General features: G+C 74.1%; 53 protein-coding genes. 41 read left to right on the forward strand and 12 right to left on the reverse strand.

What is annotated here, in order from left to right; all coding sequences use genetic code 11:
* Positions 1 to 26: 26 nt before the first annotated feature.
* Positions 27 to 248, reverse strand: coding sequence for a hypothetical protein (locus tag H9624_RS00130; protein WP_251837903.1), 222 nt, complete (start codon positions 246 to 248; stop codon positions 27 to 29).
* 169 nt (positions 249 to 417) lie between these two features.
* Here H9624_RS00130 and H9624_RS00135 point away from each other — a divergent pair, with 169 nt between their 5' ends.
* Positions 418 to 1,221, forward strand: coding sequence for a helix-turn-helix transcriptional regulator (locus tag H9624_RS00135; protein WP_251837904.1), 804 nt, complete (start codon positions 418 to 420; stop codon positions 1,219 to 1,221).
* A 49-nt stretch (positions 1,222 to 1,270) separates the two neighbouring features.
* On the opposite strand, the gene proC is transcribed toward H9624_RS00135, so the two are convergent.
* Positions 1,271 to 2,086 (reverse strand): pyrroline-5-carboxylate reductase, encoded by an 816-nt coding sequence (gene proC, locus H9624_RS00140; RefSeq protein WP_251837905.1) that lies wholly within the window; start codon positions 2,084 to 2,086, stop codon positions 1,271 to 1,273.
* 77 nt (positions 2,087 to 2,163) lie between these two features.
* Here proC and H9624_RS00145 point away from each other — a divergent pair, with 77 nt between their 5' ends.
* Positions 2,164 to 2,928 carry an SDR family oxidoreductase gene (locus H9624_RS00145; RefSeq protein ID WP_251837906.1) on the forward strand — a complete coding sequence of 255 codons (765 nt, stop codon included), beginning with the start codon at positions 2,164 to 2,166 and terminating at the stop codon, positions 2,926 to 2,928.
* A 16-nt stretch (positions 2,929 to 2,944) separates the two neighbouring features.
* Here H9624_RS00145 and H9624_RS00150 read toward each other — a convergent pair whose 3' ends face one another.
* The 5 genes from H9624_RS00150 to H9624_RS00170 form a co-directional block, all read right to left on the reverse strand.
* Entirely contained in the window at positions 2,945 to 3,379 is a 435-nt protein-coding gene (locus H9624_RS00150; protein ID WP_251837907.1) for a DUF6653 family protein, read from the reverse strand.
* Positions 3,380 to 3,551: 172 nt separating this feature from the next.
* Positions 3,552 to 4,214 carry a hypothetical protein gene (locus tag H9624_RS00155; protein WP_251837908.1) on the reverse strand — a complete coding sequence of 221 codons (663 nt, stop codon included), beginning with the start codon at positions 4,212 to 4,214 and terminating at the stop codon, positions 3,552 to 3,554.
* A complete protein-coding gene (locus H9624_RS00160) occupies positions 4,211 to 4,912 on the reverse strand; it encodes a hypothetical protein (protein WP_251837909.1) in 702 nt (233 codons plus the stop codon). The genes H9624_RS00155 and H9624_RS00160 overlap by 4 nt, the downstream gene beginning before the upstream one ends.
* Complete coding sequence (locus H9624_RS00165; protein WP_251837910.1) at positions 4,912 to 6,075, reverse strand: hypothetical protein; 1,164 nt, start codon at positions 6,073 to 6,075, stop codon at positions 4,912 to 4,914. Before H9624_RS00165 ends, H9624_RS00160 begins: the two co-directional genes overlap by 1 nt.
* Positions 6,075 to 6,368, reverse strand: coding sequence for a hypothetical protein (locus tag H9624_RS00170; RefSeq protein WP_251837911.1), 294 nt, complete (start codon positions 6,366 to 6,368; stop codon positions 6,075 to 6,077). The genes H9624_RS00165 and H9624_RS00170 overlap by 1 nt, the downstream gene beginning before the upstream one ends.
* A 388-nt stretch (positions 6,369 to 6,756) precedes the next feature.
* Between H9624_RS00170 and ileS the strand changes: the two genes are divergently transcribed.
* The 10 genes from ileS (at position 6,757) to ndk (ending at position 17,794) form a co-directional block, all read left to right on the forward strand.
* Positions 6,757 to 9,990, forward strand: a complete 3,234-nt coding sequence (gene ileS, locus H9624_RS00175; protein WP_251837912.1) for an isoleucine--tRNA ligase — start codon at positions 6,757 to 6,759, stop codon at positions 9,988 to 9,990.
* 53 nt (positions 9,991 to 10,043) lie between these two features.
* Entirely contained in the window at positions 10,044 to 11,618 is a 1,575-nt protein-coding gene (locus H9624_RS00180) for a bifunctional folylpolyglutamate synthase/dihydrofolate synthase (protein WP_286010688.1), read from the forward strand.
* Between the two features lie 215 nt (positions 11,619 to 11,833).
* Positions 11,834 to 12,835 carry a dihydroxyacetone kinase subunit DhaK gene (gene dhaK / locus H9624_RS00185; protein ID WP_251837914.1) on the forward strand — a complete coding sequence of 334 codons (1,002 nt, stop codon included), beginning with the start codon at positions 11,834 to 11,836 and terminating at the stop codon, positions 12,833 to 12,835.
* Positions 12,836 to 12,842: 7 nt separating this feature from the next.
* A complete protein-coding gene (gene dhaL / locus H9624_RS00190; protein ID WP_251837915.1) occupies positions 12,843 to 13,490 on the forward strand; it encodes a dihydroxyacetone kinase subunit DhaL in 648 nt (215 codons plus the stop codon).
* Positions 13,487 to 14,170 carry a dihydroxyacetone kinase phosphoryl donor subunit DhaM gene (gene dhaM, locus H9624_RS00195; RefSeq protein WP_251837916.1) on the forward strand — a complete coding sequence of 228 codons (684 nt, stop codon included), beginning with the start codon at positions 13,487 to 13,489 and terminating at the stop codon, positions 14,168 to 14,170. Before dhaL ends, dhaM begins: the two co-directional genes overlap by 4 nt.
* Positions 14,171 to 14,248: 78 nt before the next feature.
* Positions 14,249 to 15,358, forward strand: a complete 1,110-nt coding sequence (locus H9624_RS00200; protein ID WP_251837917.1) for an S-(hydroxymethyl)mycothiol dehydrogenase — start codon at positions 14,249 to 14,251, stop codon at positions 15,356 to 15,358.
* A gap of 81 nt (positions 15,359 to 15,439) precedes the next feature.
* Entirely contained in the window at positions 15,440 to 16,108 is a 669-nt protein-coding gene (locus H9624_RS00205) for an MBL fold metallo-hydrolase (protein ID WP_251837918.1), read from the forward strand.
* Positions 16,109 to 16,144: 36 nt separating this feature from the next.
* Positions 16,145 to 16,951 (forward strand): HAD-IIA family hydrolase, encoded by an 807-nt coding sequence (locus H9624_RS00210; RefSeq protein WP_251837919.1) that lies wholly within the window; start codon positions 16,145 to 16,147, stop codon positions 16,949 to 16,951.
* The gene (locus H9624_RS00215) at positions 16,948 to 17,358 is read left to right on the forward strand and encodes a DUF4233 domain-containing protein (protein ID WP_251837920.1); all 411 of its coding nucleotides are present in this window, start codon (positions 16,948 to 16,950) and stop codon (positions 17,356 to 17,358) included. Before H9624_RS00210 ends, H9624_RS00215 begins: the two co-directional genes overlap by 4 nt.
* Positions 17,359 to 17,368: 10 nt before the next feature.
* Positions 17,369 to 17,794: a nucleoside-diphosphate kinase gene (gene ndk, locus H9624_RS00220; protein WP_251837921.1), complete on the forward strand. Its 426-nt coding sequence runs from the start codon at positions 17,369 to 17,371 to the stop codon at positions 17,792 to 17,794.
* Between the two features lie 71 nt (positions 17,795 to 17,865).
* Here ndk and H9624_RS16735 read toward each other — a convergent pair whose 3' ends face one another.
* From H9624_RS16735 to H9624_RS00240, 4 genes are all read right to left on the reverse strand, one after another.
* On the reverse strand, positions 17,866 to 18,921 hold the full coding sequence (locus H9624_RS16735) for a D-2-hydroxyacid dehydrogenase (RefSeq protein WP_251837922.1): 1,056 nt from the start codon (positions 18,919 to 18,921) through the stop codon (positions 17,866 to 17,868).
* Between the two features lie 45 nt (positions 18,922 to 18,966).
* A complete protein-coding gene (locus H9624_RS00230) occupies positions 18,967 to 19,728 on the reverse strand; it encodes a fumarylacetoacetate hydrolase family protein (protein ID WP_251837923.1) in 762 nt (253 codons plus the stop codon).
* Positions 19,728 to 21,125 carry an MFS transporter gene (locus H9624_RS00235; protein WP_251837924.1) on the reverse strand — a complete coding sequence of 466 codons (1,398 nt, stop codon included), beginning with the start codon at positions 21,123 to 21,125 and terminating at the stop codon, positions 19,728 to 19,730. Before H9624_RS00235 ends, H9624_RS00230 begins: the two co-directional genes overlap by 1 nt.
* 94 nt (positions 21,126 to 21,219) lie before the next feature.
* On the reverse strand, positions 21,220 to 22,014 hold the full coding sequence (locus H9624_RS00240) for an IclR family transcriptional regulator (protein ID WP_251837925.1): 795 nt from the start codon (positions 22,012 to 22,014) through the stop codon (positions 21,220 to 21,222).
* Positions 22,015 to 22,130: 116 nt separating this feature from the next.
* Between H9624_RS00240 and smc the strand changes: the two genes are divergently transcribed.
* From smc to H9624_RS00380, 27 genes are all read left to right on the forward strand, one after another.
* Positions 22,131 to 25,685, forward strand: a complete 3,555-nt coding sequence (smc, locus tag H9624_RS00245) for a chromosome segregation protein SMC (RefSeq protein ID WP_251837926.1) — start codon at positions 22,131 to 22,133, stop codon at positions 25,683 to 25,685.
* 57 nt (positions 25,686 to 25,742) lie between these two features.
* Positions 25,743 to 26,069: a hypothetical protein gene (locus H9624_RS00250; protein WP_251837927.1), complete on the forward strand. Its 327-nt coding sequence runs from the start codon at positions 25,743 to 25,745 to the stop codon at positions 26,067 to 26,069.
* Positions 26,070 to 26,151: 82 nt separating this feature from the next.
* A complete protein-coding gene (ftsY, locus tag H9624_RS00255) occupies positions 26,152 to 27,312 on the forward strand; it encodes a signal recognition particle-docking protein FtsY (protein WP_251837928.1) in 1,161 nt (386 codons plus the stop codon).
* A 219-nt stretch (positions 27,313 to 27,531) separates the two neighbouring features.
* A complete protein-coding gene (locus tag H9624_RS00260) occupies positions 27,532 to 28,851 on the forward strand; it encodes an ammonium transporter (protein ID WP_251837929.1) in 1,320 nt (439 codons plus the stop codon).
* Positions 28,848 to 29,186 (forward strand): P-II family nitrogen regulator, encoded by a 339-nt coding sequence (locus H9624_RS00265; protein WP_251837930.1) that lies wholly within the window; start codon positions 28,848 to 28,850, stop codon positions 29,184 to 29,186. The genes H9624_RS00260 and H9624_RS00265 overlap by 4 nt, the downstream gene beginning before the upstream one ends.
* Before the next feature lie 156 nt (positions 29,187 to 29,342).
* Positions 29,343 to 30,989 carry a [protein-PII] uridylyltransferase family protein gene (locus H9624_RS00270; protein ID WP_372435114.1) on the forward strand — a complete coding sequence of 549 codons (1,647 nt, stop codon included), beginning with the start codon at positions 29,343 to 29,345 and terminating at the stop codon, positions 30,987 to 30,989.
* A 28-nt stretch (positions 30,990 to 31,017) separates the two neighbouring features.
* Positions 31,018 to 32,592, forward strand: a complete 1,575-nt coding sequence (ffh, locus tag H9624_RS00275) for a signal recognition particle protein (RefSeq protein WP_251837931.1) — start codon at positions 31,018 to 31,020, stop codon at positions 32,590 to 32,592.
* A gap of 11 nt (positions 32,593 to 32,603) precedes the next feature.
* Entirely contained in the window at positions 32,604 to 33,692 is a 1,089-nt protein-coding gene (locus H9624_RS00280; protein WP_251837932.1) for an amidohydrolase family protein, read from the forward strand.
* Positions 33,693 to 33,805: 113 nt separating this feature from the next.
* Positions 33,806 to 35,203 (forward strand): FAD-binding oxidoreductase, encoded by a 1,398-nt coding sequence (locus H9624_RS00285; protein ID WP_251837933.1) that lies wholly within the window; start codon positions 33,806 to 33,808, stop codon positions 35,201 to 35,203.
* A gap of 109 nt (positions 35,204 to 35,312) precedes the next feature.
* Positions 35,313 to 35,675, forward strand: coding sequence for a GntR family transcriptional regulator (locus H9624_RS00290; protein ID WP_251837934.1), 363 nt, complete (start codon positions 35,313 to 35,315; stop codon positions 35,673 to 35,675).
* Positions 35,672 to 36,553: an ATP-binding cassette domain-containing protein gene (locus tag H9624_RS00295; RefSeq protein WP_251837935.1), complete on the forward strand. Its 882-nt coding sequence runs from the start codon at positions 35,672 to 35,674 to the stop codon at positions 36,551 to 36,553. Before H9624_RS00290 ends, H9624_RS00295 begins: the two co-directional genes overlap by 4 nt.
* The gene (locus tag H9624_RS00300) at positions 36,550 to 37,311 is read left to right on the forward strand and encodes a hypothetical protein (RefSeq protein WP_251837936.1); all 762 of its coding nucleotides are present in this window, start codon (positions 36,550 to 36,552) and stop codon (positions 37,309 to 37,311) included. Before H9624_RS00295 ends, H9624_RS00300 begins: the two co-directional genes overlap by 4 nt.
* Before the next feature lies 1 nt (position 37,312).
* The gene (locus H9624_RS00305; protein WP_251837937.1) at positions 37,313 to 38,236 is read left to right on the forward strand and encodes an ABC transporter ATP-binding protein; all 924 of its coding nucleotides are present in this window, start codon (positions 37,313 to 37,315) and stop codon (positions 38,234 to 38,236) included.
* The gene (locus H9624_RS00310; RefSeq protein ID WP_251837938.1) at positions 38,233 to 39,030 is read left to right on the forward strand and encodes an ABC transporter permease; all 798 of its coding nucleotides are present in this window, start codon (positions 38,233 to 38,235) and stop codon (positions 39,028 to 39,030) included. Before H9624_RS00305 ends, H9624_RS00310 begins: the two co-directional genes overlap by 4 nt.
* Before the next feature lie 285 nt (positions 39,031 to 39,315).
* Positions 39,316 to 39,777: a 30S ribosomal protein S16 gene (gene rpsP / locus H9624_RS00315; protein WP_251837939.1), complete on the forward strand. Its 462-nt coding sequence runs from the start codon at positions 39,316 to 39,318 to the stop codon at positions 39,775 to 39,777.
* The gene (locus H9624_RS00320) at positions 39,767 to 40,003 is read left to right on the forward strand and encodes an RNA-binding protein (RefSeq protein WP_110852349.1); all 237 of its coding nucleotides are present in this window, start codon (positions 39,767 to 39,769) and stop codon (positions 40,001 to 40,003) included. The genes rpsP and H9624_RS00320 overlap by 11 nt, the downstream gene beginning before the upstream one ends.
* Before the next feature lie 72 nt (positions 40,004 to 40,075).
* A complete protein-coding gene (rimM, locus tag H9624_RS00325) occupies positions 40,076 to 40,591 on the forward strand; it encodes a ribosome maturation factor RimM (protein WP_251837940.1) in 516 nt (171 codons plus the stop codon).
* Between the two features lies 1 nt (position 40,592).
* Complete coding sequence (gene trmD / locus H9624_RS17045; RefSeq protein WP_504740220.1) at positions 40,593 to 41,906, forward strand: tRNA (guanosine(37)-N1)-methyltransferase TrmD; 1,314 nt, start codon at positions 40,593 to 40,595, stop codon at positions 41,904 to 41,906.
* A gap of 156 nt (positions 41,907 to 42,062) precedes the next feature.
* Positions 42,063 to 42,404 carry a 50S ribosomal protein L19 gene (gene rplS, locus H9624_RS00340; RefSeq protein ID WP_251837941.1) on the forward strand — a complete coding sequence of 114 codons (342 nt, stop codon included), beginning with the start codon at positions 42,063 to 42,065 and terminating at the stop codon, positions 42,402 to 42,404.
* 87 nt (positions 42,405 to 42,491) lie between these two features.
* The gene (gene lepB, locus H9624_RS00345) at positions 42,492 to 43,253 is read left to right on the forward strand and encodes a signal peptidase I (protein WP_307784903.1); all 762 of its coding nucleotides are present in this window, start codon (positions 42,492 to 42,494) and stop codon (positions 43,251 to 43,253) included.
* Between the two features lie 25 nt (positions 43,254 to 43,278).
* A complete protein-coding gene (rnhB, locus tag H9624_RS00350) occupies positions 43,279 to 44,052 on the forward strand; it encodes a ribonuclease HII (protein ID WP_251837942.1) in 774 nt (257 codons plus the stop codon).
* Positions 44,053 to 44,059: 7 nt separating this feature from the next.
* Positions 44,060 to 44,365: a DUF2469 domain-containing protein gene (locus H9624_RS00355; protein ID WP_110852344.1), complete on the forward strand. Its 306-nt coding sequence runs from the start codon at positions 44,060 to 44,062 to the stop codon at positions 44,363 to 44,365.
* Between the two features lie 109 nt (positions 44,366 to 44,474).
* Positions 44,475 to 44,837 (forward strand): YraN family protein, encoded by a 363-nt coding sequence (locus tag H9624_RS00360; protein WP_251304983.1) that lies wholly within the window; start codon positions 44,475 to 44,477, stop codon positions 44,835 to 44,837.
* 1 nt (position 44,838) lies between these two features.
* A complete protein-coding gene (locus H9624_RS00365; RefSeq protein WP_251837943.1) occupies positions 44,839 to 46,374 on the forward strand; it encodes a YifB family Mg chelatase-like AAA ATPase in 1,536 nt (511 codons plus the stop codon).
* Positions 46,367 to 47,557, forward strand: coding sequence for a DNA-processing protein DprA (gene dprA, locus H9624_RS00370; RefSeq protein ID WP_251837944.1), 1,191 nt, complete (start codon positions 46,367 to 46,369; stop codon positions 47,555 to 47,557). The genes H9624_RS00365 and dprA overlap by 8 nt, the downstream gene beginning before the upstream one ends.
* A 103-nt stretch (positions 47,558 to 47,660) precedes the next feature.
* Positions 47,661 to 48,866 carry a formaldehyde dehydrogenase, glutathione-independent gene (gene fdhA / locus H9624_RS00375; protein WP_251837945.1) on the forward strand — a complete coding sequence of 402 codons (1,206 nt, stop codon included), beginning with the start codon at positions 47,661 to 47,663 and terminating at the stop codon, positions 48,864 to 48,866.
* Between the two features lie 17 nt (positions 48,867 to 48,883).
* Entirely contained in the window at positions 48,884 to 49,837 is a 954-nt protein-coding gene (locus tag H9624_RS00380; RefSeq protein ID WP_251837946.1) for a tyrosine recombinase XerC, read from the forward strand.
* A 185-nt stretch (positions 49,838 to 50,022) separates the two neighbouring features.
* On the opposite strand, the gene H9624_RS00385 is transcribed toward H9624_RS00380, so the two are convergent.
* Complete coding sequence (locus tag H9624_RS00385; protein ID WP_251837947.1) at positions 50,023 to 50,574, reverse strand: M23 family metallopeptidase; 552 nt, start codon at positions 50,572 to 50,574, stop codon at positions 50,023 to 50,025.
* Positions 50,575 to 51,038: 464 nt separating this feature from the next.
* Here H9624_RS00385 and rpsB point away from each other — a divergent pair, with 464 nt between their 5' ends.
* Entirely contained in the window at positions 51,039 to 52,046 is a 1,008-nt protein-coding gene (gene rpsB, locus H9624_RS00390) for a 30S ribosomal protein S2 (protein ID WP_251837948.1), read from the forward strand.
* A 27-nt stretch (positions 52,047 to 52,073) separates the two neighbouring features.
* Positions 52,074 to 52,913: a translation elongation factor Ts gene (gene tsf, locus H9624_RS00395; RefSeq protein ID WP_251837949.1), complete on the forward strand. Its 840-nt coding sequence runs from the start codon at positions 52,074 to 52,076 to the stop codon at positions 52,911 to 52,913.
* The last annotated feature ends 87 nt before the right edge of the window (positions 52,914 to 53,000 follow it).

The following is a 53,000-nucleotide window of genomic DNA, read 5'->3' on the forward strand; positions in this document are numbered from 1 at the left end:
GCCGCGGGCCCGAGGACGGACCCCTGTCACTCGGCCCGGTGGAGGCGTGGCCCGAGCGCGATGCTGCGCGGGTACCGGTCACCGGTCGACGCGTCGGCGCCGGTCTCGGTCACCACCCCGCACGTGGCCGGGGCCGCAGCCTCGGGAGGGCCGTTTGCCGGGCCGGGCGGGCCGGACACGACCCCGCCGCCCAGCAGCAGACCGACGGACACCGCTGTGACCATGTGGTGGCGCTTCATGCTGATCATGTCGACTCCTCAAGGTGAGCCGTGCGCCTGCGAAGGCAGTGCAGGCGTCGCGGTCGACGCCTCAACTGTCCGGCGGACGGGAACCTGGCGGAATACGACGTTGCGCGTATGTCGCAGCCCCTCCGCCCGGGAGTAGCGTGAAGGGAGATCTCGGCCCGAGGAGGCCACGATGGTCAACGGCTCCATCACCACCAGCGACATCGCCGCGCTGCGGGACATCCTCGACCTCGCCCGGCCGCGCCCGGACCTGTCACCCGTCGACGCGACGTTCCAGGTGCTCCGCCTGCTGGAGCCCCTCCTGGGCTGCGACGGCGTGTCGTTCCAGGCGATGGACTCCCTGACGCTGGCCCTGTGGCACCAGCAGGACGTGGTGGACGGCGAGGGGGCCCAGTACGGGCCCGAGGAGATCGAGGCGTCCGAGGACGATCCGACGGCGGAGCTCTGGGAGCGCTCCTGGTGGAGCGGCACCTGCAGCCTCATCGAGCGCACCGGCGCCGCGGTGGTCACCTCCGACCGCAGCTGGTACACCGAGCGGGAGCTGGCCGAGGACCCGCTGAACCGCGAGCTCCTGCACCTTGTGGACGAGCTGATCGTCGGCCACCCCGTCGGGCCGTTCCGGTCCTTGCGGATCATCGCCCCCAGGACCTCGGGCAGACCGTTCGCGGAGCGCGAGCTCGTCCTCATGCGGCTGCTGCACCCGCACCTGCAGCCGCTGCTCGTGGCCGCAGCGAGCGAACGAGCGGTCGCCGCCCCGGTCCTCACCCCGCGGCAGCTGGAGATCCTGCGGCTGGTGAGGTTCGGCATGCCGAACCGGCTCGTCGCACGCGCGCTGGGGATCTCCGAGGGGACGGTGCGCAAGCACCTGGAGAACGCCTACGAGCGTCTGGGGGTGCACAACCGAGCGGAGGCGGTGGCGATCGCCCTCGACCAGGACGACGTCATCGCCCGGAACGTCGGGTTGGCGACCACCTGAGTCCGCCCACCCGGCGGACGGCAGGGGCCCGCCCGACGGCGCGGCGCCGTCAGTCGGCGAGCTCGCGGTCCCGGTCGACGACGGCACGCACCCCGCGCACGACGGCGGGGGTGAAGCCGGCCTCCTCCATCGCGACGATCCCGGCAATCGTCGTCCCGCCGGGGGAGCACACCATGTCGACGAGGTCGGCCGGGCTCACGCCGTCGTCGGCCCGCTCGAGGACCATCCGGGCGCTGCCGAGCACGGCCTGCGCGGCGATCCGGGTGGCGAGGGCCTTGGGCATCCCGTCGCGGACGGCGCCGCGGGCGAGGGCGTCGATGAAGGTGAAGACGAAGGCGGGGGAGGAGCCGGCGATCGCCGTGTACGTGGCGAAGTCCTTCTCCGCGAGGACGACCGTCCCGCCGACGGCCGCGAAGATCTCCTCGACGCGCGCGACGTCGTCCTCGCCGGCGGCCGCGTTGCCGCACAGGGCCGCCATCCCGGCGCCGATCATCGCGTTGACGTTGGGCATGACGCGCACGACGGGCACGTCGCCCCCGGGCAGCAGCGCGTCGAGGGCGGCGAGCGTGATCCCCGCGGCGATCGACACGAGGACCGGGCGACGCTCGACGACGGCGGACGCGAGGTCGCCCAGGACGGCGGGCAGCACCTGCGGCTTGACGGCGAGGACGACGACGTCGCTGTCGCGGACGACCGCCTCCGCGGAGTCCGCCACGGTGGCCCCGACGTCGTCGGCGAGGCGCTGGGCCGCGGGTCCGTTGACGTCGTAGAGGAGCACGTCCCCGCCCGGGACGACGCCCGCCGCGGTCATGCCGCGCACGATGGCGCCGGCCATGGTGCCTGCCCCGATGAACCCGATCGTCATGCTGCCTCCCGCTGCCGTCTGCGAACGCGCCCCAGTATCCACGGCGTGCTGCCCGCGCGGCCAGGCACCATGGGGGCATGGACTCCACGTCGCCCACCCCTGTCCGCCGCGCCCTCGTCACCGGCGCCTCGAGCGGGATCGGCGCCGCGACCGTGCGGCGCCTGCGCGCCGAGGGCTGGGACGTCGTCGCGACGGCCCGCCGCGCCGACCGGCTGGCCGCGCTCGCCGAGGAGACCGGTGCCGTCGCCGTCGCCGCCGACCTCACGAACGAGGACGACGTCGCCGCCCTCGTCGCGTCGGTGCGGTCAGGTGGGCCGCTCCACGCCCTCGTCAACAACGCCGGTGGCGCTCGCGGCGCGGACCAGGTCGAGACGGGCAGCGTGGAGGACTGGCGGGCGATGTACGAGATGAACGTCCTGTCGACGCTGCGGCTCACGCAGGCGCTGCTGCCTGACCTGCGCGAGTCGGGCGCCGGCGACGTGCTCGTCGTGTCCTCGACGGCGGCGCTCGACACCTACCCCGGCGGTGGCGGCTACGTGGCCGCCAAGCACGCGGAGCGGGTCATCGCGACGACGCTGCGCCTCGAGCTCGTCGGTCAGCCGGTGCGCGTCATCGAGATCGCCCCGGGCATGGTGCGCACCGAGGAGTTCTCGCTCAACCGGCTGGGTGACGAGGCGGCGGCGGCACGGGTCTACGAGGGCGTCGCCGAGCCCCTCGTCGCCGAGGACGTCGCCGACGCGATCGCGTGGACGCTCAGCCGCCCCCACCACGTCAACGTCGACCTCATGGTCCTGCGGCCCCGGGCCCAGGCGTCGAACACCGTGGTGGCTCGCGACCGGTAGCGGCCGGTCCGCCGGGTCAGGCCGCCGTCGGACCCGCCTCGCGTGCGAAGCGGTCGGCCCACAGCTTCCACTGCCACAGCGTGAGCGCCATGAACATCCCGGTGCCGGCGATCGCGCCGGTCCCGCTGCGCCGGTAGCTGGCCACCATCGCGCCGCCGAGCGAGCCGCTGGCCATGCCTGTCAGGGCCAGGAGCAACGGCTCCGACCGGGGGTCCCGAGTCCAGGACTTCTCACCGAGGATGGGCCGTGTCGCGAACGAGTACGTGGTGTGAGCCGGCGGCGTCATCACCGGGTTGACCGCCATCCACGCGCCGACGGGGAGGTACAACCACCAGCGCCGCGTCCACAGCGGGACCAGCAGGAGCGGGGTGCTCAGGAGCCTCGACCAGGCGCTGACCGGATGAGCGTGCCGCTGGAACACCTGGGCGTAGACGCCATCCTCGGGAGACATGGGTCCAGCCTGTCACCTGCGTCACGACGGTGGTCACCCAGCGCACGACTCTCCCGCGCGCAGCTCGACCCTGCGGTGCATCCTCGGGCTCGAGCCGTCCGGTTGCGCCCGTCCGGCGATGACGCCATCCCTCCGGGCTCCTCGCGGGCGGATGGTGACCGCCCACCGGCCCCTACGCCGTCGCCGCGGGATCGTGGACGAGGCCGCGCTGGATCCGCCGGGAGCCGCGCCACAGGGCGACGGCCGGGACCGCGCACACGACGGCGAGCACGGCGCAGGCGACACCCAGTGTGGCGTCGAGGGCGACGTCTGCCGCGTCTCCGCCCGTACGCGAGAGGCTGAAGCCCACGGCGCTCGCGGCCAGCACGGCGGCCAGGCCGCTGAGGCTGCACAGGACCACGCGCGGGAAGAGCTCGGGCCGCAGCGCGGAGAGCAGGCCGTGAGCGCGGTGCGCGAGGCCCGGCTGCCGGGCCGGGGCACTCGTCATCCACGCCTCCGCGGCGCGGGACAGGCGGGCGCCCGCGCGGAGCAGGTCCCGGGCGCGGGCAGCGGCGAGGGCTCCTCCGGCGAGGGCGGCGAGCACGGCGACACCACCGGCGGCAGCGACCGCCGCGGTGCCGGTGCCGACGACGAGGTCGAGCACGGCGACGCAGCCGACGACGGCGAGCACGAGTGCCGCGACGACGCCGAGCCACAGGCCCAGGCCGGTGAGGACGCGAGGGGCACCCGTGTACTCGCGGACGAGGGCGTGGACGGCCGGCCGGCGCCCGCCCGTGGTCTCGCCACGCTCGGCGGCGACGACGTAGGGCTCGACGGCCGCCGGCAGGTACCTCACGACCCCGTCGGTCCGTCGACCGGCAGCACCCCGCTGGCCTTGGCGACCCCCTCCGGCGCCTCGGTGCCGACGTGCACCCCGGCCGCGATCGCGCTGACGACGTGCGCGAGCAGCGGACGGTGCCCGGTGTCGGGGGAGCTGCCGGTGACGAGGACGAGGTCGTGCGGACGCCCCGGCAGGGCGACGGCGACGACGCAGCTGCCGAGCCGCTCGACCGGCGGCTTCCCAGGAGTCCGGGCCGGTGCCGCCGTGGATCCGTGCGTCCGGCCCAGCCGGGTGTCCGGGGTGAGCGTGAGGAACGCCTGGACCGCGGTACGCCCGTCGACCAGCGTGATGTCCTCGACGCGCTCGACGGTGCCCGCCGTCCCGACGGCGCGCTCGACGAGCGCGACGGGGTTGACCTCCCCGCTCGGCACGTGCTCGACCGTCGTCGAGAAGGTCCACACGGCGGGCGTGTCGTCGACCTCGGTGACGACGACGCCCGCGGAGGTGACGCCGGAGCCGGCGACCGCCGCCCGGGCCTCGCGCAGACCGACGTAGAGGTGGTCGGTCGGACCGTCGCCGAGGTGCTCACGGGCCGGCTCGATCATGTCGCGCCAGTGCGCCTCGGCGCGGGCGTCGGTGTCGAAGGCGGCGACCTCCACCCAGCCGGGCGGGGTGGGGACCCAGAACTGCTGCTGGGCAGCGGTCGCGGTCATCAGTCGTTCCGATCGGCGATGTCGCGCTGCTGCTCGGAGGTGACGAAGCCGTGGCCGCCGAAGAGGTTGCCGAAGCGCTCGACGGTCCGGCCCACCGGGTTGCCGACGTCGTTGAGGTTCTCCTGCGTGTCGAAGACGTTCTTGCTCTCCTCGTACGTGCGGCCCGTGACGTAGCCCCACGTCGCCATCGGTCCCACGGGGTTGAAGGAGAGAGCCGCCGTCGCCGTGGCACCGGCGCCGCCCGTTCCCCGGGAGATGCCGGCGACCGCCGGGACGAGCCCGGACATCCCGCCCGAGCTCGCCGCCAGCGACCCGAGGCCCTGGACGATCTTGCCGAGGCCCGCGCCCGCGAGCAGCCCGAGCGCGCCGGTGAGCATCTCGGTCGCGTCCTCACGGCCGCCGGCGAACTGGAGGAAGTCGACGGCCACGGCGGCGCCGCCGAGGATGAGGCCGGCCATGCCGAGCCAGCCGACGGGTCCGGAGACGATGAGGGCGACGATCGCGGCGACGGCGACGACGACGGCGAGGATGTCGATGATGTCCTCGAGCACCGGCAGGACGTAGTCCTGGAACCAGTCCTCGATGTCGCCGAGCGTGCTCGTGATCTTGTCCCACAGGCTCGAGTCGGGCGCGTCGTCGGCGGCGCACGACAGGCAGGACGCGACGTACTCCGCCTCGCCCGCGTACGTCTCCGCGAGCCCCTGGGCCTCGAGACGGATCTGCTCGAGCTCGCCGGTAGCCGCGGTGAGCTGGTTGGCCGGCCCGTCGGTGTCGACGTCCGGGTCCTCGCTCTGTTGGGCGGCGGTGAGGTCGTCGGCGGCGTTGGAGACGTTGGTGATCGCGGTCGCCGCACGGGTCTCGAGGTCCTCGGCCTGCTGCTGGAAGGTGACCAGCGAGGACGCCCACGTCTCCAGGGCGGCGGCCGCCGCCTCGAAGCTGTCGGCGGCCGTGACGACCCGGGGCGTCAGCTCGCCGGACATCGTCTCGTGGAAGGCGGTGGCGGTCTCGCCCTGCCAGTTCTGCTGGCCGGTGCCGCCGAGGACGTCCGCGGCCTCGCGGATGTTGGCGGCGGTCGTGCGCACCTGCTCGGCGACCGACTCGGCGGAGAGGACGCTGCCCGGCGTGGGGTCGAAACCGAGCGCGGGGAAGGACCGGGCGACCATCAGGCCTCACCGCTCTCGAGGGCGGCCTTGAGGGCGGCGTCGAGCTCGGCGAAGCCCTGCGCGATGGCCCCGAGCCCCTCGGCGCCGCTGCCCGAGACCTCGGCCAGCTCGCCGATGCCGTGGTTCCACTCCTCGCCGAAGCTGCTGAGCTGCTGCCGCAGGGCGTCGTGCCCGGTCACGTCCCCGGGGACGGCGGACATCGCCCCGGCCGCGCCGGACAGGGTCTCGCGGATGTTCTCCAGCGTCGTCCTCGTGGCTGCCAGGGCGTCGCCGTCGATGAACAGGTCGACCACGTGTGCGCCTCTCTCTCGCCGCTGACGTGCCCGGTGCACGCCTGCCGGGGACCATCATGACGAGCGCCGCTCGCGATGGACAGCGGTGGGCATAGGGAGAACTCCCCATGTGCCCCCGGTCGCCGTGCGCCCTGCCGCGAGCGGCTACACTTCCGGGCACAGGCATCGACCCGGCCATCACCGGTGAGCCGCCGGAAGAACGGGGCGCGAGCCCCCAGTAGAACCGGCCGGCAGCGGACCGTCACATCCGCGCGAGAGTGGCTCCGGGCCACGGCTCCGGCCGCGGACCCGGCGGCAAGCGAGGTGGTACCGCGGCAGCGGACCCGCCCAGGGTGGGTTCGTCGTCGTCCTCGCAGCGACGCGAACGACGACGAGGAGCACCACCACCATGGCCACCACCCCCCGCTACCCGCGCCACCAGACCGGCGGTGAGGTCCCGGCCTCCCCGCGGTTCCCCGAGCTCGAGCAGCAGGTGCTCGCGCACTGGGCCGCCGACGGCACGTTCCAGGCCTCCGTCGACAACCGGCCCGCGGGCGAGGACGGCAGCAACGAGTTCGTCTTCTACGACGGCCCGCCCTTCGCCAACGGACTGCCGCACTACGGCCACCTCCTCACCGGGTACGTCAAGGACGTCGTCGGGCGCTTCCAGACCCAGCTCGGGCGCCGGGTGGAGCGCCGCTTCGGCTGGGACACCCATGGCCTGCCGGCCGAGCTCGAGGCCGAGCGAACCCTCGGGATCACGGACAAGTCCGAGATCGAGGAGATGGGCATCGAGGCCTTCAACAAGGCCTGCGAGGACTCGGTGCTGCGCTACACGGGGGAGTGGCGCGACTACGTCACCCGCCAGGCGCGCTGGGTGGACTTCGACAACGACTACAAGACCCTGGACCCCTCCTACATGGAGTCGGTCATCTGGGCCTTCAAGCAGCTCTACGACAAGGGCCTCGCCTACGAGGGCTACCGCGTCCTGCCCTACTGCTGGAACGACCAGACCCCGCTGTCCAACCACGAGCTGCGCATGGACGACGACGTCTACCAGATGCGTCAGGACCCGGCGGTCACGGTGGGGCTGCGCCTGGAGAGCGGCGAGCTGGCCCTCATCTGGACGACGACGCCGTGGACCCTGCCCTCCAACCTGTCCCTCGCCGTCGGGCCCGACGTCGAGTACGTCACCGTCGTCCCCACCGAGGGGGCGCTCGCGGGGGAGAAGGTCCTCCTCGCCGCGGCGCGCGTCGGCGCCTACGCCCGCGAGCTCGGTGAGGAGCCGCAGGTCGTCGCGACGACGACGGGACGCGAGCTCGCCGGGCGCCGCTACGCCCCCGTCTTCGACTACTTCGTCGGCCGCGAGGGCCTGGGCGAGAACGTGTGGACGGTCCTCACCGCCGACTACGTCTCCACCGAGGACGGCACCGGCATCGTCCACCAGGCCCCGGCCTTCGGTGAGGACGACATGGCCGTGTCCGCCGCCGCCGGCATCGGCACCGTCGTCCCCGTCGACGACGGCGGCCGCTTCACCTCCGAGGTCACCGACTACGCCGGCACGCAGGTCCTCGAGGCCAACCGCGCGATCATCGCCGACCTCAAGAACGCCACCGGCCCGGTCGGCCGCCGGCCCGAGGCCGAGCGGCCCGTGCTCGTGCGCCAGGAGACCTACGACCACTCCTACCCGCACTGCTGGCGCTGCCGCCAGCCGCTCATCTACAAGGCCGTGACGAGCTGGTTCGTGCGCGTCACCGAGTTCCGCGACCGGATGGTCGAGCTCAACCAGCAGATCACCTGGGTCCCGGACCACATCAAGGACGGCCAGTTCGGCAACTGGCTGGCCGGTGCCCGCGACTGGTCGATCTCGCGCAACCGCTACTGGGGCACCCCGATCCCGGTGTGGGTGTCGGACGACCCGGAGCACCCCCGCATCGACGTCTACGGCTCCTTCGCCGAGCTCGAGGCGGACTTCGGGCGCCTGCCGGTGGGCCGCGACGGCGAGCCCAACCTCCACCGCCCCTTCATCGACGAGCTCACCCGGCCCAACCCGGACGACCCCACCGGGAGGTCGACGATGCGCCGCATCCCCGACGTCCTGGACGTGTGGTTCGACTCCGGCTCGATGCCCTACGCCCAGGTGCACTACCCCTTCGAGAACGCCGAGTGGTTCGAGCACCACTACCCGGGCGACTTCATCGTCGAGTACATCGGGCAGACGCGCGGCTGGTTCTACACCCTCCACGTGCTCGCCACCGCCCTGTTCGACCGGCCGGCCTTCACCACCTCGGTGTCCCACGGCATCGTCCTGGGCTCCGACGGCCGCAAGATGAGCAAGTCGCTGCGCAACTACCCCGACGTCAACGAGGTCTTCGACCGCGACGGCTCGGACGCGATGCGCTGGTTCCTCATGGCCTCCCCGATCCTGCGCGGCGGCAACCTCGTCGTCACCGAGGAGGGCATCCGGGAGAACGTGCGCCAGGTGCTCCTGCCGGTGTGGAACACGTGGTACTTCCTCTCCCTGTACGCGGGCGCCGCGAACGGCGGGCAGGGCCGCGTGGGCCGCGAGGTCACGCCGGAGGAGGCGGCCGGCCTGCCGGTCATGGACCGCTACCTCCTGGCCCGCACCCGCACGCTCGCCGCGGACGTGCGGACCATGCTCGAGGCCTACGACGTGCCCGGCGCCTGCCAGGCGGTGCGTGAGCACCTCGACGTCCTCACCAACTGGTACGTCCGTACCTCCCGCGACCGGTTCTGGGAGGAGGACGAGGACGCCTTCAACACCCTCCACACGGCGCTGGAGGTCCTCATGCGGGTCATGGCGCCGCTCGCCCCGCTCATCACCGAGGAGGTGTGGCGCGGGCTCACCGGCGGGCGCAGCGTCCACCTCACCGACTGGCCGGTGCTCGACGACGCCTTCGCCGCCGACGAGCTCGTCGCGACGATGGACCGCGTGCGCGACGTCGTGTCCACCACCCTGGGCCTGCGCAAGGCCGGCGGGCTGCGCGTGCGCCAGCCGCTGCGCGCCCTGCAGGTCGTCACGGACGAGCCCGCCGCGCTCGAGCCCTTCACCCGGCTCATCGCCGACGAGGTCAACGTCAAGGCCGTCGAGCTGCGCTCGCTCGCCGACGACGCCGCCCAGGAGTACGGGGTCTACACCAGGCTCACCGTCAACGCCCGCGCCGCCGGACCGCGGCTCGGCAAGGACGTCCAGCGCGTCATCAGGGCCGCCCGCTCGGGGGCCTGGGAGCAGACCGACGGCGGCGTCGTCGTCGACGGCATCGCCCTGGAGGAGCAGGAGTACACACTCACCACGGAGGTCGAGGACCGTCCCGGTGACGAGCGCGCCGCCGGCGTGCTCGGCGGCGGCGGCTTCGTCGTCCTCGACACCGCCCTGGACGACGAGCTCCTCGCCGAGGGCGTGGCCCGCGACGTCGTGCGCCGGGTCCAGGACGAGCGCAAGGCCGCCGGCCTGCACGTCACCGACCGGATCACCCTCGCCGTCGACGTCCCCGGACGCTACGCCCGCTGGATCGAGAACCACGCCGACCTCGTCACCGAGGAGACCCTCGCGGTCTCCCTCACCGTCGACGTCAGCCCCACCGATGAGATCGCCGTCCGCCTGGAGGTGGCACAGCCGTGACCGACCGTGACGACCAGCGTCCCGAGGACCGCGACGACCGCGCCCGCCGGGAGATGCTCTCCCGACGGGCCGGCGACCACGCCGCCCCTCCGGCGGCGAGCGGACCCACGCCCGCGAGCGCGGCGACGCCCGACAGCGCCGAGCTCGCCGCCCGCGAGGTCCAGGCCGAGCACGACCGCGCCGCCCAGGAGCTCGTCTCCTCCGGGCTGTTCAGCGGGCCCGACCCCACGGTCGTCGACGACGTCCTCGCCTCGCCGGACGTCACCGTCGTCGTCGACCCGGTCGCCCGTGCCCAGGCCGAGACGGAGGTCCACCGGGTCTACACCGAGATCCTCACCCGGGCCCCCGAGCACGACGTCCAGCCCAGCCTCGACCGGGTCCGGGAGGTCCTCGACCTCCTCGGCGAGCCGCAGCGCGCCTACCCGGTCATCCACATCGCCGGCACCAACGGCAAGACGTCGACGGCGCGGGTCGTCGAGCGGCTGCTGCGCGAGCGCGGCCTGCGGACCGGACGGTTCACCTCCCCGCACCTGTCGACGGTGCGCGAGCGCATCGCCCTCGACGGCGAGCCGATCAGCCCCGAGGCCTTCCTCCGCACCTGGGAGGACGTCGCGCCGTACATCGAGATGGTCGACGAGCGCTCCCGTGCCGGGGGCGGGCCGCGGCTGAGCTTCTTCGAGGTCTTCGTCGTCATGGGCTACGCGGCCTTCGCCGACGCGCCGGTGGACGTCGCCGTCGTCGAGACGGGCATGGGCGGGCGCTGGGACGCGACGAACGTCGCCGACGGCGTCGTGGAGATCCTCACGCCCATCTCCCGCGACCACGAGCAGTGGCTCGGGCACACGCTGCCGGAGATCGCCGGTGAGAAGGTCGGCATCCTCACGCCCGGCTCCACGGTCGTGAGCGCCGAGCAGCACGAGGAGGTCGTCCCCGTCGTCCGGGAGGCCGTCCAGGCGCTGGGCGCCCGGCTCGTCGTCGACGGGCAGGACATGGAGGTCGTCGACCGCCAGCTCGCCGTCGGCGGGCAGATGCTGGTCCTGCGCACCCCGGCCGCCACCTACACCGACGTCTTCCTCCCGCTCCACGGCGCCCACCAGGCGCACAACGCGCTGCTCGCCGTCGCCGCCGTCGAGGCGTTCTTCGGCGGTGGCTCGCTGAGCGGGGAGGTCGTCGAGCACGCCCTCGCCTCCGTCGACTCGCCCGGCCGCCTCGAGCTCGTCCGCACGAGCCCGACCGTCCTCGTCGACGCCGCCCACAACCCCGCCGGGGTCGAGGTGCTGCGCGCCGCCCTCGAGGAGTCCTTCGACCTGCGCCGCGTGGTCGGCGTCGTCGGTCTCATGGCGGACAAGGACGCCGAGGGCATCCTCTCGGGCCTCGAGCCGATGCTCACCGAGATCGTCATCACCCGGGCGGCGACGGACCGTGCGCACGACGTCGAGGACCTCGCCGAGCTCGCCCGCGACATCTTCGACCCCGAGCGGGTCCACGTCACCGACAGGATCGACGAGGCCATCGACCTCGCGGCGGCCAGGGCGGAGTACGGCGGGGAGCCGGGCGGCGCCGTCCTCGTCACGGGTTCGGTCGTCCTCGTCGGGGAGGCGCGGTTCCTCCTGCGGCGCGGCAGCTGACCCCTACGCGCCCGCGAGGTCGGCGAGGGAGGGAACCTGGCTCTCGGTGGCGGGGTGCGCGTGCGGATTCAGGCACTCCTGTCGCACCGGCCGAGTACGGTGTGGGGGAAGGCGGGGCTGGCGTCCTCACCGGCCCGCGTCAGCCCGCCGGGAGGTGCGGCCACTGCCTGCGGCGCGGCAGTGCGCGCCGTCCCACGACGACGAGGGAGACCGCAGTGAAGAAGCTCATCAACGACCCGGGTGACGTCGTCACCCAGTCCGTCGCGGGCCTCGTGGCCGCGCACGGCGACATCCTCACCGCCAGCACCGACCCCCTGTTCGTCTCCCGCGCCGGCGGTGCGGTCAGCGGCAAGGTGGGGCTCGTCTCCGGCGGCGGGAGCGGCCACGAGCCGCTGCACGCCGGATTCGTCGGGGTCGGCATGCTCGACGCCGCCGTCCCCGGCGCCGTCTTCACCTCCCCCAGCCCCGAGCCGATCCTCGCCGCCATGCAGGCCGCGGACGGCGGGGCGGGAGTCATCCAGATCGTCAAGAACTACACCGGCGACGTCCTCAACTTCGAGGTCGCGGCCGAGCTCGGTGAGGCCGAGGGGATGACGGTGCGCAGCGTCCTCGTCGCCGACGACGTCGCCGTGGAGGACTCGACGTGGACGGCTGGGCGCCGCGGCGTGGCCGGCACGCTCGTCGTGGAGAAGATCGCCGGGGCCGCCGCCGAGCGCGGCGACGACCTCGACGCCGTCGTCGCCGTCGCCGAGCGCACCGCCGCGGCCGTGCGGACGATGGGCATCGCCCTCCACGCGCCCACCGTGCCGGCCGCCGGCCGCCCGTCCTTCGACCTCGAGGACGACGAGGTCGAGCTCGGCATCGGCATCCACGGCGAGCCGGGCCGCCGGCGCGTCACGGCCGCCTCGGCCGACGAGACCGCCGCGCTGCTCCTCGAGGCCGTGCTCGCCGACCTCGGCGACGTGTCCGGGCGCGAGGTCCTCCTCCTCGTCAACGGCATGGGCGCCACGCCGGCCCTCGAGCTGTACGTCGTGTACGGCGCCGCCCGGCGCCTGCTCGAGGAGCGCGGCGCTACCGTGGTGCGCTCGCTCGTCGGCAGCTACGTCACGTCCCTCGACATGGCGGGCGCGAGCATCAGCGTCATGCCGCTGGACGAGGAGCTCATCACGCTGTGGGACGCTCCTTCCCACACCGTGGCACTGCGTCAGGGAATGTGAGGACCGCATGGACGACACGCTCGACACCTCCTGGGTGCTGCGCTGGGCCGAGCTCGCGCAGCACGCCGTCTCCGAGAACCGGATCGCGCTCATGGAGCTCGACCGCGCCATCGGCGACGGCGACCACGGCGACAACCTCGACCGCGGCTTCACCGCCGTGAGCGCCAAGCTCGCCGACGCCTCCCCGGACTCCCCGACGGCGGCCCTCAAGCTCATCGCCACCACCCTCATGTCCACCGTCGGTGGGGCGGCCGGCCCCCTGTACGGCACGGCGTTCCTCCGGGCCGCCACGGCCCTGGGCGACGGGCCGGTCGACGCGGCGGGGGTCGCGGCCCTGCTCACCGGCGCCGTCGAGGGCGTCACGGCACGCGGCCGGGCGGAGGCCGGGGACAAGACGATGGTCGACGCGCTGCGCCCGGCCGCCGAGGCCGCCCGCGCGGTCGCCGAGGAGGGCGGCAGCGCCCGGGCCGCCCTCGCGGCCGCCGCCGACGCCGCCGCCGCGGGCGCGGAGGCCACGGAGCCGATGGTGGCCCGCAAGGGCCGCGCCAGCTACCTCGGTGAGCGCTCGGCCGGCCACCGCGACCCCGGCGCCCAGTCCAGCGCCCTCATCCTGCGCGCCGCCGCCGACGCTGCCGCGGGGGGAGCGGGGCAGTGACGACGGCGATCGTCGTCGTCTCCCACTCCGCGCAGTTGGCCCAGGGGCTGTGCGAGGTGGCGGCGCAGATGGCGCCCGACGTCCTGCTCCGCCCGGCCGGCGGGACCGACGACGGCCGCATCGGCACGAGCTTCGACAAGCTCCTCACCGCGGTCGGTGAGCTGACGGCGGACGGTGGTGACGGCGTCGTCGTCCTCACCGACCTCGGCTCGGCGACGATGACCGCCGAGTCCGTCCTCGAGATGGTCGACGACGAGCGCGTGCTGCTCGCCGACGCCCCGCTCGTCGAGGGCACCGTCGCCGCGGCCGTCGCCGCGCAGGGCGGCGCCGGCCCGGAGGAGGTCCGGCGTGCCGCCGAGGAGGCCGCCCTGTCCTTCGCCGCCGCCCAGCGCAGCGGCCCCGCCGAACCGGCACGCGGCGGGGAGGTCCTCGAGCGGGTCCTCCAGCTGCGCAACCCGCTGGGCCTGCACGCCCGTCCCGCCGCGCAGCTCGCCCGCCTCGTCTCGGGCTTCGACGCCCACGTCGAGGTCGACGGCGTGGACGGCGCCAGCGTCCTCGCCCTCATCGGGCTCGGGCTCTCGGGTGGCGCGACGATGACGGTCCGGGCCAGCGGCCCGCAGGCCGAGCACGCCCTCGACGCCGTCGCCCAGGTCGTCGACGAGGGCTTCGGGGAGGCGTAGGGGCCGACTCGCCGGGACATGGTTATGGTGGCCGGAGCGCTCACCCGACCGCACCGTCGCCCGAAGGGAACCCACCCCATGCACGAGGTCAAGGCCGTCGTCGTCAAGGAGAAGAACGCCCCCGCCACGGTGGAGACGATCCTCGTCCCCGACCCGGGCCCGGGGGAGGCGCTCGTCGACGTCGTCACGTGCGGCGTGTGCCAGACCGACCTCCACTACAAGGTCGGCGGGGTCAGCGACGACTTCCCCTTCCTCCTCGGGCACGAGGCCTCCGGCGTCGTCTCCGCCGTCGGTGAGGGCGTCACCGAGATCGCCGTCGGGGACCGCGTCATCCTCAACTGGCGCGCCGTGTGCGGGCAGTGCCGCGCGTGCCGCAAGGGCCAGCCCTGGTACTGCTTCGCCACCCACAACGCGACGCAGAAGATGACCCTGCAGGACGGCACCGAGCTCAGCCCGGCGCTGGGCATCGGCGCCTTCGCCGAGAAGACCCTCGTCGCCGCCGGGCAGTGCACGCGGATCGAGGGCGACATCGCCCCCGAGCAGTACGCCGCCCTCGGCCTGCTCGGCTGCGGCGTCATGGCCGGCATCGGCGCGGTCCTCAACACCGGCGCGGTCCAGCGCGGGGAGTCGGTGGCCGTCATCGGGTGCGGCGGGGTCGGCACGGCCGCCATCGCCGGCGCCGTGCTCGCCGGGGCGACGACGATCATCGCCGTCGACCTCGACGACGAGAAGCTCGCCACCGCCCGCCGCTTCGGCGCCACCCACACCGTCAACTCGCGTGAGCAGGACCCGGTCGAGGCGATCCGCGAGCACACCGGCGGCTTCGGCGCCGACGTCGTCGTCGACGCCGTCGGCGTGGCCGCCACCTTCGCCCAGGCCTTCGAGGCGCGCGACCTCGCCGGCCGCGTCGTCCTCGTCGGCGTGCCGGACCCGGGCACGACGTGGGAGATCCCGCTGGACCAGGTCTTCGGCCGCGGCGGGGCGATCAAGTCCGCGTGGTACGGCGACACCCTGCCCTCGCGCGACTTCCCCATGCTCGTCGAGCAGTACCGCCTGGGCCGCCTCGACCTCGACGGCTTCGTCACCGAGCGCATCGGCATCGACGACGTCGAGCCCGCCTTCGACAAGATGGCCGCCGGCAAGGTGCTGCGCTCCGTCGTCGAGATCAACGACCCGCCCGCCTCCTGACCCGCCGCCCTCGCCCTTCACCCTTTATCGCCGACAGCTGAGTTGTTACCGGCTGTCACCCGACCCCGTGGGAGCCACCCGATGACCACCCCCGTGCGCACCGACAGCAGCGGACGCGTCCGCGTCGAGAACCTCGTCACGAGCGGCACCTTCTCGCTCGACGGCGGGACCTGGGACGTCGACAACAACGTGTGGGTCGTCGGTGACGACACCGAGTGCGTCGTCATCGACCCGGCGCACGACCCGGCCGCCGTCGTCGAGGCGGTGGGCGGCCGTCGCGTCGTCGCCGTCCTGCTCACCCACGGCCACGACGACCACATCCGCGCCGTGCGCGACGTCGCCGCCCGGGTGGGCGCGCCGGTCCACCTCAACCCGGCCGACACGATGCTGTGGGAGCAGGTCCACCCCGGCACGACGGCGGACGAGGAGATCGCCGACGGGCAGGAGATCACCGTCGCGGGGGTCACGCTCACCGCCCTGCACACCCCCGGCCACTCGCCCGGCTCGACGTGCTTCTACGCACCGGCCCTGGGGGAGGGCGGCGTCCTCTTCTCCGGGGACACCCTCTTCAACGGCGGGCCCGGCGCGACCGGCCGCTCCTACTCGGACTTCCCGACGATCATCGAGTCGATCCGCGAGCGGGTCCTCACCCTGCCCGAGTCGACCGAGGTGCTCACCGGCCACGGCGACGCGACCTCCGTCGGGGCCGAGAAGCCGCACCTGCAGGAGTGGGTCGACCGCGGCCACTGACAGGCCCGGCCCGGTGGGTAGGGCACGATAGGGGCCATGAGCGAGATCAAGCCCGTCGAGAGCTGGCTGACCGACATGGACGGCGTGCTCGTCCACGAGCAGCAGGCCATCCCCGGCGCCGCCGAGTTCATCTCGGCCCTCATCGACTCGGGGCGGCGGTTCCTCGTCCTGACGAACAACTCGATCTTCACGCCGCGCGACCTGCGCGCGCGGCTGCGCGCCGGGGGCATCGACATCCCCGAGGACGCGATCTGGACCTCGGCGATGGCCGCGGCCCAGTTCCTCGACGGCCAGCGCCGCGGGGGCAGCGCGTACGTCGTCGGCGAGGCCGGGCTCACCACCGCGCTGCACGACATCGGCTACACGATGACCGACGTCGACCCCGACTACGTCGTCCTCGGGGAGACCCGTACCTACTCCTTCGAGGCGATCACCCGCGCGATCCGGCTCATCGAGGCGGGGGCGCGCTTCATCGCGACCAACCCCGACCCCTCCGGCCCCTCCCAGGAGGGCACGCTCCCGGCCACGGGCGCGGTCGCCGCCCTCATCACCCGGGCCACCGGCGTGGAGCCCTACTTCGTCGGCAAGCCCAACCCGCTCATGATGCGCAGCGCCCTCAACCGCATCGACGCGCACTCGGAGTCCAGCGTGATGATCGGGGACCGGATGGACACCGACGTCGTGTCCGGCCTCGAGGCCGGTATGCGGACCATCCTCGTGCTCACCGGCTCCACCCGTCCCGAGCAGGTGGACCGCTTCCCGTACGTGCCCACCCGGGTCGTCGACTCCATCGCCGACGTCACCCCGCTCGTCGCCGAGTACGCCCCGCGGGCGGACCGGTGACGCGCCGTCCCCGGCGCAGCGCCCGGGCGCTGTTCACGGCCACCCTCCTCCTCAGCGAGGCGATGGTCGTCCTCTTCGCCGGGCTCGTCGCCTACGGCCTGCGCCTCGCTCCCGTGCGCGAGATCGTCGTCGGCGGCCTGGTGCTCGCGGTGTGGGCCGTGCTCGCCGGCGCGCTCGTGCGCCGCGGCACGGTCGGCTACGTCCTCGGCTCGGTGCTCCAGGTCGCGCTCATCGCGACCGGGCTCGTCGTGCCGATGATGTACGTCGTCGGCGGTCTCTTCGCGGTGCTGTGGCTCGTGTCCCTGCGCATCGGCGGGCAGATCGACGCGGAGCGGGTCGTGCGCGAGGACGCCGAGCGCGAGTACGAGGAGCAGCACGGGGCGGGGGAGGCCGCGACGGGCCGGTAGTGTCGGTCGCGTGACTTCCACCGAACGCACCCTCGTCCTCATCAAGCCCGACGGCGTCCAGCGCTCCCTCGTCGGGGAGGTCCTGCGCCGCATCGAGGCCAAGGGCTACCGCATCGTCGCCCTCGAGATGCGCAGCGCCGACGCCGAGCTCCTCGGCGAGCACTACGCCGAGCACCGCGGGCGCCCCCACTTCGAGCCGCTCCTCGAGTTCATGGGCTCCGGCCCGCTCGTCGCCGCCGTCGTCGAGGGCAACCGTGTCATCGAGGGCTTCCGCTCCCTCGCCGGCACCACCGAGCCGACGACGGCGGCCCCCGGCACCATCCGCGGCGACCTCGCCCGCGCGTGGGACACCCAGGTGATCCAGAACCTCGTCCACGGCTCCGACTCCCCGGAGTCGGCCGAGCGCGAGATCTCCCTCTGGTTCCCCACGCTCTGACCCACCCCGTCCGCGCCGAGAGCTGAGCCGTTCCTCGGGACGGCTCAGCTCTCGGCGTCGTGGGGCAGGGGTCAGTAGAACTCCCGCGTGTCCATGACGTTGCGCAGCGGCCGGCCGTCCAGCAGGCGCGTGGCGTTCTCGGCGAAGAGCGCGGCGATCCGGCGCGGCTCCTGCTCGGAGAGTGCCGCGGTGTGAGGGCTGAGGAGCACGCTCGGGTGGCCCCACAGCGGACTGTCGACGGGCAGCGGCTCCACGGCCGTGACGTCGAGCGCCGCGAACCCGACGCGGCCGGCGTCGAGGGCCTCGACCAGCGCGTCCTCGTCGACGACGGTCCCTCGGCCGACGTTGACGAAGAGGGTGCCGGGCCGCAGGCCACCGAAGACCTCGGCCCCGAGCAGCCCGGTCGTCCGGTCGGTGCCCGGCAGCGCCGACACGATCGCGTCCGCCTGCGCCGCCGCGGCGGCGAGGTCGTCGAGCGGGACGACGCGGTCGACGTGCTCGACGGCCTCGCGCCGGCGGCTCGTGCCCCAGACGGTGGCGCCCAGCGCCGCGAAGCGCTGCGCGACGACGCGACCGATGCCGCCGAGCCCGACGACGAGGACCGTCATCTCGCTCACGTGCCGCATGAGGCGCCGGCCGTCGCCCCACGTGCGTGACGCCTGGTCCGCCTCGAGCCGCCGCAGGTCCTTCGCGCCGGCGAGCACACCGAGGAGGGCCCACTCGGCCAGCGTCTCGGCGTGCATGCCCGCGCTCGTCGTCACGGTGACGCGCTCGAGCTCCTCGGCCGTGAGCCCTGCGGCCCTGACCTGGCCGCCGCCGCCCGCGGCGGTCGTGTGGACCCACCGCAGCCGCGGGTTGCTGCGCACGGTCCGGGCGAGCGCCTCGGGGGAGACGTCGGGGATCCCGAAGAGCGCGTCCGCGTCGTCGAGCAGGGCCTCGAAGGCACGCTGCTGCGCCGGGTCGCGGCGCCAGTCGGGGTCCCCCTCCCAGTCGCCGCTCCAGCGCCACGGCGGGGTGAGGCCGGGTCCGCGCAGCAGCTCGATGCGCGGCTCGCGACGGAGGACGAGCTCGACCGACGCGTCGTCGAGGGTGACGCCGAGCGCCACCTTGAGGGTGTGGTCCGGCACGGGAACTCCTTGCTGTGGGGGCGGCGGGGGCCGGGTGGGGCGCGGTCAGCGCAGCGGGGTCTCGAGGCGGGTGGCGCCGACGATCACCGTGACGACGCGACCGGGACGGGCCTCGTGGTTGGACAGCGGTGCGCCCGCCATGACGACGTCACCCGGGCCCAGGCGCACCCACCGGGCGACGTAGGCGAGGGACTCCCTCACGGGCACGGGCATCGCCTCCACCGTCGTGCCGCACACGCGGGTGCCGTCGAGCTCGAGGGCGAGCAGCCCGGTGTCGAGGGACGCCGCGGTGTCGATCCACGGGCCGAGCGGCGTGGAGCCGTCCCCGCCCTTGGACTCGAAGTTGCGCGGGTCGAGCGTGGAGCGGTCCGGGTAGGAGATGTCGTTGACGGCGGTGACGCCGAGGACGAGCTCGTGGGCGTTGCCCTCGGTGAGGTCCGGGTTCTCCGGGCTGCCGGTGTCACGGCCGATGACGACCGCGACCTCCGCCTCCATGACGGCGCGTCCCGCGTCGCGGCGCAGGCGCACCGGCTCGCCGTGCGCGACGACGGTGCGCGGGCTCTTGAGCCAGGCCTGCACGGGGGAGGGGTGGTCCGACGTGCCCCGGTTCTGGGCGATGCCGACGAGCACCGTGGGGACGGTCGGGGGGAGCAGCCGCAGGTCCGCAGCGGGGACGGCCTCGCCGTCGTCGTGCGGGCGGCGTCCCTCGCCGAGGGCGACGTACGGGTCCTCGACGGGCCGGACGACGTCGCCGTCGAGCCGGACGTGGCGGACCGTGCCGTCGAGGACCGCGCGCCCGATGCGCATCACCGCACCGCCGTGCTGATCGCCGCGTGCGTCTCGTCGGTGGAGACACGGATGGCGTCGTCGTGCCTGAGGAGGTCGCGGCCCTTGGTCTCGGGCACGAGGAAGGTCGACGCCGTCGTGATGAGCGCGAGCGTGGCCATGTACACGGCGGGAAGCAGCCAGTCGCCGTCGGAGACCGCGAGGAGGTAGGCGCCGAGCACGCCGGCCAGCCCGCCCGCGAGGACAGCGGAGATCTCCCGCGCCATCGCGACGCCGAGGTAGCGGTGACGGTTGCCGAAGAGCTCGGGCAGCATCGCGCACTGGGGGCCGAGCATGGTGTTGACCGCGACACCGATCCCGATCGCGATGACGGCGATGACGCCGACGGGGTGACCCTGGGAGAGCACCCACCAGGCCGGGAAGGAGTACAGCAGCAGGAACACGGCCCCCGCGCGGTAGACGATGCGGCGGCCGAACCGGTCCGACAGGTGACCGCTGAGCGGGAGCACGACCATCGCGATGAGCGCGCCGAGCGTGACGCCCCACGTCGCGACACCGCGGTCGACGGGGTTGGCGATGAAGTTGCCGGCGACGAACGCCAGACCCAGCGTCTGGAACATGTAGGAGCCGCCGTTCTCGGCCATCCGCAGCCCGATCCCGACGACGACGCTGGGGAAGCCCGTGGTGAAGATGTCGCGCACGGGTCGTTCGGCGACCTGCTCGTGCTTCTCCAGCTCCACGAACGTCGGGGTCTCACGCAGCCGCATGCGGATGAACAGCGCGAGCAGGATGAGGAGGAAGGAGGAGAGGAAGGGCAGGCGCCACGCCCAGCCGAAGAAGACCTCGTCGGGCAGCAGGGACATGAGCGAGAACACCAGGGCGGCGAGCAGGGTGCCGAGCTGGATGCCGATGAAGGGCAGCGCGGAGAAGAAGCCGCGGCGGCGGACCGGGGAGTACTCGGCCATGAGCACCGTCGCGCCCGCCTGCTCGGCGCCCGCCCCGAAGCCCTGGAGGAGGCGGAGCACCGTCAGCAGGACGGGAGCCCAGGCGCCGATCGAGTCGTAGGTGGGCAGCGCGCCGATGAGCGTCGTGGCCCCGCCCATGAGGGCGATCGTCACGACGAGCACCCACTTGCGGCCGAGCCGGTCGCCGAGCGTGCCGAAGAAGAGGCCGCCGAGCGGACGGGCGACGAACCCGACCCCGAAGGAGGCGAGCGAGGCGACGACGGCGAGCTCCGGCGGGAGGTTGGAGAAGAACAGATCGCCGAAGATCAGCGCCGAGAAGAGCCCGTACAGGGCGAAGTCGAAGTACTCGAGTGCGCTTCCCACGCTCGAGGCGAGCGTCGCGCGGCGCAGGTTGTCGGCGTAGTCCGGATCGTCGGTGTGGTCCAGGCGCCTGGTGGTGTCGTCGTTGGTCACGTGCCATCCCCTCGATAGGCGTGCTCCGTTGCGTGTGAACCGTAACACCATGCTGAACGCCGTACAACCTGCTGAACAGATCGGTGCTGGGTCGTCAGGTGGCCGGTCGGTGGAGGGGGTTCGTCAGGGCCTGTGCCGCCGTGAGGAGTGCGGCGCCGACCTCCGCGACCCGCGCCTCGTCGGCCTCCTCGGTGAGGAGCGCGGCCCCCATCGCCAGCGGCGGGTCGACCGGCGCCCACGGCTCGAGCGGGACGGCGACCCCGGTGATCCGCGCGAGCGAGGCGCCGCGGTCGATCGCGTAGCCGCGCTCGCGGGTCGCGGCGAGTGTGGGGAGGAGCTCGTCCACCGTCGTCGGGCTGTCCGGCGTCAGCTGCCGGAAGGGCTGCGAGCCCGCCAGGAGGGAGCGCACCCGGTCGTCGTCGACGGTGGACAGGAGGGCCAGCCCGGTGGCGGTCATGGCCGCCGGCAGCCGAGAGCCGAGAGGGGTGCCGAAGCGGTTGGGCCACCGACCCTCGTGCCGCGCGAGGTAGACCGCCTCGCTGCCGTCGAGCATGGCGATCTGCACCACCTCACCGTGGAGCACCGGCGACGCGGCGACGACCCGGTAGAACTCGCGGACCTGGTTGAACTGTTGCGCGTAGGCGCCCCCGAGCTCGGCCACCCGCCGCCCCAGCCGGTAGCCGCCGTTGTCCCGCTCGATCATCGCGCCGTCCTCAAGGGCCGCGCACAGGTTCGCCGTCGAGGACTTCGCGATGCCCAGGGCCCGGGCGATCTCGCTGAGCGTCAGGGGGACCCCCTGCGCGTCCGCCAGCAGGGTGAGGATCCGCAGCGAGCGCGACACCGCGGGGGCGGGGCCACGCTCGGGCGCACCGGTCGGTGCATCGGTCATGCGAGGTTCCTTCGGGTCGGGAGGCCGGGTACGCGACCAACCTAGCCAAGCGGACCGCGGCAGGGACCGGCCCGCGACTCCCCGGGGACCGCGGTTCCGCCCGTTAGGCTGCTTCCGTGCATCTCAAGACGCTGACGCTGCGGGGGTTCAAGTCCTTCGCCTCAGCGACGACCCTCCACCTGGAGCCGGGGATCACCTGCGTGGTGGGGCCCAACGGCTCGGGCAAGTCCAACGTCGTGGACGCCCTGTCGTGGGTGATGGGGGAGCAGGGCGCCAAGTCGCTGCGCGGCGGCTCGATGTCCGACGTCATCTTCGCGGGCACCTCCTCGCGCGCGCCGCTCGGCCGCGCCGAGGTCTCCCTCACCATCGACAACTCCGACGGGCTGCTGCCCATCGACTACTCCGAGGTGACGATCTCCCGCACCCTGTTCCGGGGCGGCGGCTCGGAGTACGCCATCAACGGCGAGGCGTGCCGGCTCCTCGACATCCAGGAGCTCCTCTCCGACACCGGCATGGGCCGGGAGATGCACGTCATCGTCGGGCAGGGTCAGCTCGACGCCGTCCTGTCCGCCGGGCCCGAGGAGCGCCGCGGCTTCATCGAGGAGGCCGCCGGCGTCCTCAAGCACCGCCGCCGCAAGGAGAAGGCGCTGCGCAAGCTCGAGGCGATGAAGGCCAACGTCGACAGGGTCAACGACCTGTCCACCGAGATCCGCCGCCAGCTCGGCCCGCTCGCCCGCCAGGCCGACGTCGCGCGCCGCGCGCAGGTCATCCAGGCGGACCTGCGCGACTCCCGCGCCCGCCTGCTGGCCGACGACCTCGTCCAGCTCACCGCGACCCTCCAGCGGGAGGTCGCCGACGAGACCGCCCTGCGGGAACGCCGCACCGCCGTCGAGGCCGCCGCAGACTCCGCCCGCAGCCGGCTCGCCGCCCTCGAGGCGCAGGCCGCGGCCGCCGCGCCGCTCCTGCGCGAGGCGACCGACACGTGGCACTCCCTCTCGGGGCTGCGCGAGCGCCTGCGCGGCCTGCACTCCCTGGCCGCCGAGCGCACCCGCCTCCTCGGCGCACCCACCCAGGAGCACCGCGGCACCGATCCGGAGGAGCTCGACGCCCGCGCCGCCCGCGCCCGCGAGGAGGAGCAGGCGCTCGCCGCGGAGGTCGAGGCCGCCCGCGCCGCACGGGACGCCGTCGTCGCCGAGCGCACCCGTCTGGAGGAGGCCGAGCGCGAGGCCGAGCGAGCGCTGGCCGCCGTCCACCGTGGCGTCGCCGACCGCCGCGAGGGGCTCGCCCGCCTCACCGGGCAGGTCGCCGCCCGCCGCAGCGCCGCGGAGGCCGCCCAGGCCGAGCTCGGACGCCTGCGCGCCAACCTCGCCGAGGCGGAGGAGCGCAGCCGCCACGCCCAGGCCGAGTTCACCGCCCTCGAGCAGCAGGTCGCCGGCGAGGAGGAGGGCGAGGAGGGCCTGGACGAGGCGCACGAGGAGGCCCTGGAGGAGCTCGACGCCGCCGAGGCCGCCCTCGCCGCGCTCCTCGAGGAGGAGCGCACCGCCGAGGGCGAGCGCCGCACCTGGCAGACCCGCCGCGACACCCTCGAGCTCTCCCTCGCCCGCAAGGACGGCACCGGGGCGCTCCTCGACGCCGCCGACCGGCTCGCCGGGCTGTGCGGCTCCCTGCCGGACGCGCTGAGCGTCGAGCACGGCTACGAGACCGCCGTCGCCGCCGTCCTCGGCGCCCACACCGACGCCGCCGTCGTCGAGTCCACCGACGTCGCCGTCGACGCCATCCGCCGCGCCCGCGACGAGGACCTCGGCCAGGTGCGTCTCGTCGTCGCCGGTGCCGCCGCCCCCGACGACGACGGCGCCGCCCCCGCGGGCGGGCGCTGGGCCCGTGACGTCGTCACCGCCGACGGCGAGCTCGCCGGTGCCGTCGACACCCTGCTGGCCCGCGCCGTCGTCGTCGACGACCTCGCCGCCGCCCGGGCCGCCGTCGCGGCAGCCGACGTCCTCGCCGTCACCCGCGACGGCGACGTCCTCTCCCGCGCCAGGGCCGCCGGCGGCACGAGCGCCGGCCCGAGCGTGCTCGAGCTGCACGCCGCCCACGAGGAGGCGGCGAGCGAGGCCGACGCCGCGACCGCCCGCGCCGAGCAGGCCCGCTTCGGGCTCGTCGCCGCCCGCGACCGCGTCGCCCGCGCCCAGGAGTCCGTCGACGCCACCCTCGCCGCCCTGCACGCCTCGGACGCCCGGCTCGCCGGCGTCGCCGAGCAGCTGGGCCGCCTCGGGTCCGCCGCCCGCTCCGCCGAGGCCGAGGCCGAGCGCATCCGTCCCGCGATCGCCGAGCTCGTCACCACGGGCGAGGAGCACGAGCGCCAGCTCGCCGAGCTCCTCACCCGCCTCGAGGTCGCCCAGCGGGAGCCCGAGCGCACCGAGGACGACCTCACGGCCGCGACGGCCGAGCGCGACCGCGCCGCCGGGGAGGCCCGCGCGGCCCGCGCCCGGGAGACCGAGGCGCGCCTGGCGCTGCGCACCGTCGAGGAGCGGGCCGGGGCCCTGTCCGGCCGGGCCGCGTCCCTCGAGCGGGCCGCCGAGGCCGAGCGGGTCGCACGCCGCAAGGCCGCCGAGCGCGAGCAGCGTCGCGCCCGGCAGGCCGAGACCGCCGCTCTCGTGCGCTCCGGTGCCGAGCAGGCGCTCGCCGTCGTCGAGCGCTCGCTGTCCGCCGCCGCGGACGCCCGCGAGGAGGCCGAGGAGGCCCGCGGGGCCCGGGAGCGGGAGATCGCCCAGGTGCGCGGCGAGCTCGAGGAGGCCACCGGCGAGCTCGCGCGGCTCACCGACGCCGTCCACCGTGACGAGGTCGCCCGCACCGAGCAGCGGCTGCGCATCAGCCAGCTCGAGGAGCGCTCGGTGAGCGAGCTCGGCCTGGACCCCGAGGTGCTCGTCGAGGAGTACGGCCCCCACCAGCCGGTGCCCGTCGTCGTGCCCGAGGGGGAGGAGCCGCGCGAGCCCGTCCCCTACGTGCGCGAGGAGCAGGACAAGCGGCGCAAGCGTGCCGAACGGGACCTCGCCCGCCTGGGCAAGGTCAACCCGCTGGCCCTGGAGGAGCACGCGGCGCTCGCCGAGCGGCACCAGTTCCTCACCGAGCAGCTCGCCGACCTCAAGAAGTCCCGCGCCGACCTCATGGAGATCGTCCGGGAGATCGACGAGCGCGTCGAGCGGGTCTTCGCGGAGGCCTACGCGGACACCGCGGCCGCCTTCGACGACGTCTTCGCCCGGCTCTTCCCCGGCGGCGAGGGCCGGCTCGTCCTCACCGACCCCGAGGACATGCTCACCACCGGCATCGAGATCGAGGCCCGGCCCGCGGGCAAGAAGGTCAAGCGCCTGTCCCTCCTGTCCGGCGGGGAGCGCTCGCTCACCGCCGTCGCGCTCCTCGTCGCGATCTTCAAGGCGCGGCCCAGCCCCTTCTACGTCATGGACGAGGTCGAGGCGGCGCTGGACGACACGAACCTCGGCCGGCTGCTGGAGATCTTCACCGAGCTGCGGGAGGACTCCCAGCTCATCGTCATCACCCACCAGAAGCGGACGATGGAGATCGCCGACGCCCTGTACGGCGTCACGATGCGCGGTGACGGCGTCACCACCGTCATCAGCCAGCGGCTGGCCGAGGAGGAGCGCGCCGGGGTCTGACCCACGCCGGTGAGACCGGGTAGCACAAATCGCCGGTCCGTGAGTGATAATGGGCCCATGACGGGGGCGATCCTGGTGACCACGCTCGCGGCGCTGTGCGCCGCGGGGATCTTCGCTGCCGTCCTCATGGCCCAGCGTCCCGAGGAGGGATGGGGCACCTGGCTGCGTGACACGGTCCGCGCCTGGCGGCGGGAGGACTTCACGTGGGCCGACGAGGTCGACGAGGAGGACGCCGGCGGCCTCGGCACGCTGTACCTCATGAGCGAGCCGGGCAACGCCTACACGACGGCCGAGGAGCTCGCCGAGCGCCTGCGCGACATCCGCGAGCACGCCCCCGCCCTGCCCGACCGCGGCGAGGGCCGGCCCACCGAGGCGCGCGCCTGACCCAGGCGCCGGGGACGCGCTGCGCCCCCGCCTCACCTGCGCGGTGGCCCTGCGGCCGTCCCGTGGTCCAGACTTGGCTGTTGTGACCGATCAGCTCTGGGCAGTCCTTGCCGTCGTCCTCGTCGTCCTCGCCGGCGGAACCGCCGCCCTCACCGCGGGCGTGCGCCGCCGTCGTCCACCCGCGCTGCCGGAGGAGCGGCCCGCGTCCGTCGCCACGGCCGAGGCGCCGGCCGACACCCTGCCGCCGGAGGTGGACGACAGCGACGTCGTGGTCGAGGAGCCGCCGGCCGTCGAGACGGAGCGTCCCGCGCCCGTCGCCGGCCGCATGGTCCGCCTGCGCGAGCGGCTCTCCCGCTCGGGCACCATCGGGCGCTCGCTCCTGTCGATCCTCTCCCGTGAGTCGCTCACCGAGGAGGACTGGGAGGAGATCGAGGAGACCCTCCTGCTCGCCGACGTCGGCATCGGCCCCACGACCGAGCTCATGGACCGCCTGCGCACCCGCGTCCAGGTGCTCGGCACCAAGGACGCCGCCTCCGTCCGCGAGATCCTGCGCGAGGAGCTCCTCCAGCTCGTCGACCCCACGATGGACCGCACGCTGCGCACGGCGCAGGGCGTGGGCGACGACGGCGCGCCGCACCCGGCGACGATCCTCGTCGTCGGCGTCAACGGCACGGGCAAGACGACGACGGTGGGCAAGCTCGCCCGCGTCCTCGTCGCGGAGGACCTCGAGGTCGTCCTCGGTGCCGCCGACACCTTCCGCGCGGCGGCCGCCGACCAGCTGCAGACCTGGGGCGAGCGCGTGGGCGTCACCACCGTGCGCTCGGACCGCGAGGGCGCCGACCCGGCCGCCGTCGCCTTCGACGCCGTGCAGGCCGGGCGCACCGCCGGGGCGGACGTCGTCCTCGTCGACACCGCCGGGCGCCTGCAGAACAAGGCCGACCTCATGGGTGAGCTCGGCAAGATCAAGCGCGTCATCTCCCGGCAGGCACCGGTGAGCGAGGTCCTCCTCGTCCTGGACGCGACCACGGGCCAGAACGGCCTGCGGCAGGCGCAGGTCTTCGCCGAGGTCGTCGACGTCACCGGCATCGTCCTCACCAAGCTCGACGGGACCGCCAAGGGCGGGATCGTCGTCGCCGTCCAGCGCGAGCTCGGCGTGCCGGTCAAGCTCGTCGGCCTGGGCGAGGGCGCGGACGACCTCGCCCCCTTCGTCGCCGAGGACTTCGTCGAGGCCCTGCTCGCCTGAGGCTTCCCCCGCCGCATATGCGGGAAAACGACGCACGCGGGGAGTCCCCGGACGTCGTACTCCCGCATATGCGGACGAGGGGGAGGGGCTGGAAACACGGCCGTCACACGGCGGCGAATAACGTCACCTGACCGAAACATGGCCGCGCCGTGCCTGAAACATGGTGCGAGCAAGGTGGTCCCAGCCGGCCGCAAGGAGCCGGGATCGAGAGGACCACCCATGGAGCTCGACAGCGGCATCACCGCGTGGATGCTGGTCTCAGCATCGCTCGTGCTGCTCATGACACCCGGGCTGGCGCTGTTCTACGGCGGTATGACCCGGTCCAAGTCCGTACTCAACATGATGATGATGTCCTTCGGGGCGATGGGCGTCATCGGCGTCATCTACGTGCTGTGGGGCTGGTCGATGTCCTACGGCAGCCAGAGCATCGGCGGAATCTTCGCCAACCCCTTCGAGATGTTCGGCCTCGACGGCGCGATCCTCGACGAGTCCGGGGAGTTCGTCCTCGACGGCGGACTGCCCGTCATCGTCGACGTCGGCTTCCAGGTCACCTTCGCCATCATCACCACCGCCCTCATCAGCGGTGCCCTCGCCGAGCGCGTGAAGTTCGGCACCTGGATGGTGTTCACCGGACTGTGGGTCACCCTGGCCTACTTCCCGATGGCCCACATGGTCTGGGGCGGCGGCCTCCTCAGCGGTGACGGCCCCTTCGCCTCCATCGCCGAGCCGATCGACTTCGCGGGCGGCACCGTCGTCCACATCAACGCCGGCGTCGCGGCCCTCGTGCTCGCGATCGTCGTCGGCAAGCGCCGCGGCTTCGGGCGCACCCCCAGCCGCCCCCACAACCTCCCCTTCGTCATGCTGGGCGCGGCGCTCCTGTGGTTCGGCTGGTTCGGCTTCAACGCCGGCTCCGCCTACGCCGCCGACGGCCTCGCCGGCCTCGCCTGGGTCAACACGACGACCTGCGCCGCCGCCGCGATCCTCGGCTGGCTCGTCGTCGAGAAGCTGCGTGACGGGCACGCCACCTCCCTCGGTGCCGCCTCCGGCATCGTCGCGGGCCTCGTCGCCATCACCCCCGCGGCCGGCGCGCTCAGCCCGGTCGGCGCGATCGTCCTGGGCCTCCTCGCCGGTGGGCTGTGCGCCCTCGCCGTGTCGCTCAAGTACCGCTTCGGCTACGACGACTCCCTCGACGTCGTCGGCGTCCACCTCGTCGGTGGCCTCGTCGGCACCGTGATGATCGGCTTCCTCGCCACCGACGGCGGCCTCCTCTACGGCGGCGGCGTCAACCTCCTCGCCGTCCAGGTCATCATCGCCGTCGTCGCGATGCTCCTGTCCGCCGTCGTCACCCTCGTCATCGCCCTCGCCCTCAAGGCGACCTTGGGCTGGCGCGTGGCCGAGGACGTCGAGACGATCGGGATCGACTCCGCCGTCCACGGCGAGTCCGCCTACGAGGGCCTGGGCAGCGGCCTGGCCGCCACCCTCCCGCCCCGCGAGGCCGCTCCCACCACCGTCAGCAGCGAAGAGAAGGTCGGGTCATGAAGCTCATCACCGCAGTCGTCCAGCCGCACCGGCTGACCGAGGTCAAGCAGGCACTCACGAGCGTGGGGGTGCGCGGCATGACGGTCTCCGAGGCCAGCGGCTACGGACGCCAGCACGGGCACACCGAGGTCTACCGCGGCGCCGAGTACGCCGTCGACCTCGTGCCCAAGATCCGCATCGAGGTCCTCGTCGACGACCACGACGTCACCGTCGTCACCGGAGCCATCGTCCAGGCCGCCCAGACCGGGCGGATCGGCGACGGCAAGGTGTGGGTCTCTCCCGTCGAGGAGGTCGTGCGGGTCCGCACGGGCGACCGCGGCGCCGTCGCGGTCTGACCGTGGGCCGCGCGCACACCGTCGGCGACCTGCGCGCGGCCCGGCTCGCCCTCCCGCTGCCCCCCCCCGCCCCCGGCGGGGCCGGGCAGCGGGCGTTCGGCGGGCACGCGCTACCGCGCCGAGCTCTCCGGCCTCGTCGACACCGCCCTCGCCGGCCTGTGGGAGGCTGCGGTCCCCGACGCGCCGACCGGCCTCGCGCTCGCGGTCGTCGGGTCCCAGGGACGCCGCGACGCCGGGCCCACGAGCGACCTCGACGTCGTCCTCCTCCACGACGGGCGCCACCACGACGCCGCGTCCGTCGCGCCGCTGGCCCAGGCGCTGTGGTACCCGCTGTGGGACGCGGACCTCGACGTCGACCACGCCGTGCGCAGCCTCGCCGGCTGCCGGCAGGTGGCCTCCGACGACCTCGTCTCGGCGGTCGGCCTGCTCGACGTCCGGCACGTCGCCGGGGACGTCGACGTCGTCACCCGGGCCCGCAGCGCCGTCCTCGCCGACTGGCGGGCGGCGGCACGACGGCGCCTGCCCGAGCTGCTCGGCTCGGTGCGCGAGCGCGGGGAGCGGCACGGGGAGCTCGCCTACCTCGTCGAGCCGGACCTCAAGGAGGCCCGCGGCGGGCTGCGTGACGTCGTCGTCCTGCGGGCGCTGACCGCCACGTGGCTGGCCGACCGGCCCCACGGCGAGCTCGACGACGCCGCCGCCTTCCTCCTCGACGTGCGGGACGCCGTCGCCGTCGTCACGCGGCGCCGCACCACGCGGCTGCTGCGTGCCGACACGCCCGACGTCGCCGACCGGCTCGGGCTCGCCGGCCCGGACGCGCTCCTCGCGGAGCTCGCCCAGGCTGCCCGCGTCGTCACCGCGGCGCTCGACCTCACCGTCCGCCGCGCCCGTCAGGCGCTGCGCCGGACCGCGCTGCTGCGCCGCGGCCCGGCGGTCGTGCGGGGCAGGCGGGTGGCGCCCCGGCTGCGGCCGGTCGCCGCCGGACTGGCCGAGCACGACGGCGAGCTCGTCCTCGCCTCGGACGCCGACGTCGAGCAGGACACCGGTCTCACGCTGCGCGCGGCCGCCGCCGCGGCCCGGACCGGCCTGCCGCTGTCCCCGGTCACCCTCGACAGCCTGCGGCGGGCGCCCGCGCCACCGGTCCCGTGGCCGGGCAGCGCCCGCGCCGACCTCCTCGAGCTGCTCGGCTCCGGCACCGCGCAGGTCCCCGTGTGGGAGGCGCTCGACCTCGCCGGCGTCGTGACGCGGTGGGTCCCCGAGTGGCAGGACGTGCGCAACCGGCCGCAGCGCTCCCCGGTGCACCGGCACACCGTGGACCGCCACCTCGTCCAGACCGCCGCCAACGCCGCCGAGCTGCTGCGCGAGCGAGCTCCGGGCCTCACGGAGCCGGAGCGGGCCACGCTCCTGCTGGCGGCGCTGCTCCACGACATCGGCAAGGTCGACGGCGCGACGGACCACTCGCAGGAGGGGGAGCGGCGGGCCGGGGCCGTCGTCGGGCGGCTGGGTCTGCCCGCCCCCGTCGCGGCGACCGTCACGCTCCTCGTGCGCGAGCACCTCACGCTCGCGACCCTCGCCACGACGCGTGACCCCGCCGACCCGCAGGTGGCGGAGGAGCTGCTCGACGCCGTCGGGCACCGTCCCGTCACCCTCGAGCTCCTCGCCCTGCTCACCGAGGCCGACGCGAGCGCGGCGGGTCCGGTCGCGTGGACGCCGTGGCGCGCACGGCTCGTGGGCGAGCTCCTCGCCCGGGGCCGGGAGCGGCTGCGGCACGCGCCGTCGGTGCCGCCAAGTACCCTGGAGCTCTGACCGGACCCAACGAGCACGAGGAACGTCCTTGTTCGCCAGCCTCTCCGACCGCCTGACAGCCACCTTCCGCAACCTCCGCGGCAAGGGCCGGCTGTCCGAGCAGGACATCACCACCACCGTCTCCGAGATCCGGCGCGCCCTCCTCGAGGCGGACGTCGCCCTGCCGGTGGTGCGTGAGTTCACCGCCGCCGTGCGCGAGCGGGCGCTCGGGGCCGAGGTCTCCGGCGCCCTCAACCCGGGCCAGCAGGTCGTCAAGATCGTCAACTCCGAGCTCGTCGAGATCCTCGGCGGCCAGGCGCGGGACCTGCGCTTCGCCAAGCGCCCGCCCACGGTCATCATGCTCGCCGGCCTCCAGGGCGCCGGTAAGACCACCCTCGCCGGCAAGCTCGCGAAGTGGCTCAAGGACCAGGGCCAGACCCCCCTCCTCGTCGCCTCCGACCTCCAGCGCCCCAACGCCGTCACCCAGCTCCAGGTGGTCGGTGAGCGCGCCGGCGTGCCCGTGTGGGCGCCCGAGCCCGGCAACGGCGTCGGTGACCCCATCGAGGTGGCCCGCTCCGGCCTGGCCCACGCGCAGGACAAGCTCTACTCCGTCGTCATCGTCGACACCGCCGGCCGTCTCGGTGTCGACACCGAGATGATGGCCCAGGCCGCGGCCATCAAGGACGTCGTCCAGCCCGACGAGACCCTCTTCGTCCTCGACGCGATGATCGGTCAGGACGCCGTCGCGACGGCGCAGGCCTTCCAGGAGGGCGTCGACTTCACCGGCGTCGTCCTCACCAAGCTCGACGGCGACGCCCGCGGTGGCGCCGCCCTCTCGGTCGCGAAGGTCACCGGCCGGCCCGTCCTCTTCGCCTCCACCGGTGAGAAGCTCACCGACTTCGAGCGCTTCCACGCCGACCGGATGGCCTCCCGCATCCTCGACATGGGCGACATCCTCACGCTCATCGAGCAGGCCGAGCGCGCCTTCGACTCGGGCGAGGCCGAGCGGATGGCCGCGAAGGTCGCCGGCGGCGAGGACTTCACGCTCCAGGACTTCCTGGACCAGATGCAGCAGCTCAAGAAGATGGGCTCGATGAAGAAGGTGCTCGGGATGCTCCCGGGCGCGGGCCAGATGCGTGAGGCCCTGGAGAACTTCGACGAGCGCGAGGTCGACCGCATCGAGGCGATGGTGCGCTCGATGACGCCGCAGGAGCGGGCGAACCCGAAGATCATCAACGGCTCACGCCGCTCGCGCATCGCCCGCGGCTCGGGCACCACCGTCACCGAGATCAACCAGCTCATGGAGCGCTTCGACCAGGCGAAGACGATGATGCGGCAGATGGCCCGCTCCGGCGGCAAGATGCCCCCCGGCGGCTTCGGTCCCGGCGGTCTGCCCGGTGGCGGCAAGAAGTCCAAGGGGCGGATGGCCCCGCCGCCCAAGAAGGGCAAGAAGGCGAAGTCCGGCAACCCCGCCAAGCGCGCCAAGCAGGAGGCCGAGGCGCTGCGCAAGGCCGCCGAGCAGCCCGCCGCGCCCACCGGCTCCGCCTTCGGGCTGGGCGGCGGGCAGGCCGGCGCCCCGGACGCCGTGCCGGACCTCGAGGACCTGCAGAAGTACCTGCGCTGACGGGGAGTGGGATGGGCCAGCCGCTGCACCTGACCGGGACGATCGTCGTCGGCGACGCCGCCGAGCTCGACGAGTGCTGGGTGGTCGACGGCCGCCTCACGCTGGAGCCACCCGCCGAGCCGGTGCGTGAGGTCGAGGGCTGGGTGCTGCCCGGGCTCGTCGACGTCCACTGCCACATCGGCCTCGGCCCCGAGGGGGCGGTGAGCGTCGAGGAGGCGGAGGTCCAGGCGAAGGCCGACCGCGAGGCCGGCACGCTCCTCGTCCGCGACGCCGGCTCGCCGCAGGACAACCGGTGGGTGCAGCAGCGCAGCGACCTGCCCCGGCTCATCCGCGCCGGCCACCACCTCGCGCGGCCCAAGCGGTACCTGCGCCACTACGGACGCGAGCTCGACGACGTCGCGCAGCTCCCGCAGGCGATGGCCGAGGAGGCCGCCTCCGGGGACGGCTGGGTGAAGGTCGTCGCCGACTGGATCGACCGGTCCGAGGGGGCCGACTCCGACCTGCGCCCGCTGTGGCCCGCCGACATCCTCGCCGAGGGGATCGCCGCCGCGCACGAGGCCGGCGCCAAGGTCACCGCCCACGCCTTCTCCCGCGAGGTCGTCGACGACCTCCTCGACGCCGGGATCGACGGCATCGAGCACGGGACCGGCATGACGGCCGACCACATCGCCGAGGCCGCCCGCCGCCGCGTCCCCGTCACCCCGACCCTGCTCCAGGTGGCCCACTTCGCGGACTTCGCCGAGCAGGCCGGGAGCAAGTACCCCGTCTACGCCGCGCGCATGCGCGCCATGCACGAGCGCCGCTACGAGCAGGTGCGCGCCTTCCACGAGGCCGGCGTGCCGCTGCTCATGGGCTCCGACGCCGGCGGCACCATCGCGCACGGGTCGCTGCCCGCCGAGCTCGCCGAGGTCGTGCGGGCCGGGGTGCCCGTGCACGACGTCGTCGCGGCCGCGAGCTGGCGGGGCCGCGACCTCCTCGGGGTGCCGGGCATCCACGAGGGCGCGGGCGCCGACGTCGTCGTCTACGCCGAGGACCCCCGCGAGGACGTCTCCGCGCTCGCCCGGCCGCGCGCCGTCGTGCTGCGCGGCGAGCTGTACTGAGGGCTGCGCGACCTACCGGAGCCGATCCTGCGGGAGTAGCGTGGCCGGCAGGTGCGCGGTCCAACGGCTGGCCGGCCGCGGCTGTCCGGCCGCGCAGACCGACGGAGGTCCTCATGGACGCCACGACTGCCGCGACCGACGAGCCGCTCGCCCAGCTGCGCTCCCGCCTCACGGGCCCCGTGCTGGGGGCCGGCGACGAGGGGTACGACGAGGCCCGCCGCGTGTGGAACGGGATCATCGACAGGTTCCCGTGGGCGGTGGTCCGCGTTGCCGACGAGGACGACGTCGCCGCCGCGGTCGCCTACGCGCGCGAGCACGGCCTCCCGCTCGCCGTGCGCGGCGGCGGGCACGGTGTCGCCGGGTACGGCACCGTCGACGGCGGCGTCGTCATCGACCTCCGTTCCCTCGACGGGGTGGAGGTGCACGCGCAGGACGGCACGGTCACGGTCGGCGGCGGTGCCCGGCTCGCCGACGTCGACCGCGCCACCACGCCGCACGGGCTCGTCGTGCCGCTCGGGGTGGTGTCCCAGACCGGCGTCGGCGGCCTGACGCTGGGCGGCGGGGTCGGCTGGCTCACCCGCGCCTACGGGCTGGCGGCGGACAACGTGCTCGGCGCGACCGTCGTCACCGCCTCGGGCGACCGCCTCACGGTGAGCGGGACGGAGCACGCGGAGCTGCTCTGGGGGCTGCGCGGGGGCGGGGGCAACTTCGGCGTCGTCACGAGCTTCACCTTCCGGGCCCACCGGTTGCCCCCGGACCTGTACGCGGTCGAGCTCGCCTACGCCGAGCCGCACTGGCCGGCCGCGCTTCGCGCGTGGGAGGAGTGGACCCGCGACCTGCCCGACGCGATGCAGTCGATCGCCACCTTCATCGTCCCGCCGCCCGAGCTCGGTGCCGGGGACCAGCCGTTGCTCATCCTGGCCTCGATGTGGGCCGACCCGGACGACCGGGCGACGGGGGAGCGGCTCGTCGCCGAGCTGCGCGGTGCCTCGCCGCCCGACGACGAGACGCCCGAGAGCGACTGGCCGGCGTGGCAGTCGGCCGTCGACGTGCTGGGCGCCAGGGGCCGCCGGGGCTACTGGCGCAACACCTCCTTCGACCGGCTCGACGACGAGGTCGCCGCTGTGGTGCTGCGCCGGGCCGCCGAGCAGCGCTGGGTCGGGACCGGGATCGACATCCACCACATGGGTGGTGCCTTCGCCCGGGTGCCGGAGGAGGCGAGCCCCTTCCCGGCGCGCGGTGCCCGGTTCTGGCTCAACGTCTACGGCGCGTGGACCGACGCGGCCGACGACACCGCCCGCACCGAGTGGGTCCGCGCCTTCGCGGCGGACATGGCGCCGTTCTCCACCGGCGGCCTGTACGTCAACTTCATGGGCAGCGAGTCCGGTGACGGCACCGGGGCGGCACGGGCCGTCTACGGCGGGGGGACGCTCGACCGGCTCGCGCGGCTCAAGCGCCGCTACGACCCCGAGAACGTCTTCCGGCTCAACCACAACGTCCTCCCGGCCTGACCCGGGCCCCGGAGCCCACGGGCGTCGCTCGACGCGACGCCCTTGACGCGCGCCCGCCTCTATGGTTCATTAGTCGAGTAATGAACCAACGAGGCGAGGGAGGTGGGACATGTTCGACGGACCGGAGCCGATCTACGTGCAGATCGCCGAGCACCTGCGTCGCCAGGTCCTCGACGGCGCGCTCGCCGAGGGGGACCAGGTCATGAGCACCACCCAGTACGCCACGACCTACCGCATCAACCCGGCCACCGCGGCAAAAGCCTTTGCCCAGCTGGTCGACGAGGGTGTCATCTACAAGCAGCGAGGAGTGGGCATGTTCGTCGCCGACGGCGCCCGGGAGCGGCTGCGTGAGCACCGCCGCGGCGCCTTCTTCACCGACCGCCTCGACGCGGTCCTCGACGAGGCGCGCGTCCTGGGCATCGGCCCCGACGACCTCGTCCGCTACATCCAGCAGAAGGGAGCCGGAGCATGAGCGGCCTCGACGTCGAGCTCACCGGACTCACGGTCGACTACCGCGACACCCGCGCCGTCGACTCCGCCACCGTCCGCTTCCCCGCCGACACCATCACCGGTCTCCTCGGCCGCAACGGCTCGGGCAAGACGTCGATGCTCTCGACGATCGCCTCCCTGCGGCGCCCCACGAGCGGCACCGTCCGGGTCGACGGCCGCGACCCCTTCGAGGACGAGCGCCTCATGGAGAGCATCTGCCTCATCCGCGAGAGCGGGGACGTGCTGAGCGAGGAGAAGCTCAAGGTCACCCTCGAGCTCGTCGCCTCCGCCCGGCCCACCTGGGACCAGGCCTACGCCGAGGAGCTCCTCGACGCCTTCGAGCTGGACCCGCGCAAGAAGCCGGGCAAGCTCTCCCGCGGCCAGCGCTCGGCCTTCGGCGCCGTCATCGGGCTCGCCTCCCGCGCGCCGGTGACGATCTTCGACGAGGTCTACCTCGGCATGGACGCCCCGTCCCGCCGCCGCTTCTACGACCTCCTCATCGCCGACTACGTCGAGCACCCGCGCACGGTCATCCTCTCCAGCCACCTCATCGGGGAGGTCGAGCGGCTCTTCGAGAACGTCGTCGTCCTCGACGCCGGCAGGGTGCTCCTCGCCGAGGAGGCCGAGACCCTGCGCAGCCACGGCGTCACCGTGACCGGCCTGGCCGCCGAGGTCGACGCCGCCACCGCGGGTCTGCGCGTGCTCGGCGAGCAGGTGCTCGGGCCCACCAAGCGCGTCACCGTGCTCGGCCGGCTCGACGACGCCGCGCGCGGCCGCTTCCGCGCCGCCTCCCTCGAGCTCGGCGCCGTCCCGATCGAGGACCTGTTCATCGCCCTCACCGAGAAGGAGGCCCACCGATGATCACCGGCACCTCAGCCCCGCGCCTGCGCGGCAGCGTGAGCGTCAGCCGCCCGCAGTGGGTCCGCTCGGCGGTCCACCACCTGCAGGTCTACCTGCTCATGTGGGTGTGGCTGTGGGCGATCGTCGTCGTCGGCGCCGCCGTCGCCATCGCCGTCGTCGACCAGGTCGGCACGGTCAACGTGTCGGTCGTCCAGTTCGTGCGCACCGGCCCGCTCGTGTGGTTCCTCTTCTCGATCGCCGTCATCGTCGCGACGACGTACCTCACCGCGCACGTCGCCAACGGCATGACGCGTCGTTCCTTCCTCACCGGCGGGCTCGTCGCCGCGGTGAGCAGCTCGCTGCTCCACGCCGTGACCGGCGCGGGGCTCCTCCTCCTCGAGGGGGCGCTCTACGACCGCATGGGGTGGCAGCACGACGCCGAGCCGGGGGAGGACTACACCGCGGGCGTCTGGGAGTCGGGGCTCGGGACGCTGCTCGTCGACCACGCCCTCCTCGCCCTCTCCGGCACGCTCACCGGGCTCCTCGTCGGCATCACCTACTACCGGCTCGGCGGCTGGTGGGGCACCCTCGCGCTGCCCCTCACCATCTCGCCGATCCTCGCCGTCATGTTCATGACGAGCTGGACCGAAGCCCCCTTCGTCCCCTTCGACGCGCCGGGCTGGAGCGCCTACCTCGTGGGCGCCGTGCTCGTCCTCGCGGCCGGCCTCGCCTTCGCCCTGCTCGTCCGCCGTGTCCCCATCGCCCGAACGGAGTCATGAGATGGAACCCGTCATCGAGGTCCGCCACCTCCGCAAGACCTACGGCGACAAGGTCGCCGTCGCCGACGTCAGCTTCGACGTCCACCCCGGCGAGATCGTCGCCGTCCTCGGCCGCAACGGCGCCGGCAAGACGACGACGGTCGAGACCGTCGCCGGCCTGCGCACGGCCGACGGCGGCGAGGTCCGTGTCCTCGGCGTCGACCCGCAGCGTCACCCCGAGCTCATCCGTGAGCACGTGGGCATCCAGCTGCAGGAGGCCAAGCTGCCGCCGAAGATCACCGTGGCCGAGGCGATCGAGCTGTACGCCTCCTTCTACGCCGAGCCCGCCGACGGCGAGGAGCTCCTCGAGCTGCTCGGGCTCACCGAGCACCGCGACAAGCGCTTCGACCGCCTTTCCGGGGGCCTGCAGCAGCGCCTGTCGATCGCGCTGGCCCTCGTCGGCAACCCGCGCATCGCCATCCTCGACGAGCTCACCACCGGCCTGGACCCGCAGGCGCGGCGCGAGACCTGGGCGCTCATCGACGGCGTCCGACGGCGAGGGGTCACCATCCTCCTCGTCACCCACTTCATGGACGAGGCCGAGCACCTCAGCGACCGCGTCGTCGTCATCGACGGCGGGCGGGTCGTCGCCGACGGCACCCCGGCCGAGCTCGCCGCGGGCAGCGCGGACGGGCGCAGCTTCCGGATGACCACCCCGCAGCCCGTGGACCCGGCGCTGCTGCTGGCCCTGCCCGAGGTGACCGACGTCGTCGCCCACGGCCGTGAGGTCGAGGTGACGGGCACTCGCCGGGTGCTGCCCGCCGTCGTGCTCGAGCTCGCCCGCCACGACGTCGTCCCCGACGACATCACCACCGTCCGCCGCAGCCTCGAGGACGTCTTCCTCGAGGTGACCGGCTCACCCAGCACGGAAGGAGTACCCGCATGAGCGCCACCGCCACCGCCGCCGCCACCCGGGCGCCCTCGGGCAGCCGCGGTCTCGGCACCCTCATGAGGACCGAGGGCAAGCTCTTCCTCCGCGACCCCGGGGGCGTGTTCTTCGCTCTCGCGTTCCCGACCGTCCTGCTCCTCGGCATGGGCCACGCGATCCCCGGGATGCGGACGGAGGTCGAGGGCGTCCCCGGGCTCGAGGGCGTCACCCTCATCCACCTGTGGGGCCCGGTCGTCCTCGCCACCGCGATCGCGACCGTCTCCCTCACCACGCTGCCGGCCACCGTGGCCGGCTACCGGGAGCAGGGCATCTTCCGGCGCCTGTCGACGACGCCGATGCGGCCCAGGTCCGTCCTCGCCTCCCACGTCGCGGTGAGCGGGGCGGCGCTCGCCGTCGCCGTCGTCCTCGCCCTCGTGGGTGGGATGGCCACGCTGGGGATCCCGCTGCCCGAGAGCCCGCTCGTCGTCCTCGCCGCCTTCCTCCTCGCGACGCTCGCGCTGTTCGCGATCGGCCTCGTCGTGGGTGGCCTGGCGCCCAAGGCGTCGACGGCCTCAGGGATCGGGATGCTCCTGTACTTCCCGCTCCTGTTCTTCGCCGGCCTGTGGCTGCCGATCTCGCAGATGCCCGACACCCTCGCGACCGTCGCGACGTTCACCCCCCTGGGTGCGGCCAGCGAGGCGATGACCACCGCGTGGTTCAGCGGCGACCTGCCGTGGCGGGAGCTCGCCGTGCTCGCCGGCTGGAGCGTCGTCGGGTACCCGGTGGCCGCGAAGGTGTTCCGCTGGTCCTGACCCGTGGCGCCCGCGAGGCGTGAAGGGTCGTCCTTCCGTGGAGGGCGGAAGGGCGGTCCTTGGCGTCTCGCGGGCGTCGCCGGTGCCGGCGTGACCAACGCCGCAGCCGGCCACCGGTCCCGGAGGGTTGGGAAGACACGCGCCAGTCTGGCAGAATGACCCGCTGTACTCGGACCGGTGGGCCCCTCTCACCCGTCGGAGCCGCGTCCAGGGCCAAGCACGTCCCCGAAACCCACCGGGGACACGCGTCGGCCCACCCCACATGAACCAGGAGTGACCACCACAGTGGCAGTCAAGATCCGTCTCAAGCGCATGGGCAAGATCCGCGCGCCGTACTACCGCGTCGTCGTCATGGACGGTCGCAAGAAGCGTGATGGCCGGGCGATCGAGGAGATCGGCAAGTACCACCCGACCGAGGAGCCCTCGCTCATCGACATCGACTCCGAGCGTGCGCAGTACTGGCTCTCCGTGGGCGCCCAGCCCACCGAGCAGGTCGCCGCGCTGCTCAAGGTGACCGGCGACTGGCAGAAGTTCAAGGGCCTGCCGGGCGCCGAGGGCACCCTGCGCGTCAAGGGCGTCAGCGCCGAGGACGCCGCCGAGGCTCGCGCCGCTGCGGTGAAGGCCGCCGAGGACGAGGCCGAGAAGCGCAAGGCCAAGGCCTCCGAGGCCGCCGCCGCGGCCACCGAGGAGAAGGCGCCTGCGGACGCGCCCGCCGAGGAGCCCGCCGACGAGACCAATGCTGGCTGACGCCCTCGAGCACCTGGTGCGTGGCGTCGTCGACAACCCCGACGACGTCACCGTCACCTCCCGTTCGCTGCGTCGCGGTGAGCTGCTCGAGGTCCGGGTGCACCCCGACGACCTCGGCCGCGTCATCGGCCGGCAGGGGCGCACGGCGCGAGCCCTGCGCACCGTCGTCTCCGCGCTGTCCACGCGCGGCCCGGTCCGCGTCGACGTCGTCGACACCGACCGCTGACCACAGGCGCGAGCCCTGGTTCACCCCCGGTGAGCCAGGGCTCGCGCTCGTTCTACCCGAGGAGAGCTACAGATGGAGCTGGTGGTCGCCCGCATCGGCGCACCCAACGGCCTGCACGGCCTGGTGCGCCTGGAAATCCGGACCGACGACCCCGCCGGCCGCTTCGCCCCCGGGACGGTGCTCGCCACCGACCCGCCCGAGCGTGGCCCCCTCACCGTGGCCGCGAGCAGCGAGCGGCAGGGCTCGTGGTACGTCCGCTTCACCGAGGCCCCCGACCGCACCGCGGCCGAGGCGCTGCGCGGCACCCTCCTGCTCGCCGCTCCCGAGGAGGACGCCGAGGAGGACGCCTGGTACCCCCACGAGCTCGTCGGGCTCCCCGTCGAGGACACCGAGGGCCGCCACCTGGGGACCGTCGCCGGGATCGAGCACCTCCCCGCCCAGGACCTCCTCGTCCTCACCGAGGAGGGCGGCCAGCGCACCCTCGTCCCCTTCGTCGCGGAGATCGTCCCGGTCGTCGACGTCCCCGGACGGCGCGTGGTCATCGACCCGCCCCGCGGCCTGCTCGCCGGCGAGGACGACGAGGCCTGACGTGCGCATCGACGTCCTGACGATCTTCCCCGACTACCTCGCGCCGCTCGAGCTCTCGCTCGTCGGCAAGGCGCGCCAGTCCGGGCTGCTCGACCTCGCCGTCCACGACCTGCGCGCGTGGACCACCGACCGGCACCGCACCGTCGACGACACCCCCTTCGGCGGGGGCGCCGGCATGGTCATGCGCCCGGACGTGTGGGGCACAGCCCTGGACGCCGTCCTCGGGGACGACGCCGACGACGGCGGGACGGTGCTGCTCGTGCCGAGCCCCGCCGGGGAGGTCTTCACCCAGCGCGCCGCCGAGGAGCTGGCCGGCGCGCGCCGCCTCGTCCTGGCCTGCGGCCGCTACGAGGGCATCGACGCCCGCGTGGCCGAGCACTACGCCTCGCGTCCGGGTGTCACCGTCCGTGAGGTGTCCATCGGCGACTACGTCCTCAACGGGGGAGAGGTGGCGGCACTCGTCGTCGTCGAGGCCGTGGCGCGGCTGCTGCCCGGCGTCGTCGGCAACCCCGAGTCGCTCGTCGAGGAGTCCCACGGCGCCGCGGGGCTGCTCGAGTACCCCGTCTACACCAAGCCCCCCGCCTGGCGGGACCTGCCCGTCCCCGAGGTCCTCACCTCCGGGCACCACGCCAAGGTGACGCGCTGGCGCCGCGACCGCGCCCTGGAGCGCACCGCCGCCCGCCGCCCCGACCTCCTCGAGCGGCTCGCACCCGAGGCGCTCGACCGCGAGGACCGGCGGGTCCTCGCCGGCCTCGGCTGGTACGTCGGTCCGGCCGGCCCCCGCCGCGCGCAGGTCCGCCTCGCCGGCCCCGACGACGCCGCCGCCCTGGCCGCGCTCGCCGCCCTCACCTTCCCGCTCGCCTGCCCGCCCTCGCTCGGCCAGGAGGCGATCGCCGCCCACGTCGCGACCCAGCTCGACGCCGACAGCTTCACCCGTTTCCTCACCGACCCGCGGCGGCTCGTGCACGTCGCCGCCGACGAGGACACCGGCGCGCTGCTCGGCTACACGATGGTCGTCCTCGACTCCCCGGCCCCGGGCCGGGAGGACGGCGACGGCGTCGCCGAGCTGAGCAAGTGCTACGTCCACCCCGACGTCCACGGCGGGGGACTGGCCGCCCGGCTCGTCGCCGCCGCGACGGACGCGGCCGCGCAGCACGGGGCCCGGGAGCTGTGGCTCGGGACGAACGTCGGCAACCGGCGGGCCCGGCGGTTCTACGAGCGGTGCGGGTTCGCCGTCGTCGGGAGGCGGACCTACGACGTCGGCGGCGTGCCCAACGACGACGTGGTGATGAGCACACCGGTTTTGGCGCCCTGACCCGCTGTGGCAAGATGGACCGGTCATGCGCCCACGGCGCGCGGTCTGCCTCAGGGGACCGGCGCATCCGGGCAGCGTGACCACCATCAGATGTCGGCAGCGACCGCTGCCACGAACAGCGCCGGTGACCTGTGGCACCAGCGGGAAGGCACAACCATGCAGACCCTCGACCACGTCGACGCAGCATCGCTGCGCGACGACATCCCCGACTTCCGGGCGGGCGACACCCTCAAGGTCCACGTCAAGGTCGTCGAGGGCAACCGCAGCCGTATCCAGATCTTCCAGGGATACGTCATGGCCCGCTCCGGCGCTGGGGTCCGCGAGACCTTCATCATCCGCAAGGTGAGCTTCGGCGTCGGTGTCGAGCGCACCTTCCCGATCCACTCCCCGTCGATCGACAAGATCGAGGTCGTCTCCCGCGGCGCCGTCCGCCGGGCCAAGCTGTACTACATGCGCGGTCTGCAGGGGAAGAAGGCCAAGATCCGCGAGAAGCGCTGACTCGCGAGCAGTACCCGTACCATCACTTCTGCCCGGCTCGTCTCGAGCCGGGCAGAAGTACTTTTCCGACACAGGAGTGCGCAGGCCGTGACGAACGACGACGACGCACGGACCAGCGCCACGCGCCGCGACCGTGAGCAGCTGCGGGCCGAGCAGGCGGGCGACGCCGCCCCGCCGGCGGGCCGGCGCAAGAGCGGCTGGCTGCGGGAGACGGCGATCGTCGTCGTGAGCGCGCTCGTCCTGTCGGTCCTCATCAAGACCTTCCTCGTTCAGGCCTTCTTCATCCCCTCCGGCTCGATGGAGGACACCTTCGCCGTCGGGGACCGGGTGCTGGTGAGCAAGCTGGCGCCCGGGCCGCTGGACGTCAGCCGCGGCGACGTCGTCGTCTTCGTCGACCCCGGCGGCTGGCTCGAGCCCCAGGCCGACACCCGCAACCAGCTGCAGCGCGGCGTCGAGGAGGTCCTCACCTTCGTCGGCCTGCTCCCGCAGAACGCCGGCGAGCACCTCATCAAGCGGATCATCGGCCTGGGTGGGGACACCGTCGAGTGCTGCGACGCGGACGGCCGGATCACCGTCAACGGCGTCGGGATCGACGAGCCCTACCTCAAGCCGGGTGTCTCCCCGAGCGACACGGAGTTCTCCGTCACCGTCCCCGAGAACCACCTGTGGCTCATGGGCGACAACCGCTCCAACTCCCAGGACTCCCGCGCCCACCAGGGCGACCCGGGCGGCGGGGCCGTGCCGATGCGCAACGTCGTCGGCACCGCCGTGCTCATCCTGTGGCCCTTCGACAGCTGGACCGTGCTCCGCAACCCGGGCGACACCTTCGCCGAGGTCCCCGAGCCCTGAGCGGGCCCGTGCCTACGATGGCTGCGTGCCTGTGAACCGTGCGCCCACCCGGCAGCTCGAGCGTGAGCTGCTCGACTCCGGCCACCGGCTCGTCGCCGGGATGGACGAGGTGGGGCGCGGCGCCCTCGCCGGGCCCGTGAGCGTGGGCGTGTGCCTCGTCGACGCGACCACCGGGCGCCTGCCCCGCGGGCTGCGCGACTCCAAGCTCCTCACCGCGCCTGCCCGGGAGGCCCTGTGCGAGCCGGTGCGCCGCTGGTCGGTGGGCAGCGCCGTCGGGCACGCCGGGCCCGACGAGATCGACGCCCTCGGCATCATCGCCGCGCTGCGGCTCGCCGGGACCCGCGCCCTGGCCACGCTCGCGGGGCAGGGACTGCTGCCCGACGTCGTCGTCCTCGACGGCATCCACGACTGGCTCACCCCGCCCGACGACCTCTTCGGCGGCCTCGACCCCGATCTGCCCGTCCTCGTCCCGCCGGTGCGGACCCAGGTCAAGGGCGACCTGCGGTGCGCCGTCATCGCGGGGGCGAGCGTGCTGGCCAAGTGCGAGCGCGACGGGATGATGGTCGGCCTGGCCGAGCAGCACCCCGCCTACGGCTGGGAGGCGAACAAGGGCTACTCCGCCCCCGGGCACCTCGCCGCGCTGCGCGAGCTCGGGCCCACCGAGCTGCACCGCCGGTCCTGGCGGCTGCCGACGGCCCAGGACCCGGCCCCGGAAGCCGCCGTCCCCCAGGCCGCTGTGCCCGAGGCCACGCCCGTCCCGGTGCCCGCCGGTGCCGCGGCGGCCCGTCCCGGGGCATGATGGGGACGTGAGTGCTGAGGACCTGGAGAACTACGAGGCCGATCTCGAGCTCGGCCTGTACCGCGAGTACCGGGACGTCGTCGGACTCTTCTCCTACGTCGTGGAGACCGAGCGTCGCTTCTACCTCGCCAACGAGGTGGACCTGCAGGTGCGCTCGGCGGGCGGTGAGGTGTTCTTCGAGCTGACCCTCGGGGACGCGTGGGTGTGGGACGTCTACCGGTCCGCGCGCTTCGTGCGCTCGGTGCGGGTGGTGACCTTCAAGGACGTCAACGTCGAGGAGCTGCCGCGGGCGGAGCTCAACCTCCCGTCCTGACCCGCTTGCCCCACAGGGCAGGCTCGCGCCGAGCCTGTCCACCGCCCGGCGACCGTGCCCGGCGTTGCGTGGGCGGCGTCGGTGACGCTGGTCGCGGAGGTGGTGCCCCGTGGCCGCGAAGGACGAGCTCGGCGCCCGTGGCGAGCGCATCGCCGCAGCGATGCTCCGCGAGGACGGCTACGAGATCCTCGACCGCAACTGGCGCTGCCGCGAGGGCGAGATCGACATCGTCGCCCGCGACCCGCGGTCCGACGCCATCGCGTTCGTCGAGGTCAAGACCCGCAGCGGTACCGGGTTCGGCCACCCGTCCGAGGCCGTGGGCGCCGTCAAGCTCGAGCGGCTGCGGCGGCTGGCCGGGCGCTGGCTGAGCGAGCACGGCACCCGGGCCGCCGAGGTGCGCATCGACGTCGTCGCGGTGCTGCGCCGGCACGGGCGCCCCGCCCTCGTCGAGCACCTGCGGGCGGTGGGCTGAGGTGGGCCTGGCGCGGACGTGGTCGGTGGCGCTCGTGGGCGTGGAGGGGCACCTCGTCCAGGTCGAGGCGCACGCGGCGAGCGGGCTGCCGGCCTTCATCCTCGTCGGCCTGCCCGACGCGTCGCTGTCCGAGGCACGCGAGCGCGTCCGCGCCGCGGTGACGTCCTGCGGGCTGCCCTGGGACGCGCGGCGGCGCACGGTCAACCTCTCCCCGGCCTCGCTGCCCAAGGCGGGCTCCGCATTCGACCTCGCCATCGCCGTCGCCTGCCTGGGGGCGGACGGCCTGCCCGACGCCGAACGGGCCGGGCGGGAGGTCCACCTCGGCGAGCTCGGGCTGGACGGGCGCGTCCACCCGGTGCGCGGGGTGCTGCCCGCCGTGGCCGCCGCCGTCGCGTCCGGCCGGCCGGACGTCGTCGTGCCCGCCGGCAACCTCGCCGAGGCGCGCCTCGTCCCCGGCGCACAGGTGCGCGGGGTCCAGCACCTCACCGAGCTCGCGCGCGAGTACGGCGCGGACGTGAGCGTGCCGGTCCCCGAGGCGCTGCCAGTGCCGGCGCCGCCGCCGGTGCGGACACCACCGGACCTCGCGGAGGTCGTCGGGCAGGACGAGGCGCGCTTCGCCCTCGAGGTCGCCGCCGCCGGTGGTCACCACCTCCTCATGGTCGGGCCGCCCGGAGCGGGCAAGACGATGCTGGCCGCGCGCCTGCCGGGCCTGCTGCCCGACCTCGAGGACGCCGACGCCCTGGAGGTGACGGCGATCCACTCGGTGGCCGGCACCTTCGACGCCGGCGGGGGACTGCTGCGGCGCCCGCCCTTCGAGGACCCCCACCACACCGCCACCGCGCAGGCCATCGTCGGGGGCGGGTCCGGGGTACCGCGTCCCGGCGCCGCCTCCCGCGCCCACCGCGGCGTCCTCCTGCTCGACGAGGCCCCGGAGTTCGCGCGACGGGTGCTCGACTCGCTGCGCCAGCCGCTCGAGCACGGGGAGATCGTCGTCCACCGCGCCCGCGGCGCCGCGCGCTACCCGGCCCGCTTCCAGCTCGTCCTCGCCGCCAACCCCTGCCCGTGCGGCAAGGCGACGGGCAAGGGTCTGGCGTGCACGTGCACGCCGCTGGAGCGGCGCCGGTACCTCGCCCGGCTGTCCGGGCCCCTGCTCGACCGCGTCGACCTCCAGATCGACGTCCCCGCGGTCACCCGTGCCTCCGCCGCGCTCGGCACGGAGGGGGAGAGCAGCCGGGTGGTGTCCGCGCGGGTCGCCGCGGCCCGGGCGGCCCAGCAGCGGCGGCTGGCGGGCACCCCGTGGCAGAGCAACGCCGAGGTGCCCGGCGCGTGGCTGCGTGCCCCGGAGCAGGGGCTGGGCACGCGCCCGCGGGCCGTGCTCGAGCGGGCCCTCGACTCCGGGACGCTGAGCCTGCGGGGGATGGACCGCGTGCTCAAGATCGCCTGGACGCTCGCCGACCTCGCCGGGCGGCCCCACCCGGACCTCGACGACGTCGGGGCCGCCATGAGCCTGCGCATCAGAGGAGGCACCGGTGCCTGACCTGCCCTTCGACACCACCGACCCGCGGCTGGCCGCCGCCGCGTGGACCAGGGTCGCCGAGCCCGGTGACCCGGTCGCCGGCGTGCTGCGCGCCCGCCTCGGCGCCGGCGCCGCCCTCGAGTGGCTCGGCCACGTCCGGCGCTCGGGCCGGTCGAGCCCACCGGTCCCACCCGGCGGGATCTCCCCGGACGACGGCGTCACCGCCCGCGACTGGGCGAAGGCCGTGGGCCGGTGGCTGCCGCGCCTCGACGATCTCGACATCCGTCGAGAGCTCGGCATGCTCGACGCCGTCGGCGGGCGCCTCCTCCTGCCGGGGGACGACGAGTGGCCGGCCGCGCTCCACGACCTCGCCGAGCGCGCACCGGCGGCCCTGTGGGTGCGGGGCAACGGCCGCCTCGACCTGCCGCGCCCGGCCGCGGCGGTCGTCGGGATGCGCGCGAGCACCCGGTACGGGGAGACGGTCGCCGCCCAGATGGCCATCGAGCTCGCCGAGCGGGGCGTCGTCGTCGTGTCGGGCGGCGCCTACGGCATCGACGCCGCTGCCCACCGCGGTGCGCTCAGCGCCGACGGCCTCACGTGGGCGGTGCTCGCCGGGGGAGTGGACCGTCTCTACCCGGCCGGCAACACCCGCCTGCTCGAGGCGATCATGGACGAGGGCGTCGTCCTGGCCGAGCCGGCACCCGGCTCGTCGCCCGGCCGCCACCGCTTCCTCGACCGCAACCGTCTCATCGCCGCGCTCGGCCGGGTGTGCGTCGTCGTCGAGGCAGGGTGGCGCTCGGGAGCGCTCAACACCGCCCGGCACGCCGAGGACCTCCTGCGTCCGGTGGCCGCCGTGCCCGGGCCGGTGAGCTCGATGGCCTCGGAGGGCTGCCACCGCCTCCTGCGGGACCACGGCGCGGTGTGCGTCACCGACGCCGCGGACGTCCTCGAGCTGCTCGCCCCCAGCGGGGAGGACCTCGCCCCGGACCGGCCCGTGCAGCCGGGCCTCCTCGACGGGCTCGACCCCCTCGGGTCCCGGGTGCTCGACGCACTGCCGGCGCGGTCGGCCGCGAGCCTGGCCAGCCTCGCGCGGGCGGCCGGGCTGAGCGAGCGGGAGGTACGGGCCGGGGTGGGGCGGCTCGAGCTCAGCGGCCACGCCCAGCGCAGCGGCAGCGGCTGGCGTCGCACCCCCAGGCCCACGTGAGCCAGGTCACAGTGAGGTAGCGTGGCCGGACGACGAGGTCGTCGTACCGGCCCCACCGACGCGATGCAGCGCCCGCGGCCGGCTCACCAGGAGGGCAGGAACCATGGCAGGAAACCGCGCAGTTGCCTACAAGGGCCCCGGCAAGGTCGAGGTCATCGACACCGACTACCCCACCTTCGAGCTCCAGGACGGACCGGGCGTCAACCCGGCGAACGTGGGACGTCAGGTGCCCCACGGCGTCATCCTCAAGACCGTCGCCACCAACATCTGCGGCTCCGACCAGCACATGGTCCGCGGTCGCACGACCGCGCCCAGCGACCTCGTCCTCGGCCACGAGATCACCGGCGAGGTCGTCGAGGTCGGGCGGGACGTGGAGTTCGTCAAGACGGGCGACCTCGTCTCCGTGCCGTTCAACATCTCCTGCGGCCGCTGCGTCAACTGCAAGAAGCGGCGCACCGAGATCTGTCTCAACGTCAACCCGGACCGCCCCGGCAGCGCCTACGGCTACGTCGACATGGGTGGCTGGGTCGGAGGGCAGGCCGAGTACGTGCTCGTCCCCTACGCGGACTGGAACGCCCTCGTCTTCCCGGACAAGGCCCAGGCGATGGAGAAGATCCTCGACCTCACCATGCTCTCCGACATCCTCCCGACCGGCTACCACGGTGCGGTGAGCGCGAAGGTCGGGACGGGCTCGACCGTCTACGTCGCCGGAGCCGGACCGGTCGGCCTCGCGGCCGCCGCCTCGGCGCAGCTGCTCGGCGCGGCCGTCGTCGTCGTCGGCGACTTCAACACCGAGCGGCTCGCCCAGGCGCGCAGCTTCGGGTGCGAGACGATCGACCTCAGCAAGGGGGAGCCGCACGAGCAGATCGAGGACCTGCTCAAGTCGCCCGAGGTGGACGCGGCCATCGACGCCGTCGGCTTCGAGGCGATGGGCCACGGGGGCAAGGAGGCCCCGGCGACGGTGCTCAACAGCGTGATGAGCGTCGTGTCCGCGGGCGGCTCGGTGGGGATCCCCGGCCTCTACGTCACCGGTGACCCGGGCGGCGTCGACGAGGCGGCCCAGCGCGGCGCCCTGTCGATGGACTTCGGGACCGGCTGGGCGAAGGCACTCACCTTCGTCACGGGCCAGACCCCGGTGATGAAGTACCACCGCGGCCTCATGCAGGCGATCCTCAACGACCGGATCCACATCGCCAAGGCCGTCAACGCCGAGGTCATCAGCCTCGACGACGCACCCCGCGGGTACGAGGAGTTCGACAAGGGGGCGGCGAAGAAGTACGTCATCGACGCCCACGGCTCCATCCGCTGAGCCCGACGCGCCCGGCGGTGAGGCTTGCCCTCACCGCCGGGACGCGCGACGGTGAGCGCGTGCCCGACTCCGCCACGCTCCTCGACGCCTTCGGGCGACACCTCGCCCTGCAGCGGGGCCTGTCGGAGCACACCGTGCGCGGCTACCTCTCCGACGTGCGCTCCCTGCTCGACACGCTCCGCGAGGGCGACGACGGAGCGGTGGACCTCGCGCGGCTCGACCTCACCGCCCTGCGCGCGTGGCTGGCCGGGCAGGCCCGCGAGGGGCGCTCGCGGTCGACGCTCGCCCGCCGCTCGGCGGCCGCCCGCACCTTCTGCTCCTGGGCCGTGCGCCAGGGGCACCTCGCCGAGGACGTCGGCGTGCGGCTGCAGAGCCCGCGGGCCGACAAGCGCGTGCCGCAGGTGCTCGCCGTCGACGAGGCGACCGTCCTGCTCGACCTCGCGGCCCAGGTGGCCGACGACGGCGACCCCCTCCACCTGCGCGACTGGGCGGTCCTCGAGATGCTCTACGCGACCGGCGTGCGGGTCGCCGAGCTCGTCGGCATCGACACGGCGGCCGTCGACCGACGTGAGCGCACCGTGCGGGTGCTCGGCAAGGGCGGCACGGAGCGGGTCGTCCCCTTCGGGGTCCCGGCAGACCGCGCCCTGGGGGAGTGGCTGGAGCGCGGCCGGCCGCAGCTCGTGGGGCCGACGTCCCCGCCGGCGCTCTTCCTCGGCGCGCGCGGCGGCCGGCTGGGCGTGCGGGCCGTGCGCGAGCGCGTGCACGACCTGACGGCGCTCGCGGGCGTGCGCGACATGGCGCCCCACGGTCTGCGGCACAGTGCCGCCACCCACCTCCTCGCCGGTGGCTCGGACCTGCGCACCGTCCAGGAGGTGCTCGGTCATGCCTCCCTCGCCACCACCCAGCGCTACACGCACGTCACCCCCGAGCGCCTCCGCGCCGCCTACACCCAGGCCCACCCCCGCGCCTGACCCCCCGCCAGCCCCAGCCCCGGCCCCGGCCCCGGCCCCGGCCCTCACACCCTCTCTCATCGCCGAGAGCTGACTTGTTACTGACACTCGCCTGGCGCCGACAGTGGGATCCCGCCCGCGGGAGGAGGCCTGCCGCACTTCGAGCCGTGGGCAGCGCGCGTCGGCCCTCCGGTGGGTGCGGCCCCTCACCCGTGCTGGGGGAGCAGCCGGATCACGACATCCTCGGTGAGGAGGGTCAGCGGATCGACGTAGTCGTCCCGCCCCCGCCGCGCTCCCCAGTGCAGGCACGGCTCGTCCGGGCAGTGGTGGCCGAGCGGCTCGAGCACGCCGACCACCTGTCCCGCCGCCACCTGCGCGCCGCGTCGGGTCGCCGCTGCGACCGGCTCGTAGGTGGTGCGCAGGCCGTCGGCGTGGTCGACGGACACGACACCCCGGCCGGCGACCCGACCGGCGAAGGCGACGACGCCGTCGCCGGCAGCCCGGACGTCTGCGCCTACCGGGAGGGCGAGGTCGACGCCCCGGTGCCCTGCCGACCAGCGCTCCGGCGGCGCGGAGAAAGGGCGGACGACCTCGCCAGGGTCTCCGGTCGGCCACTCGTAGAGGACCCGACCGACGGCCTCGGCAGTGCGCGTCGCGACCACCGGGGGTGCGGCTGCCGGTTGCGGAGCCAGGAGGAGCGCGCCACCGAGGACGGCGAGCACGCCCGCTGCCGCCACGGCACCGCCGCTCAGTCCCATGGCACCAGAGTGGGGCGAGCGCGCCGGCCTCCTCGTGCGGTGAGAGGTCTCTGGGGGCCGATGCCCCGCGACGGTGACCGGTGGACCAGTAACAAGTCAGCGCTCGGCGATGAGGGGGGCGGGTAACAAGTCAGCTCTCGGCGACGAGGGGGAGTCGTGCGCGTCACACGCCGACGCTCTCGTCCTTGCACTGCCGGGAGCCGCGGCGGCGTGCGGTAGAGTTGAACCGCAGCCGGAGCGATCTGGTTGACATCGCGTGCCCACATGTCGCGCTCGCAGTCCCTCGGACCCAGCGACGCGAGGCAGCCGGCGCGGTCCCGCCCAGGCGGGTGCCGGCAGTCGTGAGCACCAGGAGTGGCGACCACCCGGTCGACCACAGACAACCGAGAAGCGGACAAAGGCAGCGGCACGCCCGCGCCCTGTTCGCCCGACGTGCGGAGCACCCGCACCGGAAAGGACGAGCCATGGCCGTCGTCACCATGCGCCAGCTCCTCGAGAGCGGCGTCCACTTCGGGCACCAGACCCGTCGCTGGAACCCCAAGATGAAGCGCTTCATCTTCACCGAGCGCAACGGCATCTACATCATCGACCTGCAGAAGTCGCTGACGGACATCGACCGTGCGTACGAGTTCGTCAAGGAGACCGTCGCCCACGGCGGCAGCATCCTCTTCGTCGGCACGAAGAAGCAGGCCCAGGAGGCCGTGGCCGAGCAGGCCGCGCGCGTCGGCATGCCCTACGTCAACCAGCGCTGGCTGGGCGGCATGCTCACGAACTTCACCACCGTGCACAAGCGCCTTCAGCGGATGAAGGAGCTCGAGCAGATCGACTTCGACGATGTGGCTGGTTCCAACCACACGAAGAAGGAGCTGCTCATGATGCGCCGCGAGAAGGAGAAGCTCGAGCGCACCCTCGGCGGCATCCGCGACATGGCCAAGCTGCCCTCCGCCGTGTGGATCGTCGACACGAAGAAGGAGCACCTCGCCGTCGCCGAGGCGCGCAAGCTCAACATCCCCGTCGTCGCCATCCTCGACACCAACTGCGACCCGGACGAGGTGGACTACGGCATCCCCGGCAACGACGACGCCATCCGCGCCGTCGGTCTGCTCACCCGCGTGATCGCCGACGCCGCCGCTGCCGGTCTCGTCACGCGTCACGGTGGCGGCTCGGGCAACGCCCCGACCGAGGCCGAGCCGCTGGCCGAGTGGGAGCGCGAGCTCCTCGCCGCCAACGAGGCCGACCAGAGCGCCCAGGCCTCGCCCGTCGTCGCCGAGCAGGGTGACGAGGCCGTCGAGGCCGCCCAGCACGCCGCCGGCGTGACGAACGACGCCGAGCAGGTCGCCGCCGCCGCCGAGGCCGGCGAGGAGTCCGCTCCCGTCGTCAGCGCCGAGGGCCCCGACACCACGCAGGTGGCCGACAACGCCCCCGCGACGGACGCCCCCGCGGCGGACGAGCCCCCCGCCAGCCAGGCCTGATCCCCGAAACTCCGAGGAGACACACACATGGCGAACTACACCGCCGCTGACATCAAGGCGCTGCGCGAGAAGACCGGCGCCGGAATGATGGACGTCAAGAAGGCGCTGGACGAGGCCAACGGCGACGCCGACAAGGCCATCGAGATCATCCGCGTCAAGGGCCTGAAGGGTGTGGCCAAGCGCGAGGGCCGCGCGGCCTCCGACGGCCTCGTGGCCATCGAGGTCGTCGCCGACGGCGAGGGCGAGACCGGTGTCATGGTCGAGCTCAACTCCGAGACGGACTTCGTCGCGAAGAACCAGGTCTTCATCACCCTCGCCGAGAAGGTCCTCGCGGCCGCCGTCGCCTCCGGCGCGGCCGACGTCGAGACCCTCCTCGCGGCCCCCGCCGGTGACAGCACCGTCGGCGCCCTCGTCGACGAGCACGCCGCCACCCTCGGCGAGAAGCTCGTCGTGCGTCGCGTGGCCCGCCTCTCCGGCGCGAAGGTGGCGCACTACCTGCACCGCACCGCCAAGGACCTGCCCCCGCAGGTCGGCGTCCTCGTCGCCACGGACGCCGCCGGCGCCGAGGTCGGCCGGGACGTCGCGATGCACATCGCGGCGTACAGCCCGCAGTACCTCACCCGTGACGAGGTCCCCGCGGACGTCGTCGCCAACGAGCGTCGCATCGCCGAGGAGACCTCCCGCAACGAGGGCAAGCCCGAGGCTGCGCTCCCGAAGATCGTCGAGGGCCGCATGAACGGCTTCTTCAAGGAGACCGTGCTCCTCGACCAGGCCTATGCCCGCGACCCGAAGACCACGGTCGGCAAGGTCGTCGAGGGTGCTGGTGGCACGCTGACCGGTTTCGTCCGGTTCCGCGTCGGCGCCTGACACACGTCGTCCGGTGGCCCCCGCCCCCCCGGGGCGGGGGCCCCCCCCCGGCCGGGCGGTCGTGGAGAGACAGGGGGAGGATGAGGT

Source organism: Oceanitalea stevensii (assembly GCF_014837105.1).
Classification (GTDB): domain Bacteria; phylum Actinomycetota; class Actinomycetes; order Actinomycetales; family Actinomycetaceae; genus Oceanitalea; species Oceanitalea stevensii.

Coding starts and splice junctions, on each gene's coding strand:
- H9624_RS00130 (WP_251837903.1), bottom strand. CDS start 248: ATGATCAGCATGAAGCGCCACCACATGGTCACAGCGGTGTCCGTCGGT.
- H9624_RS00135 (WP_251837904.1), top strand. CDS start 418: ATGGTCAACGGCTCCATCACCACCAGCGACATCGCCGCGCTGCGGGAC.
- proC (WP_251837905.1), bottom strand. CDS start 2,086: ATGACGATCGGGTTCATCGGGGCAGGCACCATGGCCGGCGCCATCGTG.
- H9624_RS00145 (WP_251837906.1), top strand. CDS start 2,164: ATGGACTCCACGTCGCCCACCCCTGTCCGCCGCGCCCTCGTCACCGGC.
- H9624_RS00150 (WP_251837907.1), bottom strand. CDS start 3,379: ATGTCTCCCGAGGATGGCGTCTACGCCCAGGTGTTCCAGCGGCACGCT.
- H9624_RS00160 (WP_251837909.1), bottom strand. CDS start 4,912: ATGACCGCGACCGCTGCCCAGCAGCAGTTCTGGGTCCCCACCCCGCCC.
- H9624_RS00165 (WP_251837910.1), bottom strand. CDS start 6,075: ATGGTCGCCCGGTCCTTCCCCGCGCTCGGTTTCGACCCCACGCCGGGC.
- ileS (WP_251837912.1), top strand. CDS start 6,757: ATGGCCACCACCCCCCGCTACCCGCGCCACCAGACCGGCGGTGAGGTC.
- H9624_RS00180 (WP_286010688.1), top strand. CDS start 10,044: ATGCTCTCCCGACGGGCCGGCGACCACGCCGCCCCTCCGGCGGCGAGC.
- dhaL (WP_251837915.1), top strand. CDS start 12,843: ATGGACGACACGCTCGACACCTCCTGGGTGCTGCGCTGGGCCGAGCTC.
- H9624_RS00200 (WP_251837917.1), top strand. CDS start 14,249: ATGCACGAGGTCAAGGCCGTCGTCGTCAAGGAGAAGAACGCCCCCGCC.
- H9624_RS00205 (WP_251837918.1), top strand. CDS start 15,440: ATGACCACCCCCGTGCGCACCGACAGCAGCGGACGCGTCCGCGTCGAG.
- H9624_RS00210 (WP_251837919.1), top strand. CDS start 16,145: ATGAGCGAGATCAAGCCCGTCGAGAGCTGGCTGACCGACATGGACGGC.
- H9624_RS00230 (WP_251837923.1), bottom strand. CDS start 19,728: ATGCGCATCGGGCGCGCGGTCCTCGACGGCACGGTCCGCCACGTCCGG.
- H9624_RS00240 (WP_251837925.1), bottom strand. CDS start 22,014: ATGACCGATGCACCGACCGGTGCGCCCGAGCGTGGCCCCGCCCCCGCG.
- H9624_RS00250 (WP_251837927.1), top strand. CDS start 25,743: ATGACGGGGGCGATCCTGGTGACCACGCTCGCGGCGCTGTGCGCCGCG.
- H9624_RS00260 (WP_251837929.1), top strand. CDS start 27,532: ATGGAGCTCGACAGCGGCATCACCGCGTGGATGCTGGTCTCAGCATCG.
- H9624_RS00265 (WP_251837930.1), top strand. CDS start 28,848: ATGAAGCTCATCACCGCAGTCGTCCAGCCGCACCGGCTGACCGAGGTC.
- H9624_RS00280 (WP_251837932.1), top strand. CDS start 32,604: ATGGGCCAGCCGCTGCACCTGACCGGGACGATCGTCGTCGGCGACGCC.
- H9624_RS00285 (WP_251837933.1), top strand. CDS start 33,806: ATGGACGCCACGACTGCCGCGACCGACGAGCCGCTCGCCCAGCTGCGC.
- H9624_RS00290 (WP_251837934.1), top strand. CDS start 35,313: ATGTTCGACGGACCGGAGCCGATCTACGTGCAGATCGCCGAGCACCTG.
- H9624_RS00295 (WP_251837935.1), top strand. CDS start 35,672: ATGAGCGGCCTCGACGTCGAGCTCACCGGACTCACGGTCGACTACCGC.
- H9624_RS00300 (WP_251837936.1), top strand. CDS start 36,550: ATGATCACCGGCACCTCAGCCCCGCGCCTGCGCGGCAGCGTGAGCGTC.
- H9624_RS00305 (WP_251837937.1), top strand. CDS start 37,313: ATGGAACCCGTCATCGAGGTCCGCCACCTCCGCAAGACCTACGGCGAC.
- H9624_RS00310 (WP_251837938.1), top strand. CDS start 38,233: ATGAGCGCCACCGCCACCGCCGCCGCCACCCGGGCGCCCTCGGGCAGC.
- H9624_RS00320 (WP_110852349.1), top strand. CDS start 39,767: ATGCTGGCTGACGCCCTCGAGCACCTGGTGCGTGGCGTCGTCGACAAC.
- rimM (WP_251837940.1), top strand. CDS start 40,076: ATGGAGCTGGTGGTCGCCCGCATCGGCGCACCCAACGGCCTGCACGGC.
- rplS (WP_251837941.1), top strand. CDS start 42,063: ATGCAGACCCTCGACCACGTCGACGCAGCATCGCTGCGCGACGACATC.
- fdhA (WP_251837945.1), top strand. CDS start 47,661: ATGGCAGGAAACCGCGCAGTTGCCTACAAGGGCCCCGGCAAGGTCGAG.
- H9624_RS00385 (WP_251837947.1), bottom strand. CDS start 50,574: ATGGGACTGAGCGGCGGTGCCGTGGCGGCAGCGGGCGTGCTCGCCGTC.
- rpsB (WP_251837948.1), top strand. CDS start 51,039: ATGGCCGTCGTCACCATGCGCCAGCTCCTCGAGAGCGGCGTCCACTTC.
- tsf (WP_251837949.1), top strand. CDS start 52,074: ATGGCGAACTACACCGCCGCTGACATCAAGGCGCTGCGCGAGAAGACC.